47 protein-coding genes and 2 pseudogenes (1 of these 49 only partly in view) are annotated in these 56857 nt (G+C 73.4%); 21 read left to right on the top strand and 28 right to left on the bottom strand.

Translation table 11 applies throughout. From position 1 onward, the window contains the following. Window positions 1-950, top strand: the 3' portion of a protein-coding gene (locus ACFZAX_RS06860) for a helix-turn-helix domain-containing protein (RefSeq protein ID WP_390959803.1). The gene continues 43 nt to the left of window position 1, outside the view; only the last 950 of its 993 coding nucleotides appear in the window; its start codon lies beyond the left edge, outside the window; it ends in the stop codon at window positions 948-950. A 61-nt stretch (window positions 951-1011) separates the two neighbouring features. Here the strand turns inward: ACFZAX_RS06860 and ACFZAX_RS06855 are convergent, their stop codons facing one another. The 3 genes from ACFZAX_RS06855 to ACFZAX_RS06845 form a co-directional block, all read right to left on the bottom strand. After that, window positions 1012-1515: an ATP-binding protein gene (locus ACFZAX_RS06855; protein ID WP_390959801.1), complete on the bottom strand. Its 504-nt coding sequence runs from the start codon at window positions 1513-1515 to the stop codon at window positions 1012-1014. 658 nt (window positions 1516-2173) lie between these two features. Beyond that, the gene (locus ACFZAX_RS06850) at window positions 2174-2731 is read right to left on the bottom strand and encodes an EF-hand domain-containing protein (protein WP_390959799.1); all 558 of its coding nucleotides are present in this window, start codon (window positions 2729-2731) and stop codon (window positions 2174-2176) included. Between the two features lie 104 nt (window positions 2732-2835). Beyond that, window positions 2836-3210, bottom strand: a complete 375-nt coding sequence (locus ACFZAX_RS06845; protein WP_390959797.1) for an anti-sigma factor antagonist — start codon at window positions 3208-3210, stop codon at window positions 2836-2838. A gap of 371 nt (window positions 3211-3581) precedes the next feature. Between ACFZAX_RS06845 and ACFZAX_RS06840 the strand changes: the two genes are divergently transcribed. Both ACFZAX_RS06840 and ACFZAX_RS06835 read left to right on the top strand, forming a co-directional pair. Then, window positions 3582-4202, top strand: a complete 621-nt coding sequence (locus tag ACFZAX_RS06840; RefSeq protein WP_390959795.1) for a sigma-70 family RNA polymerase sigma factor — start codon at window positions 3582-3584, stop codon at window positions 4200-4202. Then, window positions 4199-5677, top strand: a complete 1479-nt coding sequence (locus ACFZAX_RS06835) for a maleylpyruvate isomerase N-terminal domain-containing protein (protein WP_390959793.1) — start codon at window positions 4199-4201, stop codon at window positions 5675-5677. The genes ACFZAX_RS06840 and ACFZAX_RS06835 overlap by 4 nt, the downstream gene beginning before the upstream one ends. 37 nt (window positions 5678-5714) lie before the next feature. Here the strand turns inward: ACFZAX_RS06835 and purU are convergent, their stop codons facing one another. After that, entirely contained in the window at window positions 5715-6605 is an 891-nt protein-coding gene (purU, locus tag ACFZAX_RS06830) for a formyltetrahydrofolate deformylase (RefSeq protein WP_390959791.1), read from the bottom strand. A gap of 28 nt (window positions 6606-6633) precedes the next feature. Then, window positions 6634-7080, bottom strand: coding sequence for a hypothetical protein (locus tag ACFZAX_RS06825; RefSeq protein ID WP_390960077.1), 447 nt, complete (start codon window positions 7078-7080; stop codon window positions 6634-6636). Between the two features lie 174 nt (window positions 7081-7254). On the opposite strand from ACFZAX_RS06825, the gene ACFZAX_RS06820 reads away from it, so the two are divergent. Further along, window positions 7255-8583, top strand: coding sequence for an ABC transporter substrate-binding protein (locus tag ACFZAX_RS06820; protein ID WP_390959789.1), 1329 nt, complete (start codon window positions 7255-7257; stop codon window positions 8581-8583). Window positions 8584-8662: 79 nt separating this feature from the next. Here the strand turns inward: ACFZAX_RS06820 and ACFZAX_RS06815 are convergent, their stop codons facing one another. Both ACFZAX_RS06815 and ACFZAX_RS06810 read right to left on the bottom strand, forming a co-directional pair. Beyond that, the gene (locus ACFZAX_RS06815) at window positions 8663-10150 is read right to left on the bottom strand and encodes a hypothetical protein (protein WP_390959787.1); all 1488 of its coding nucleotides are present in this window, start codon (window positions 10148-10150) and stop codon (window positions 8663-8665) included. Window positions 10151-10568: 418 nt separating this feature from the next. After that, window positions 10569-11951, bottom strand: a complete 1383-nt coding sequence (locus ACFZAX_RS06810) for a transcriptional regulator (RefSeq protein WP_390959785.1) — start codon at window positions 11949-11951, stop codon at window positions 10569-10571. 372 nt (window positions 11952-12323) lie between these two features. On the opposite strand from ACFZAX_RS06810, the gene ACFZAX_RS06805 reads away from it, so the two are divergent. The 3 genes from ACFZAX_RS06805 to ACFZAX_RS06795 all read left to right on the top strand — a co-directional run bounded on the left by ACFZAX_RS06805 (window position 12324) and on the right by ACFZAX_RS06795 (window position 15566). Continuing rightward, window positions 12324-13010 (top strand): bifunctional DNA primase/polymerase, encoded by a 687-nt coding sequence (locus ACFZAX_RS06805; RefSeq protein WP_390959783.1) that lies wholly within the window; start codon window positions 12324-12326, stop codon window positions 13008-13010. A 94-nt stretch (window positions 13011-13104) separates the two neighbouring features. Continuing rightward, a complete protein-coding gene (locus ACFZAX_RS06800; protein WP_390959781.1) occupies window positions 13105-13917 on the top strand; it encodes an ATP-binding cassette domain-containing protein in 813 nt (270 codons plus the stop codon). Beyond that, complete coding sequence (locus ACFZAX_RS06795) at window positions 13914-15566, top strand: transporter (RefSeq protein WP_390959780.1); 1653 nt, start codon at window positions 13914-13916, stop codon at window positions 15564-15566. The genes ACFZAX_RS06800 and ACFZAX_RS06795 overlap by 4 nt, the downstream gene beginning before the upstream one ends. A gap of 36 nt (window positions 15567-15602) precedes the next feature. Here ACFZAX_RS06795 and ACFZAX_RS06790 read toward each other — a convergent pair whose 3' ends face one another. Together ACFZAX_RS06790 and ACFZAX_RS06785 are read right to left on the bottom strand one after the other, a co-directional pair. Then, window positions 15603-16487: an alpha/beta fold hydrolase gene (locus ACFZAX_RS06790; RefSeq protein WP_390959778.1), complete on the bottom strand. Its 885-nt coding sequence runs from the start codon at window positions 16485-16487 to the stop codon at window positions 15603-15605. An 884-nt stretch (window positions 16488-17371) separates the two neighbouring features. Then, window positions 17372-18064, bottom strand: a complete 693-nt coding sequence (locus ACFZAX_RS06785; protein WP_390959776.1) for an iron dependent repressor, metal binding and dimerization domain protein — start codon at window positions 18062-18064, stop codon at window positions 17372-17374. A 238-nt stretch (window positions 18065-18302) separates the two neighbouring features. Between ACFZAX_RS06785 and ACFZAX_RS06780 the strand changes: the two genes are divergently transcribed. After that, complete coding sequence (locus ACFZAX_RS06780) at window positions 18303-19058, top strand: sugar isomerase domain-containing protein (protein ID WP_390959775.1); 756 nt, start codon at window positions 18303-18305, stop codon at window positions 19056-19058. Window positions 19059-19105: 47 nt separating this feature from the next. Here the strand turns inward: ACFZAX_RS06780 and ACFZAX_RS06775 are convergent, their stop codons facing one another. Beyond that, on the bottom strand, window positions 19106-20494 hold the full coding sequence (locus tag ACFZAX_RS06775) for a PAS domain-containing protein (RefSeq protein WP_390959773.1): 1389 nt from the start codon (window positions 20492-20494) through the stop codon (window positions 19106-19108). Between the two features lie 415 nt (window positions 20495-20909). Further along, a complete protein-coding gene (gene pdxH, locus ACFZAX_RS06770) occupies window positions 20910-21548 on the bottom strand; it encodes a pyridoxamine 5'-phosphate oxidase (protein ID WP_390960076.1) in 639 nt (212 codons plus the stop codon). 312 nt (window positions 21549-21860) lie between these two features. Here pdxH and ACFZAX_RS06765 point away from each other — a divergent pair, with 312 nt between their 5' ends. Further along, on the top strand, window positions 21861-22970 hold the full coding sequence (locus ACFZAX_RS06765; protein WP_390959772.1) for a citrate synthase: 1110 nt from the start codon (window positions 21861-21863) through the stop codon (window positions 22968-22970). Between the two features lie 206 nt (window positions 22971-23176). Here ACFZAX_RS06765 and ACFZAX_RS06760 read toward each other — a convergent pair whose 3' ends face one another. The 8 genes from ACFZAX_RS06760 to ACFZAX_RS06725 all read right to left on the bottom strand — a co-directional run bounded on the left by ACFZAX_RS06760 (window position 23177) and on the right by ACFZAX_RS06725 (window position 34105). Next, a complete protein-coding gene (locus ACFZAX_RS06760; protein WP_390959770.1) occupies window positions 23177-23818 on the bottom strand; it encodes a TetR family transcriptional regulator in 642 nt (213 codons plus the stop codon). Next, the gene (locus tag ACFZAX_RS06755) at window positions 23806-24582 is read right to left on the bottom strand and encodes an enoyl-CoA hydratase family protein (protein ID WP_390959768.1); all 777 of its coding nucleotides are present in this window, start codon (window positions 24580-24582) and stop codon (window positions 23806-23808) included. The genes ACFZAX_RS06760 and ACFZAX_RS06755 overlap by 13 nt, the downstream gene beginning before the upstream one ends. After that, window positions 24579-26228 (bottom strand): AMP-binding protein, encoded by a 1650-nt coding sequence (locus ACFZAX_RS06750; protein ID WP_390959766.1) that lies wholly within the window; start codon window positions 26226-26228, stop codon window positions 24579-24581. The genes ACFZAX_RS06755 and ACFZAX_RS06750 overlap by 4 nt, the downstream gene beginning before the upstream one ends. An 81-nt stretch (window positions 26229-26309) precedes the next feature. Further along, window positions 26310-27470, bottom strand: a complete 1161-nt coding sequence (locus ACFZAX_RS06745) for an acyl-CoA dehydrogenase family protein (RefSeq protein ID WP_390959764.1) — start codon at window positions 27468-27470, stop codon at window positions 26310-26312. Continuing rightward, a complete protein-coding gene (locus ACFZAX_RS06740; protein ID WP_390959762.1) occupies window positions 27467-29641 on the bottom strand; it encodes a biotin carboxylase N-terminal domain-containing protein in 2175 nt (724 codons plus the stop codon). Before ACFZAX_RS06740 ends, ACFZAX_RS06745 begins: the two co-directional genes overlap by 4 nt. A 72-nt stretch (window positions 29642-29713) precedes the next feature. Further along, window positions 29714-31312 (bottom strand): carboxyl transferase domain-containing protein, encoded by a 1599-nt coding sequence (locus ACFZAX_RS06735; RefSeq protein ID WP_390959760.1) that lies wholly within the window; start codon window positions 31310-31312, stop codon window positions 29714-29716. A 61-nt stretch (window positions 31313-31373) separates the two neighbouring features. Beyond that, the gene (locus ACFZAX_RS06730) at window positions 31374-33227 is read right to left on the bottom strand and encodes an acyclic terpene utilization AtuA family protein (protein WP_390959758.1); all 1854 of its coding nucleotides are present in this window, start codon (window positions 33225-33227) and stop codon (window positions 31374-31376) included. Beyond that, window positions 33224-34105: a TIGR03084 family metal-binding protein gene (locus ACFZAX_RS06725; RefSeq protein ID WP_390959756.1), complete on the bottom strand. Its 882-nt coding sequence runs from the start codon at window positions 34103-34105 to the stop codon at window positions 33224-33226. Before ACFZAX_RS06725 ends, ACFZAX_RS06730 begins: the two co-directional genes overlap by 4 nt. Before the next feature lie 140 nt (window positions 34106-34245). Between ACFZAX_RS06725 and ACFZAX_RS06720 the strand changes: the two genes are divergently transcribed. Continuing rightward, on the top strand, window positions 34246-34719 hold the full coding sequence (locus ACFZAX_RS06720) for a GNAT family N-acetyltransferase (RefSeq protein ID WP_390960075.1): 474 nt from the start codon (window positions 34246-34248) through the stop codon (window positions 34717-34719). 17 nt (window positions 34720-34736) lie between these two features. On the opposite strand, the gene ACFZAX_RS06715 is transcribed toward ACFZAX_RS06720, so the two are convergent. Continuing rightward, window positions 34737-35735, bottom strand: coding sequence for an EamA family transporter (locus ACFZAX_RS06715; RefSeq protein WP_390959753.1), 999 nt, complete (start codon window positions 35733-35735; stop codon window positions 34737-34739). A 286-nt stretch (window positions 35736-36021) separates the two neighbouring features. Between ACFZAX_RS06715 and ACFZAX_RS06710 the strand changes: the two genes are divergently transcribed. Continuing rightward, window positions 36022-36897, top strand: a complete 876-nt coding sequence (locus tag ACFZAX_RS06710) for a LysR substrate-binding domain-containing protein (protein ID WP_390960074.1) — start codon at window positions 36022-36024, stop codon at window positions 36895-36897. Between the two features lie 45 nt (window positions 36898-36942). Here the strand turns inward: ACFZAX_RS06710 and ACFZAX_RS06705 are convergent. Then, a pseudogene (locus ACFZAX_RS06705) lies at window positions 36943-37254 on the bottom strand (phosphatidate cytidylyltransferase); the annotation flags it as partial. Window positions 37255-37267: 13 nt separating this feature from the next. After that, window positions 37268-40150 (bottom strand): FAD-linked oxidase C-terminal domain-containing protein, encoded by a 2883-nt coding sequence (locus ACFZAX_RS06700; protein WP_390959751.1) that lies wholly within the window; start codon window positions 40148-40150, stop codon window positions 37268-37270. A 330-nt stretch (window positions 40151-40480) separates the two neighbouring features. On the opposite strand from ACFZAX_RS06700, the gene ACFZAX_RS06695 reads away from it, so the two are divergent. From ACFZAX_RS06695 to ACFZAX_RS06660, 8 genes are all read left to right on the top strand, one after another. Beyond that, entirely contained in the window at window positions 40481-42148 is a 1668-nt protein-coding gene (locus ACFZAX_RS06695; RefSeq protein ID WP_390959749.1) for an ATP-binding protein, read from the top strand. Next, window positions 42145-42588, top strand: coding sequence for a roadblock/LC7 domain-containing protein (locus ACFZAX_RS06690; protein WP_390959746.1), 444 nt, complete (start codon window positions 42145-42147; stop codon window positions 42586-42588). The genes ACFZAX_RS06695 and ACFZAX_RS06690 overlap by 4 nt, the downstream gene beginning before the upstream one ends. Continuing rightward, the gene (locus tag ACFZAX_RS06685; RefSeq protein WP_390959744.1) at window positions 42588-42959 is read left to right on the top strand and encodes a DUF742 domain-containing protein; all 372 of its coding nucleotides are present in this window, start codon (window positions 42588-42590) and stop codon (window positions 42957-42959) included. Before ACFZAX_RS06690 ends, ACFZAX_RS06685 begins: the two co-directional genes overlap by 1 nt. Next, on the top strand, window positions 42940-43596 hold the full coding sequence (locus tag ACFZAX_RS06680; RefSeq protein ID WP_390959742.1) for an ATP/GTP-binding protein: 657 nt from the start codon (window positions 42940-42942) through the stop codon (window positions 43594-43596). The genes ACFZAX_RS06685 and ACFZAX_RS06680 overlap by 20 nt, the downstream gene beginning before the upstream one ends. Continuing rightward, on the top strand, window positions 43593-44852 hold the full coding sequence (locus tag ACFZAX_RS06675; RefSeq protein ID WP_390959740.1) for a cytochrome P450: 1260 nt from the start codon (window positions 43593-43595) through the stop codon (window positions 44850-44852). Before ACFZAX_RS06680 ends, ACFZAX_RS06675 begins: the two co-directional genes overlap by 4 nt. Beyond that, window positions 44849-46096 carry a cytochrome P450 gene (locus ACFZAX_RS06670; RefSeq protein WP_390959738.1) on the top strand — a complete coding sequence of 416 codons (1248 nt, stop codon included), beginning with the start codon at window positions 44849-44851 and terminating at the stop codon, window positions 46094-46096. Before ACFZAX_RS06675 ends, ACFZAX_RS06670 begins: the two co-directional genes overlap by 4 nt. 109 nt (window positions 46097-46205) lie before the next feature. After that, on the top strand, window positions 46206-47324 hold the full coding sequence (gene serC, locus ACFZAX_RS06665; protein ID WP_390959736.1) for a phosphoserine transaminase: 1119 nt from the start codon (window positions 46206-46208) through the stop codon (window positions 47322-47324). 177 nt (window positions 47325-47501) lie between these two features. Beyond that, window positions 47502-48134: a Uma2 family endonuclease gene (locus tag ACFZAX_RS06660; RefSeq protein WP_390959734.1), complete on the top strand. Its 633-nt coding sequence runs from the start codon at window positions 47502-47504 to the stop codon at window positions 48132-48134. Window positions 48135-48155: 21 nt separating this feature from the next. Here the strand turns inward: ACFZAX_RS06660 and ACFZAX_RS06655 are convergent, their stop codons facing one another. The 3 genes and pseudogenes from ACFZAX_RS06655 to ACFZAX_RS06645 all read right to left on the bottom strand — a co-directional run. Then, on the bottom strand, window positions 48156-48578 hold the full coding sequence (locus ACFZAX_RS06655) for a DUF4259 domain-containing protein (RefSeq protein ID WP_390959732.1): 423 nt from the start codon (window positions 48576-48578) through the stop codon (window positions 48156-48158). 75 nt (window positions 48579-48653) lie between these two features. Next, window positions 48654-49286: a methyltransferase domain-containing protein gene (locus ACFZAX_RS06650; RefSeq protein WP_390960073.1), complete on the bottom strand. Its 633-nt coding sequence runs from the start codon at window positions 49284-49286 to the stop codon at window positions 48654-48656. Between the two features lie 264 nt (window positions 49287-49550). After that, a pseudogene (locus tag ACFZAX_RS06645) lies at window positions 49551-49865 on the bottom strand (cysteine hydrolase family protein); the annotation flags it as partial. 704 nt (window positions 49866-50569) lie between these two features. Between ACFZAX_RS06645 and ACFZAX_RS06640 the strand changes: the two are divergent. After that, window positions 50570-52615 (top strand): AAA family ATPase, encoded by a 2046-nt coding sequence (locus ACFZAX_RS06640; RefSeq protein ID WP_390959730.1) that lies wholly within the window; start codon window positions 50570-50572, stop codon window positions 52613-52615. A 279-nt stretch (window positions 52616-52894) separates the two neighbouring features. On the opposite strand, the gene ACFZAX_RS06635 is transcribed toward ACFZAX_RS06640, so the two are convergent. The 3 genes from ACFZAX_RS06635 to ACFZAX_RS06625 all read right to left on the bottom strand — a co-directional run bounded on the left by ACFZAX_RS06635 (window position 52895) and on the right by ACFZAX_RS06625 (window position 55690). Beyond that, a complete protein-coding gene (locus ACFZAX_RS06635) occupies window positions 52895-53257 on the bottom strand; it encodes a hypothetical protein (RefSeq protein WP_390959728.1) in 363 nt (120 codons plus the stop codon). Between the two features lie 299 nt (window positions 53258-53556). Further along, window positions 53557-54444, bottom strand: a complete 888-nt coding sequence (locus ACFZAX_RS06630; protein ID WP_390959726.1) for a septum formation family protein — start codon at window positions 54442-54444, stop codon at window positions 53557-53559. Window positions 54445-54640: 196 nt separating this feature from the next. Then, window positions 54641-55690 (bottom strand): WD40 repeat domain-containing protein, encoded by a 1050-nt coding sequence (locus ACFZAX_RS06625; protein WP_390959724.1) that lies wholly within the window; start codon window positions 55688-55690, stop codon window positions 54641-54643. Between the two features lie 108 nt (window positions 55691-55798). Here ACFZAX_RS06625 and ACFZAX_RS06620 point away from each other — a divergent pair, with 108 nt between their 5' ends. Beyond that, the gene (locus tag ACFZAX_RS06620) at window positions 55799-56599 is read left to right on the top strand and encodes a GDSL-type esterase/lipase family protein (protein ID WP_390959723.1); all 801 of its coding nucleotides are present in this window, start codon (window positions 55799-55801) and stop codon (window positions 56597-56599) included. Window positions 56600-56857 lie beyond the last annotated feature (258 nt).

The raw sequence follows: 56857 nt of genomic DNA, 5'->3' as shown, positions 1-56857 counted from the left end.
CCTTCGAACTGGGCATCCCGCAGCGGATCTTCGGGAGCGCGCGGAGTCTCGGCCCCGACGACCCGGGCGAGCGGCTGTACGAGGTGGTGACCTGTTCCGTGCGCCCGCCCGGCCCGGTCCAGACGGACGCCGACTTCTCCGTGATGGTCGAGAACGGCCCGGAGGCCCTCGCCACCGCCGACACGGTGGTGGTCCCCGCCTCGTACGAACTGGGCCCGGTCCACACCGAGGGCCGGCTGACCGGCGAACTCGCCGCCGCGCTGGCCCGCATCGGACCCGGCACCCGGCTGGTCGCGATCTGCACCGGCGGGTACGTCCTCGCCGCCGCCGGATATCTGGACGGCCGTCCCGCCACCACCCATTGGGCGTCCGCCGACCACTTCCAGCGGCTCTTCCCGAAGATCCGGGTCGATGCGGACGTGCTCTTCGTGGACGACGGGGACGTGCTCACCTCGGCCGGGGTGGCCGCCGGGATCGACCTCTGCCTCCATCTGGTGCGCCGCGACCACGGGACCGCCGTCGCCAACGACGTGGCCCGGCGCACGGTCGTCCCCCCGCACCGGGACGGCGGGCAGCGCCAGTTCATCCAACGCCCGGTGCCCGAACCCCGGTTCGCCAGTACCACCGCGGCCCGGGCGTGGGCGCTCGGGCGGCTGGACCGGCCGATCCAGCTGCGGGACATGGCGGAGCGGGAGTCGATGAGCGTACGGACCTTCACCCGGCGCTTCCGCGAGGAGGTCGGCATCAGCCCCGGCCAGTGGATCACCCAGCAGCGGGTGGAGCACGCCCGCAGGCTCCTGGAGTCCTCGGGTCTCAGCGTCGACCAGGTCGCCCGGCAGTCCGGCTTCGGCACGGCGACCTCGCTGCGCCAGCACTTCCAGGCCGCGCTGGGCGTCCCCCCGACCGTCTACCGCAGGACCTTCCGCGCGACCGCCGACACCCGGGGGTGACCGGACCCGGGCCAGGACTCCCGTCCCGGTCCTGGCCGGCCGGGGAGCGCCCGCGCGGACCTCAGGTCAGGTCGGGGTAGAGGTCGGTGAAGGCGAGCAGCGGGTCGTAGGAGTCGAGCGGGGCGGGCGTCTCCGTGCACTCCTGGGCCGCCGCGCGGCCGTTCCGGTCGACCTCGCACCAGATCTGCTTCCCGGTGCCCTCGGGCATCCAGCCCCACCGGTCGGCGAGCCCGTCGACCAGCTCCAGGCCGCGCCCGTTGGTGTCGTCGCCCTCCGCGTGCCGCTGCTTCGGCGGCCGGGCGCTCGCGTCCGCCACCTCCACGCGCACGGTGCCCCCCGCGCCCGGCGCACCGGTCGGGCCGAAGAGCATCCGCAGTACGGCCGGACAGCCCGTGTGCACGACCGCGTTGGTGACCAGTTCCGAGATCAGGAGGATGAGCGTCTCGGCGAGCGGCTCGTCATCCCTTATCCCCGACCCTTCCAGGCGCGACCGCGCCCATCTGCGGGCACGTCCCACTTCTGCGGGATCCGCCCCGACCTCCAGCTGAACCTGAAGCACCTGCACCGCTCACACCATCCGAACCGGCGGACACATCGCCTCGCGCCTCCTCAGGATCACGGAACGTGATTCCTGTGCGCGACAGCATGGTTGACGTACAGTCACCGCAACAAGCGCTTCGGGCATATTCACGCGCGAAGGAGTACGCGTGGTGCATACTGTGCGACGCACTCGGCGGGAGGCCGCCGAGACAGCCCTCCGCACCCGTGGCATCGCCGTCCCGCCCGGCCCGGTGCAGCTCCCCGAGGTGCCGGCAACGCCCCGCACCCGGTCTTCGACCGCCGCGCGGGCTGCCTCCGGAGTGTTCGGTTCCACTGGCTCTCGCATCCCACGGAGCGTACCCGAGCACGCCGACGACTCCTGCCGGTGATGAATCGATCACGAGGTGTGCCCGATTCGGCGCGGACGGCGGGACAGGGACGTCACCGCACGTCACCACATGTGGCGACCGGGCTCACCCCAGGCGGAACGGTTCGCTCCGCTGCCGACGGGCGGCCGGGCCAAACATCTGCGCGAAGAGGGAGACAGGACGCCTGAGCGAATGCACGCCCACCCGCACGCCCGGCGCACTACGGAGCGTGCGGCCGGAGCGCAGGGGGGCGCACCCGGAGAGCCCGTACGGGGCCCGGGGAGCCCTCGGGACACCCGGCCCGCCCCCCGGGGATCAGGCGTCCGGCTCGACCACGGTGACGTACGCGGCGAGGGCCGCCACGGCGTCGTCCTCGGCGATGCGCCCGTCCTGGTCGGTGTCCAGGCTGCGGGCGGCGACGCGTGCGATGTCCACGTCCGCACCGAGCACCCGCAGCGCGCGCTCCACCGCGTCGACCGGGGCCGTACCGGAGGAGGTGCGGGAGGCGGAGGAGTCGGCGGGGCCCTCCGCACCGGCGGCGGCGACGTCGATGGCCGCACGGAGGAAGGGACGGGCGATCTCCGCGAACCGCTCGGGGCTGTCCCGCAGCCGCTTCACCGCCCCGCCGACGAACTCCTCGCGGCTGACCCGCTGGTCCCCGTCCACATCGGCGATCCCGGCCATGCCCTGCCAGAAGGCCTCCGCCCCGCTGTAGAGAGCCTGCCCCCGGTCGCAGCGGGCCGTCGTGCCGAACTCGGCGAGCAGTCGGGCCGCGGCGGCGTTGAAGTCGGTCCGGTCGATGTAGCCGCTGCCGTCCTGGTCGAAGGCGGCGAAGCGGTGCGCGATCTTGCGCTCGTATTCTGCGCTGTCCATGGCGGGAGCGTACGGCGCCCGGCGTCGTCACGTGTCACCGTGGCGCGACGTCCGTGTGACGGCGCGGTATGACAACCACACCGCACGGGGTGTCCCTATGCCTTTCAGGCGGGCAGTGGCTGAGCCGACTCGTCGACTGCGGCGTCCGCGTCGGGGTAGACCTCGAAGAGGCGGCGCACGCCGAGCGCGGCGAGGACCCGGTTGACGTGGGAGCCGTCCTCGGCGCCCCGGGCAGGGAGGATGAGCCGGAGCCGGCCGCCGCAGGACTTCATCAGGCGGCGGGAGGCGATCAGCACGCCGACGCCGCTGGAGTCGCAGAACAGGACCTCCGTCAGGTCGAGGACGACCTGGTGCCGGCCGGCCGCGACGGCGCCGTGCACGGACTGACGGACGACGGGTGATGTCACCAGGTCGAGTTCACCGTCTATCCGGAGCACGGTCCAATCGCCCTGCTCGGCCTCGTCCACCTTCAGCGTCACGCGACTGGACCTCTCGTTCCGGGGGCTCCCGACGAGACCGATGCCGTACCGGTGTCGATGCGGAGGATTCCGTTCCTCCTCGCGGCTGCCCATTCGCCCCTCCATGAAACACCGGGCCACTCTTCCGTGCGCACGCGGGTTTGCGGGAGACCCGACCGGCAAGAAGCCACCGCGTCACCACCCGCCGCCCGCTCCCCCGTCACCCGGGCCCCCTTACCATTCAGCGGCCCTCCGGCGAGGTAGTTGGCGCAAAGGTTCGTGTTCGGACGGGGGCGCGGACTACATTCAAGGTGCACGAGGGGCACGGGGGCACGTTTCAGCACCGACCGCAGGGCGCAGGACCGACCGCAGGGCGCAGGGCTGGGGGTTTCATGGCGTACGGCGCACCTCCCCGCTGGGACCGCAGGATGCAGCAACGGCTGGCCCGCGGTGAGGCGGCGGCCCTCGGCGAGCTCTACGACCGGTTCGCCGCCCTCGTCCACAGCCAGGCCCACCGGATGCTCGACGACGATGCCGCCGCCAACATCGTGACCCGTGAGGTCTTCACCCACGTCTGGGAGAACCCGGACGCCTACGACCCCCGGCTGGGCTCCATGCGGTCCTGGGTGGCCCGGCTGGCCCACCGGCGTTCCGTGGCGCGGCTGCGCTCTGAGGAGCGCGAGGCGTACGAGGACGCGGAACGGCCCGGACCGGGCGCCCGGAGCGACCCGGACCACGCCCCTTCGGACGCCTCCACCCTGGACGAACGTCTGCGCAGGGCGACGGCCGCGGCCCGCGCCGACTACATCGCCGCCACCATGCCCGAACCGCTGCGGGCCGCGCTGGAACTCGCGTACATCCAGCGCCGCGACTACCGGCAGGCCGCCGCCGACCTCGGGGTGACCGAGATCGAGGCCCGCCGACGGCTGCGGCTCGGACTCCAGTTGCTGTCGAGCGCCAACCTCGCACCGGTGGACGGTTTCCCGCCCCCCGGCTACGGACGCGCGCTGTGAGCGGCCACGACGACGGGACCGGCGGACGCGGCGGCACCGGGGACGAGGTGCGGCGCGCCCGGCGCATACCGGGGCCGCGCAGCGCCCCGGACGACCTGGCCCTCGGCTCCGTACCTCGCCCGGTGCTCTCCTCGGACCTGGCGGACCTCGCGGAGCTGACGGACGTGGCGGACCTTCCGGAGGCGGAACACACCGCGGACGCCGGGCACACGGCGGACGCCGCGCACGGGTCGGAACACGGGGCAGTGGCGCAGGAGGAGCCGGAGGCCGGCCCCGGAGCCGAACCGGAAGCGGTGCCGCGGCCCCGCCGTCGGCCGGAGGAGCCTCCTCCGTTCGTGCTGCCGACCGTGCCCGTCCCGGTGATCCCGATGCCGGAGGCCTCGCACTCCGTGCTGCGGTCCCTCCTCGGCGCGTGGGCGCTGGCCGCCTGCTCGGCCGAGGAGAGCGCGACCGTGGAGGAGCACCTCGCCTCGTGCCAGCCCTGCCGCGAGGAGGGGACACGCCTGCGGGACGCGGTGGGGCTGCTGCACACCGACCGTTCGCTGGACCTCGACCCGAAGCTCCGCTCCCGGGTCATCGAGGGCTGCCTCGAACGGCGTCCGGCCGGGATCCCGCTGCCGGAGTGGGCGGCACCGTACGACGCGGAGACCGCCCGGCTCGACGCACTGCTCCGGGACATCGGCGACGCCGAGTGGCACGCGCCGGTGCGGCTGCGGTGGTTCGAGGACGAGAAGCCCGCCACCCGGAAGACGACGGTGGCCGGGGTGATCTCCCATCTGCTGGCCGTCGACGGCATCGTGGCCGACGCGCTCGGCCTGCACGACCCGTCGGGCCCGCGGGACCTGCCCCGTACGCCGACCGCGCGCACGGAGGCCGTCTGGGCGGAGTCGTCCCGTCCGGCGACCCGGTCCATCCGCACTCCCTGGCGCGACCTGAACCACACACTGCTGCGGACGGTCTCGTTCGCCGAGCACGCGGTGGCGGACGACTCCGTCTCGTACGGGAGCTTCTCCCTGTCGGTCCGGGACTCGCTGCTGGAGCGGGCCTTCGAGTGCTGGGTGCACGGCTGGGACATCGCGCGGGCGGTCCACTATCCGTACGACCCGCCGGCCGCCGGGCATCTGAACCGGATGGTCGACCTCGCGGCCCGGCTGCTGCCCGGCGCGCTCGCGGTACGGCGCAGGGCGGGGCTGGCCTCCCCGGCGCAAGAGCTGGTCGCGGCGGGTTCGCCGGGGCGCTCGCTCCACCTCGAAGTGGAGGGCCGGGGCGGCGGGGACTGGTACATCCCGCTGGACTCGCCCGCCGCCGTCGGTTCGGCCGACCGCGCGGTGGCCCAGATCGCCCTCGACGGCGTGGAGTTCTGCGAGCTCGTCGCGGGCCATGTGCCGCCGGTGGAAGCGGCGGCGGGGCAGCTCGGCGACCGCCGGGCCATCACGGACGTGCTCTTCGCGGCGGCCTCGCTCAGCCGGCTGTGACGCGGGCGGCCCCGGCCGGCCGAGCGGCAGGAGGCCGTCAGGCGAAGATCACCGTGCGGCGGCCGTTGAGCAGGATGCGCCGCTCCGCGTGCCACTTCACCGCGCGCGCCAGCGCCTGGCACTCCACGTCCCGGCCGATCGCGACCAGTTGGTCCGGGGTGACGCCGTGGCCGACCCGCTCGACCTCCTGCTCGATGATCGGGCCCTCGTCGAGGTCGGCCGTCACGTAGTGCGCCGTCGCGCCGATCAGCTTCACACCGCGGGCGTGCGCCTGGTGGTAGGGGCGGGCACCCTTGAAGCTCGGCAGGAAGGAGTGGTGGATGTTGATGATCCGGCCGCTGAGTTCCTTGCAGAGGGCGTCGGAGAGGACCTGCATGTAGCGGGCGAGGACGACGAGTTCGACGTTCTCCGCGCGGACCAGTTCCAGCAGCTCGGCCTCGGCCTCGGCCTTGGTGTCCCGGGTGACGGGGATGTGCCGGAAGGGGACGCCGTACGACCCGACGAGCTCGGCGAAGTCCTCGTGGTTGGAGACGACGGCCGCGATCTCCACCGGCAGCGCGCCGATCCGGGACCGGAACAGCAGGTCGTTCAGGCAGTGCCCGAACTTGCTGACCATCAGCACCACCCGCATCCGCTCCGACGCGAGGTGGATCTGCCACTCCATGTGGAAGGAGTCGCCGATCGCCGCGAAGCTGGCCCGCAGCTTCTCCAGCGACACCGGGGAGGATGCCGAGAAGTGGACCCGCATGAAGAACAGGCCCGTGTCGTGGTCGCCGAACTGCTGGCTGTCCTCGATGTTGCACCCGGTCATGAAGAGATAGCTCGACACGGCGTGCACGATGCCCTGTTTGTCGGGGCAGGACAGGATGAGGACGTACTGCTCGGACTCGGCGTCCGGGGCGGGGGAAGCGGGCTGCGGCGCGGTCATCCCCGTAGCCTGCCACACCCTCCCGGTCTCAGGCCGATCTGGTCATGATGCGGAGAACGTCCAGCGAACGCGGCGGGACGTCCGGGTCGTCGCCGTCGTTGGTGGCGAGCAGCACATGGGCCTCGCGGGTGGTCTGGACGGCCTCCGGCCAGCCCGCGTGCTCCAGGTAGGCGGAGACGGGGGCGTCCGCGCCGACCTGGTGCATGATGCGCAGCACCCGCAGCACGGCGGCGTCCACGGCGGCGGCCTCGGCCGGGTCGCGGAAGATCGTCCCTATGTACTTCTCGGCGGACCAGTTGTCGAGCCAGGTGTCCTCGACCAGGCGGTACACGGCGTCGGTGACGTCGCCGTACCCTTCCCGGCCGGCCAGCCAGCACTCCTGGTGGAAGACGGGGTCCGAGAGCATGTGCAGCGCCGAGCGCACGTTGCTGCGCCAGCGCCACCACGGCATGTCATTGAGCGGCATGCCGTCCATGGTGGTGGAGCGGCGGCCTCGACGGGAAGAGTTCTCCGAACCTGGGTGCACGATTGTCGATCGTACGTTCCCTCTCGCCGGGTTTGTACGGGCCCCCGGAGTTCACCGCCCCGCCACGCGCCGTTGCCCTTCGCACACGGCTCCGTTACCCGGAGCCCGGCAGGCTCCGTACCCATGACCGGACGGCGACGCGCCCCTCATCTCGGTTCCCCGGCCTCTTCCGGCCCCTTCGGCTTCGGCGCCCCCGGGCCCCGGGGCACCCGCCGGCTCCTCGTCGGGGCGGCGGCGGCCGGGGCCCTGCTGCTGTCCGGCTGCGGGGCGCTCCCCGGAGCGGCGGCGGACTCCGGGAGCACCGTCACGGTGATGACCTGGGCGCCGGGCGCCTCCGACGACGCGGACTCGGTGACGATGGCCGGGGTGACGGCGATCGCCTCCACCTACGCGAAGTGGGTCAACGCGCGGGGCGGCCTCGGCGGGCACGAGCTGAAGGTGCTGACCTGCGACGAGGAGGACTCCCTCGCGGGCGCCGAGAAGTGCGCGCGGGAGGCGGTCGACCGGGACGTGACGGCGGTGGTGGGCTCGTACAGCCGGCACGGCCAGACCTTCATGGCACCGCTGGAGGCCGCCGGAATCCCGTACATCGGCGGGTACGGCGCTTCCGACGAGGAGTTCCAGAGCTTCGTGTCGTACCCCGTCAACGGCGGTCAGGCGGCGCTCCTGGCGGGCAACGGCAGGCAGCTCGCGGGGTCCTGCGCCACGGTGTCCCTGGTCCGCCCCGACTCCATCGCCGGGGACAGCATGGCGGCCCTGCTCGACGCCGGGCTGGCCCTGGGCCACCGGCACGCCGCCGTCGACGTGGCCGCCCCCGAGTCGGCGACCTCGTACGACTCCGAGGCGGCGAAGGCGCTCCACGCGGCGGACGACGGCTGTGTCACCGCCGTCCTCGGCGACCGCACCGGCACCTTCTTCGACTCCTTCCGCCGGCTCCCCGCCGACGACGGCGGCGTCAGGATCTCCTCGGTGCTCGGCAGCGTCAGCCAGCCGCTCATCGACAGCACCGGCGGGCGCGGCAGTCCCTTCGAGGGGGCATACGTCACCGGGTGGTACCCGGTCTCCTCGGACGCCCGCTGGAACGAGATGCGCGAGGCGATCCGGGCCTACGCCTTCGAGGACGACAGCATCGACCCGGCGGACTCGGCCGTACAGACCACCTGGGTGGCGTACACCGTGCTGACGGCCGCCGTCGAGGCCCTGGGAGACGGCGGTACGGGCGCGTCGGCGGTCACCTCGGTACTGAACCACGGGCTGAAGGTGGACACCGGCGGCCTCACCCCCGAACTGCGCTGGCGCTACCAGGACATGCTCGGCTCGGCCGCGTACCCCCGGATCGTCAACGGCACGGTCACCTTCCAGGTGGTCCGCGGGGGGCGGCTGGTGTCGCAGAAGAAGGGGTTCACGGACGTCACGGAGACCCTGTCCGACGCCAAGGCCGTCCGGGGCTGAGAAGCGCCGGAGCCCCGGGCTCCGCACGCGGGAGGCGCGGGGGCCGGGGCTCCGGGACGCTGCGGGCTCTTCGGGGCGCTCAGAGATCCGTGTAGGCGCGGCTGGTGAGGCCGTACTTCCCGGCGATGGTGTTCCACAGGCGGGACGCCTGCTTCTTGGCGGTGGTCGCCTCGCCGCTCTTCTCGCCGGCCCTGCTCGTCTCGTTGGTGGTGGCGGCCTTGCCGCCCTTGCAGGCCTTCTTGCCCTTCGCCTGGTGCGCCCAGGCCGCGTAGTGCTCGTCGGCCGAGGCCGAGGCCGCCCAGGCGCGGGTCAGCGCGGACGTGAGGTCGGCGTGGTCCGGCAGCTGGTCGACCGGCACGTCCTTCAGCCGGGTGACCAGTTCGCGGCGTTGCTGGGCGGCGTCCTTGAGGTCGGCGGCGGCCTGGTCGAGGTTCTTGCAGACCTTGATGTTCTCGACGGCGCCGATCACCGCCGTACGGCTGTTGTTGCTGTCCGCGAGCAGCTTGTCCAGCTGCTCCGCCTGCGGTTTCGCCGGGTCTTCCGCGGCGGGCGCCGAGGGGTCGGTGGCCGAGGAACTCGCCGAGGCCACCGGCTGCTTGTCGTCCTTCGACTCTCCGCCGCCGCTCAGCAGCGCACCGGCGCCCAGGCCGACGACCGCGCAGCCGATCACCACGGCCGCGATGAGCGGGATGTGCGCGGACCTGCGGCGCGGTGCGGGCTCGGGCTCGTACGCCTGCTGGGGGATGTCGTACCCCTGAGGGCCCTGGGGTCCCTGGTAGCCGGGCGCGTACCCCTGCTGCTGGGGCGGGAGTTGGCCGCCGGGGTAGCCCTGGGGCGGTCCGGCGGGCTGTCCCTGGGGGTGGCCGCCGTACTGCTGGTGCGCGGGCTGCTGGTGGGCGGGCTGCTGGTGCGCGGGGTCGACCCGCGGCATCTGCGTGGTGGCGCCGGCCGGTGCGTCGTCGCGGAAGAGGTTGTCGAACTCCGCGGGGGGCCGCCGGTCCTCCGGTGCCCCCGGGCGTATGTCGTACGGGGCGCCCGGGGTCGGCGGGATGTACTGGGTCGCGTCGTTGTCCTGCCCGGCCGGGACCGGTGCGATGAACTGCGTGGCGTCGGAGTCCCCGCCCGGCGCACCACCCGGTACGGCCTCCGGCGGCAGCGGCTGCGCGAACGGCTGCGGCTGCGCCGGGGGCATCGCCCCGCCCTGCTGCGGCGGCTGGTACGGGTTCGGCTGCCCGCCCTGGTATCCGCCGGACGCCGGGAGGTACTGCGTCTGCTGGTACGGGTCGGGGGCGCCGTACCCGCCCTGCTGCGGGTAACCGCCCCGCTGCGGATAGGGGGACGGCTGCTGCCCCTGCGCCGGGGTGCCCGGGTGCTGCTGCTGTGGCGCCTGGGACCCCCACGTCTGCCCGTCCCACGGGGAGCCGCCCGCCGGGGCGGACTCCTGCGGGCGGCCGTCCGCCGCTGCGGGGTTCCAGGGGGCACCACCGTCCGCGGGCAGCACGACACCTTCGTGGGCGGGCCGTACAGCAGGAAGCTGCTGATCGTCACCCTGTCCGCTCTGCGTCACCGGGACTCCTACGTGTCAACCTACGGAATCGTCGGCTCACGCTATCGGGTGGTTGCCCGGCTTCGCCAAGCGCGTCCGCGGCCCGCACCGTCCCTTCACGACCCGTACGGCTGCGCGACGCCCCCCGGGACACGGGGCGGCGGGCCGCGGACGGGCCTCCGCGCCCCGGAGGAACCCGCAGCTCAAGAGTGTGGCAACGGTGGGTCCGGGCCCGCCCGGCACGGGCGGGACGCCGGCCCCGCGCACCCGGGCCGGCGCCCGCACCGAGACATCCGCCACGTGGCCGGGCACCGGCGCACACGCACGTACCGGAGTGCGGTCGGCGCACACCTTCCCGTACGGCGCGTGCGGCGGCACCCCGTCCGAGCCGTCGGACGCCCGCGCACGCCCGCGCGTCCGGCCCGCCACCCGCCATCCGTCAGGCGGCCTGGAGGTCCAGGCGGGCGCTGAACTCGCGGACCGACGACTCCTCCCCGTACGGCAGCAGCCGCTGCTGGAGGTCGTCGAGGTACTCCGCGCCCCGGCTGGAACGCACCGTCTCCAGCAGCTCCACCGCCCGCAGCCCCGTGGAGCAGGCCTGTTCGACCTCGCGCTGCTGGACCTGCGCGGAGGCGAGCAGCACCAGGGCGATGCCGCGGCGGCGGGCCCTGGTCTCGGGGAGCGCGGCGAGCGCCTCCTTCGCCCGCCGGGCGGCGGCGGTGCCCTGACCCAGATCACGGTGGCAGTGGGCGAGTTCGTCGGCGAGGTACCCCTCGTCGAAGTGCGCGATCCAGGACGGGTCGTCGCCGGAGGACGCGTCCGCCCGCTCCAGCGCCTCCACCGCCCGGCCGGCCACCTCCTCGCAGGTGCCCGCGTCGCCGAGGGCCGCGTGCCCGCGCGCCTCGGCGGCCAGGAACATCGCCTCGGCGCGCGGTGTCACCTGGCCGCGCGCGCCCTCCTGCGCCGCACGGGCCAGCTGCGCGATCTCCCGCGGGTTGCCGAGCTGCGCGGCGAGGTGGCTCATCGACGCGGCCAGCACATAGCCGCCGTACGCCCGGTCTCCCGCCGCCTGGGCGAGGCGCAGCGCCTGGATGTAGTAGCGCTGGGCCAGTCCGGGTTGTCCGGTGTCGATCGCCATGTAGCCACCGAGTTCGGTGAGCCGGGCCACCGCACCGAACAGCTCCCGGCCCACCGACTCCCGGTACGCCCCCGAAAGCAGCCCGGAGACCACACTGTTGAGGTAGTGGACCAGCACCGGCCGGACGTGCCCGCTGCCGAACCGGTGGTCGAGGTCGACCAGGGCGGCGGTCATCGCACGGACCGCCTCCACGTCCGAACGCCCGACCCGCGCACCGGCGTTGCGCGCGACCTGGGAGTCGGGTCCGGTGATCAGCCAGTCCCGGCTGGGCTCCACCAGGGCGGAGGAGGCGACGGTGGAGCCGGAGAGCAGGTCGCGGCGGCCGACGTCGCTGCGCCACAGCTCGCAGACCTGCTCGATGGCCCCGAGCACCGTCGGGGCGAACTGGAGGCCGACGCCGGAGGCGAGGTTCTTGCCGTTGGCCATGCCGATCTCGTCGATGGTGACCGTGCGGCCGAGCTTGCGGCCGATCGCCTCGGCGATGATGCCCGGCGCCCGGCCCCGGGGCTGCTGTCCGCGCAGCCAACGGGCCACGGAGGTCTTGTCGTAGCGGAGATCGAGTCCCCGTTCCGCGCCGACCATGTTGACCCTGCGGGCCAGGCCGGCGTTGGAACACGCCGCCTCCTGGATGAGGGTCTGGAGCCGTTCGTTCGGCTGTCGGGCTACGAGTGGTCTGGCTGCCATGTACTCCCCCTGGAGGACGCGGTGACGGGTGAACAGGTGGTGGCATCGGAACGAGTGGTCGCATCGGAACAGGTGGGGGCATCACTGCCCGTCGCCGGCTCAAGCAATGCGCCCATTCCTCTGCATTCGGTACGACCGGCATGAGAGCTGCTGTTTTTCGGCCACTTCACGCAAAAGACCCGTGCGCCCTGTCCCACGGCCCCGGAACAGCCCGAGGACCGGGCCGACGCACGGCCCTGGCGTTCCCTACCCACCCGTCGGCGCCCGGCCCCGCACGCGCCCCCGCCCGTGCATCCGTGCGCCCCGCATGCGGTGCCGGCGCACCGGCACCCGCGGCCCGGCGCACCGTAACCCCCAGTGGCACGGAGAGTTGTGCTGGACGTGGAAAAGCCGATCACAGTGACGGGTAACGCCCCGCTCCCCCCGCAGCGCCGCGAGCAACTGCTCGACGCCGCCGTCCGGTACACGGAGGAACGCCACTGGGACGTGTTCCCGGGCAGCTGGCTGGAGGCGGTGGACGGACACGAGCGGTGCTGCTGCGGCGACGCCCACTGCGCCCTCCCCGGCGCGCACGCCCTGCGCCCCGACTGGGCGGGCCAGGCGACCGGCAGCGGGGCGGCGGCCCGCCGGATGTGGTCCAAGCACCCGGGCTCCTCCATCCTGTTGCCGACCGGCCGCAGCTTCGACGTGATCGACGTGCCGGAGTCGGCGGGCTTCCTGGCGCTCGCCCGGATGGAGCGGATGGAGCTGACGCTCGGCCCGGCCACCTGCACCCCCGACCGTCGCATGCTCTTCTTCGTCTCCCCCGGCGCCGCCGCCAAGGTCCCCGACCTCGTCATGCACCTCGGCTGGAACGCCGCGTCGATCGACCTCGTCGCCCGGGGCGAGGGCCATTACGTCGCCGCCCCGCCGACCCGGGTCGGCGGCCGGGGCGCGGTCCAGTGGGCCCGTCGCCCCACCCCCGCCAACCGCTGGCTGCCCGAAGCGGAGGAGCTGGTCAGCCCGTTGTCGTACGCCTGTGCCCGCGAAGCGGCGGACGCGCGGTCACGCCACTCATAGGGCGCCCCTTCGGTCTGCCGCCCCTCGGGCGACCGCCAGTTCGAAGACGCACCCTAGGCTGACCCCACGAGCGGGGAGAGCGAGAGGTCGTGTCATGTCTGACCGAAGCGGGACGGATACCACCACGGACGCGGCGCAGGCGCCTCCCGCCGTGCGGGTGCGGGGGCTGTGGAAGCGGTTCGGCGAGCAGGTGGCCGTCTCCGGGATCGATCTGGACCTGCCGGCGGGCCGGTTCATCGGGCTGGTCGGGCCGAACGGCGCGGGCAAGACGACCACGCTCTCCATGGTGACGGGACTGCTGCGGCCCGACATGGGGAAGGTCGAGATCGGCGGCCACGACGTGTGGACCGACCCGGTCGCGGTGAAGTCGCGGATCGGTGTGCTGCCCGAGGGGCTGCGGCTCTTCGAGCGGCTCTCCGGGCGTGAACTCCTCGCCTACAACGGCCGCTTGCGCGGCATTCCCGGAGCCGAGACCGACAAGCGGGCCGCACAGTTGCTCGACGTGCTGGATCTGGCCGGGGCGCAGCACAAGCTGGTCGTCGACTACTCGACCGGGATGCGGAAGAAGATCGGGCTGGCGGCGGCGCTGCTGCACAATCCCGAAGTGCTCTTCCTGGACGAGCCGTTCGAGGGCGTCGACCCGGTCTCCGCGCAGGCCATCCGGGGCGTACTGGAGCGCTACACCCGCTCCGGGGCCACCGTCGTCTTCTCCAGCCATGTGATGGAGCTGGTCGAGTCGCTCTGCGACTGGGTGGCGGTGATGGCGGCGGGCCGGATCAAGGCGCAGGGCCCTCTCGCCGAGGTGCGGGGCTCGGCACCCTCGCTCCAGCAGGCGTTCCTGGACCTGGTGGGCGCGCGTGCGGTGGACGGCGCGGACGGCCTCGACTGGCTGGGCGGCGGGCGATGAGCGTCCTCGACGGCCGGCCGGGCCCGGTCGCCGCCGCCCCCGGGGCCGGGGCGGAAGGGCTCGTCCCGCTCTTCGTACGGCTCAAGCTGGCGCTGCTCCGCAACGGGCTGCGGCAGTCGGCCGGGCGGCGGGCGGCCTTCGTGGCGACCCTGGTCGTGGTGGTGCTGATCGCGGCGGGGCAGCTGCTGGGGCTGGTGCTGCTGCGCGGCGAGGGGCAGGACGCGGCGACCGTGGTGGTGCTGTCCACCGGGGTGCTGGCGCTCGGGTGGGCGGTGCTGCCGCTGTTCTTCCCGAGCGGGGACGAGACGCTGGACCCGAGCCGGCTGGTGATGCTGCCGCTCCGGCCGCGTCCGCTGGTACGGGCCCTGCTGGCGGCCTCGCTCGTCGGGGCCGGTCCGCTGTTCGCGCTCTGCCTGCTGGTGGGTTCGGTGCTCGCGGTGGCGCACGGGGCGGGTGCGGTGGTCGTCGGGGTGGTCGCCGTACCGCTGGCGCTGCTGATCTGCGTGGCGCTGGCGCGGTCCGTCGCCACGGCCAACATCCGGTTGCTGACCTCGCGCAAGGGCCGTGATCTCGCGGTGCTGAGCGGGCTGGTCATCGCGGTGGGCATCCAGTTCGTCAACTTCGGCGCCCAGCGCATCGGACGGGCGGGCGGGCTCTCCTCCCTGGAGCCGGTGGCCGACGTGGTGCGGTGGCTGCCCGCCGCCTCGGCGATCGGCGCGGTGGACTCCGCCTCGGGCGGGTCCTACGGCGAGGCGGTGGCGCAACTCCTCGTCTCGGTGGTGGCGTTGGCCGGACTGCTGTGGTGGTGGCAGCGCGGGCTGGTGACGCTGATGACGGCCCCGGACGGCTCGACGGTCGCCGCCGCCGGACCGTCGCGCGGGAAGGCCCGGGGCGCCGGGGGCGGAAGGCTCGGCCGGCTGCTGCCCGAGGGCCGGACCCGTACGGTGATGGGCCGGAGTCTGCGTTACGTGCTGCGTGACCCGAAGACGAAGGGCGCCTGGATCACCTCGCTGGCGGTCGGGCTGATCGTGCCCGTCTTCAACGCCCTCCAGGGCACCGGCTCGGTCTACTTCGCCTGCTTCGCGCCGGGGCTGCTCGGGATGCAGATGTACAACCAGTTCGGCCAGGACACCTCCGCCTTCTGGATCGTGGCGCAGACCATCGCCTCCCCCCGGGACGCCTACGAGGAGCTGCGGGCGCGCGCCCTGGCGCTCGCCGTCGTCACCGTGCCGTACACCGTGGCCGTGGGTGCGGTGACCGCCGGGCTGCTCGGCTCCTGGGGGTCGTTGACCGGGGTCGTCGGGGTGTCGTTCGCCCTGCTCGGCGGGATGCTCGGGCTGGGCGCGCTGGGGTCGGCGCTCTTCCCGTACTCGGTCCCGCAGGACGGCGGGTTCAAGAACGTGGCGCCGGGCCAGGGCGGACTGGCCTGGATCTCGGTCAGCGGCGGCATGGTGGGCTCGGTGGTGGTGGCCGCGCCGGTGGTCGCCCTGACGATCGCGCTGACCGTGACGGACTACGGCTCCCTCTGGATCGTGGTGCCGGTGGGCGCGGGGTACGGCCTGCTCGCCGCCTGGGCGGGGCTGCGGCTCGCGGCGACGCGCACCGCGGCCCGGCTGCCGGAGATCCTCGCGGCGGTCAGCAAGGGGTGAGCCGCGTGCGGGGCCTCGCGGCCCCGCACGCGTCCGTCAGGACACCACGCGTTCAGGGGCCGCGTCGACCTGTGCCACCAGGAAGGGTTCGACCGCGGCGCGCCAGGCGTCCGGCCGGTCGTAGTGGGCGAGGTGGCCGGCGTCGGGCATCTCGGCGTACTGGCCGAGCGGCAGCACCCGGACCATCTCCTGGGCCTCGGCGCGGCCCAGTTGGCCGTCTATCCCGCGCAGCACCAGGGTGGGGCAGCGGACCTGTGCCAGCTCCTCCCAGTGCGCGTCCAGGACCCACGTCGCCCGGGACGCCAGCATCTGGCGGCGGGAGAAGACGGGCCGCCAGCCGTCGTCGTGCTCGGCCATCACCTCGGCGAAGAACTCGCCGCGTGCGGGGTTGGGGCGCTCCACCCACGGGTCGTCCTCGCCGAACCACTTGCGGACGGCGGCGAGGGTCGCGAAGGGGAGAGGCCAGGAGTCGAACCAGTCGCTCCACTCGCGCTGGGTGGCGGCGCCCGGTGCGGAGGCCCGCATGTCGCAGACGACCAGGGCGCGGACGAGGTCGGGGCGTTTGGCGGCGAACTGCCAGGCGGAGAGGGCACCCATGGCGTGCCCGACGAGGGTCACCGGCCCGAGGCCGAGCTGTTCGACCGCGCTCTCGACGTCGTCCACGTACGCGTCCCGGGTGTACGGGCCGTCGGCGGGCTTCTCGCTGCGGCCGTGGCCGCGCTGGTCGAGCCCGACCACGCGGTACCGCTCCGAGAGCCACTCGGCCTGAGCCGCCCAGTGGGTGGCCCGGCCCATCAGTCCGTGCAGCAGTAAGACCCCCGGCGCACTCGCTTCCTCCGCGCGCCCCTTGGGCGGATCGGTGAACTCCCAGGCCGCGAGCCGGACGCCGTCCGAGCCCGTCACATCGATGCGCCGCACCATATGTCCTGGCATCCCCTTCTGGTTCTCGATCACGGGTGGCCTCACCGTCACACTATCGAACCTTTATTCGAAAACGATGCGTCCGGCGGTCAACACCGCTCGTTCGGGTGACTACGTTCCAGGATTGGCCGCCGCCGGCCTGGGGAGATGTTCAGCGGGGAGCGGGCCGCTCGGGGATGACGGTCCGCGGCAACGACCCTGGGAGCTCGGGGCTCCGGGTCGACACCGGGGGGACGGACCCTGGCGCCTCCGGGCGCCGGGGTCTCCGGCCTCCCGGCCACCGCCTCCGCCGTGCTCGCGACCGCGGCGGGGGCGCGTGCGCCGTCGCACGCCCCCGGGGCTGCGCAGCGGCCTTCCACGACCGGGCGCCGACGGCCGGAGGCCCGCACGACGCGGTCCGCCGTGCGAACCGGGCCGCCCTGAGTGGTGCCCGGTGGAGGCGTACGTGGGCGCACGGGGGGCGCGTACCGCTGCACATGCTGGTACGACGGGCGCATTCCCTGCTCCTCCCCTGCCGCACGGCCCGCCCGGCCGGCGACCTCAGGTCATTTGCCTGGCTTCAGCCTGGCACGCGAGGCGCCCGGCCGCTGCACTTCCGTACGGAAAAGAGAAAGCGGGCGTCACGGTTCGATGACCGTGACGCCCGCTTCTCCGGTCCCCTGCGGTGGGACGCGAGGCGGGGTGGATGTTCCGTCCCTGCTCAGAGCGTGTGCGGTGCCGTACGCCGCCCCCGGGCGGCCTCCGGAGTCCTCCCCCGCACCCGGGGCGCGCGGCCCCCGCTCGTGCTCCCCCGTGCTCCGGGCCGTGCGTACTCCTGCTCCGGCGGGTGCTCCCGCGCCCGGCACCCGGGGCGGAGGCCGTCCTCGCTCTCCCGGAATGCCCGCTCAGCGCTTGGCGACGAAGACGTGCGAGGCGACCTCGCTGTCCAGCTCCGCCGCCTCACCGCCCGAGCCGACCAGGACGCCGCCCGCCGCCGCCGTCACGCTGACGACGGCGCCCGGCTGGACCCCGGCGCGCCGGAGCGTGTACATCAGCTGGGCGTCGGTCTGGATGGGCTCGCCGATCCGGCGCACCACCACCGTCTTGCCGTCACTGCCCGGGTCCAGCTCGGCGAGGCTGACCATGCCCTGCTCCAGGAACGGATCGGCCTCCGCGTGCTGGCCCAGCTCCTCCAGACCCGGGATCGGATTGCCGTACGGCGACTCCGTGGGGTGGCGCAGCAGCTCCAGCACCCGCCGCTCCACGGCCTCGCTCATCACGTGCTCCCAGCGGCAGGCCTCGGCGTGCACCTGCTCCCACTCCAGACCGATCACGTCGACGAGCAGGCACTCGGCGAGGCGGTGCTTGCGCATGACGCGGGTGGCCAGGCGCCGGCCCTCCTCGGTCAGCTCCAGGTGGCGGTCCCCGGCGACCTGGACCAGTCCGTCGCGCTCCATCCGGGCCACCGTCTGGCTGACCGTCGGGCCGGACTGGTCCAGCCGCTCAGCGATACGGGCGCGCATCGGGACCACGCCTTCCTCTTCCAGTTCGAGGATGGTGCGGAGATACATCTCCGTGGTGTCGATCAGTCCGGACATACGTGCCCCTCATAACTGTGACAGTGAAACGTCATACTGCCGTGTTGCTGCCGTCCTGTGGCCCTCGTCCAATTCTGACGCATCGCGCTGTCAACCGTGCCTCGCCCGTCGGCGGGGCAGGCGGCACAGGGCCGGGACACTCTTGACAGTGCGGTGGTCCGGACCGCAACGTGATCGGCACCTGAGGGCCGCCCCTTCGCGGGACATGCCCTGGACCCCATGCCGAAAGGGCTCCCCGATGAGCGAGAGCAAGCTGGCCGGCCAGTTCTTCGACGCGGCCATCGGGCTTCTCGCCCGGGTCCGCGACGAGGAGTCCGCCTCCGTCGCGGCGGCCGGGGCGGCGGTCGCCGACACCATCGCCGCGGGCGGCCGGCTCTTCGCCTTCGGCGCCGGTCACTCCTCGCTCGCCGCCCAGGACGTGGTGTACCGGGCGGGCGGCCCCGCCCTGATGAACCTCCTCGCGGTGCCGGGCACGGTCGGGGTCGACGTGATGCCCGCGACCCTCGGCTCGGCGCTGGAGCGGGTGGAGGGGCTCGCCACCACCGTGCTCGCGGCCAGCCCGGCCAGGGCGGGCGACCTGCTGGTGATCATCTCGCTCTCCGGCCGCAACACCCTGCCCGTCGAGATGGCCCGCGAGGCGCGGGCACGCGGCCTCACCGTGATCGGGGTGACCTCGGTGGCGTACGCCGCCGCCACCTCGTCCCGGGCCGCCACGGGCGGCTTCCTGCTCGACCACTGCGACATCGTGCTGGACAGCAAGATCGCGGTGGGTGACGCGGAGCTGACCACCGACGGGGTCGGCGCCCCGTTCGCCCCCGCGTCCACCGTCGTGACCAGCGCGCTGATGCAGGCGACGATGGCCGCCGCCGCCGGGGAACTGGCCGCACGCGGCATCGAGCCGCCGCTGCTGCGCTCGGGCAACGTGGACGGCGGCCACGACTGGAACCGGCGGGTGTTCGACGAGAACCGGGACCGGATCTTCTACCAGCACTGACACCGCGGTCACCCGCACCGGCTGCCCCCGGGCGCGCCCGCCCCGGGTCAGCCGCCCGTGCGGCCGTCGAGCAGCAGCGCCAGGTCCACCGCGCCGGCCACCCGGACCGCCGCGCTCTCCGCGTGGGCGGCGTCCTCCCGCTCGAAGGCCGGGCGGTCCGCCGTACGCAGGAAGGTCACGACCCCGAGGGTCCGGCCCCGGCTGCGCAGCACCGCGCACAGGGCGTGCGCCGCGCGCCGGGGCCACTGGCGCTCGGCCGCCCAGGACTCCCCGGCGGGGCCCGCGCTCACCCGGACCGGGGCGATCCGGTCCAGCGACTGGAGGGCCGGGTGACCGGCGTCGTAACGCGCGGGGAGTGAGCCTCCGGCGACCAGCAGGCAGGGGCCCGGGGCGTCGGTCGGGGTGGCCGCCGTACGGACCAGGCGCTCCCCCGCCACCAGGTCGAGCAGCGCGTGGTCGGCGAAGCCCGCCAGCGAGAAGTCGAGGGTGGTCGTCGCCGCCTCCCACGGGTCCTCGCACTCGGCGGCGGCCCTGGCCGCCCGGTGCAGCTGGGCGGACCGGAACCGCAGCCGGGCCGAGGCCTGCTCGGCGGTACGCGCCTCGGTCACGTCCTGGAACAGCCAGGCGACCCCGAGCGGCACGGCCTCCTCGGTGAGGGGCGAGCAGAGCCGGAGGAAACCACTGCGCCAGCAGCGCCGCCGCTCGCCCTCACGGCTGCGCAGGGTCAGCCAGAGTTCGGCGGGGGCGGGCGGCGCCCCGGCGGCGAGCACGTGGTGGAAGGCGCCTTCGAGGTCCTCCACCCCTTGGAGCACGACCTCCCCGAGGGGGCGGCCGAGCAGGGAGGTCCGGCCGCCGCCGAGCGCCCGCGCGGCGTGCGCGTTGACGACGGTGGGCCGCAGATCGGCGTCGACCAGGACCACGCCCCAGGGCCCGTCCTGGAAGAGCGCCTCGCTCATCGCGATGGAGCGCTCCAGGTCGATCTGGGCGTGCGCCTCGCTGAACGCGCAGTAGACCCCGGCCGGTCCGCCGTCCTCGCCGCGCATGCCGGCGGCCTGCATCCGGACGAGGACCCGGCCGCCGTCCTTGCGGACCAGGGCGAACTCGTGGACCTGGCGGCCCGCGGCGTCCTGGATCGCCATGAGCCGCCGGCGCACCTCGTCGGCGTCGGGCCCGCGTACCGCCCAGCCCGCGAAGCCGTCCCGGCCGACGACCTCGGCGGCGGACCAGCCGAGGACGCGTTCGGCCTGGCGGTTCCAGTGGGTGACGGTGCCGGTGGCGTCGAGCGCGAAGAGCGCGGTGTCCATGCCGTCGAGGAGGGCGGCGAGGAGTCCGGCCCCGGGGGCGGGCACGGCCGCACCCGTGGTCCGCGGGGCGCCGGTGGCTCCGGTGGCGCCCGAGGCGTCCGACGCGGACTGGCCGGCCGTACCGCTGCCCATGGAAGGACTCATTCCGTACCCCCGCAGAACGTGCCGTCCCCGCTGCTCGTACCGCTGCTCCGGCGGTACGGGTACCGGCGTGCGTTTGTGCACGTCAGATACCCATTGAACTCGACCGTGACGCGGCGCACACCTGCTTCCGACAAATAGGTTGTGCGGCCCGGACGAGGTTTCTAGACTTGCCGCACACGCTGAAAGGAGGTGATCCGAAAAGTGCAGTCTTATCGGATTCGTGAGGTGGCTGCGGGCTGACAGCCCGTCGTCGCACATCGTGCACCCCGGCAGGCTGTCTGCCGAAACCCAAGCAGTCACCGACCCGCAGGCTCGCCGGTAGATCCGGCCGGCTCCTCCTCACGGAGGGACCCGAGCCTGCGGGTTCTGCTTTTCCCGTGTGCGGTACGGCACCTGGGGGACCTCAGGGGCAGAGGCGCTCCACACGCCAGCCGGTGGCTCCGGGCGCCGTGGGGCGTACGTACCGCAGCCGGTCGTGGAGCCGGTTCTCGTGGCCCTGCCAGAACTCCACCGTGTCCGGCACGACCCGGAAACCGCCCCAGTGCGGCGGTACGGGTACCTTCTCGCCCTCCGGGTAGCGGGCCGTCAGCTCCTCGTACCGCTCGGTGAGCTCGCGGCGGGAGCCGATGACGGTGGACTGGGCGCTCGCCCAGGCGCCGAGCTGGGAGCCGTGCGGGCGGGTACGGAAGTACGCCACGGTCTCCTCGCGGCTCACGCGCTCCGCGACGCCGGTGACGACGACCTGGCGGGCGAGCGGGTGCCAGGGGAAGAGCAGCGAGACGTGACGGTTCGCGGCCAGCTCCCGGCCCTTGCGGGACTCGTAGTTGGTGTAGAAGACGAAGCCGCTCGCGTCGAAGCCCTTGAGCAGGACCGTGCGGGAGGACGGGCGGCCGTCCGGTGCGGCGGTGGAGACCACCATGGCGTTCGGCTCGTGCAGGACGCCTCCGGCGGCGACCTGCCGGAACCAGCGGGCGAACTGGTCCATGGGCTCGGGAGCGAGATCCTGCTCGGCGAACGCCTCGGAACGGTACTGCTCGCGCATCGCCGCCGGATCGATGGTGCAATCGGAGGACGGGGACACGGCCGGACGGGAAGCGGACGGAGGTGTCGGGTCAGCTGTGGGCACGGGCCCATCCTGCCGCAGCCGGCCGGGGCCCTACGAGCCGCGTGCGACGCCGTCGCGCGTCAAGCGGCGGTCCGGTGCGACACGCGGGGGTGCTGTGCCGGACATCACCCTTCCTTGCCCAGGGGGGAGCCGCCACTATCGGGGGTCAGGTCCCATCGAGGCCGGGGGATGCCTCCGCACCCGGGCCTCCACCGACACAGCTCGCAGCCGCACAGAGGGAGCCGCCTGATGTCCGCATTCGTACCCGGACTCGAGGGAGTCGTCGCGTTCGAGACGGAGATCGCCGAACCGGACAGGGAAGGCGGGGCGCTCCGTTATCGCGGGATCGACATCGAGAACCTCGTCGGCCAGGTGTCCTTCGGCAATGTCTGGGGGCTGCTGGTGGACGGCGCGTTCAACCCCGGCCTGCCGGCCGCCGAACCGTTCCCCATCCCGGTCCACTCCGGTGACATCCGGGTCGACGTGCAGTCGGCGCTGGCGATGCTCGCCCCGGTGTGGGGCCTGAAGCCGCTGCTCGACATCGACGCGGCGACGGCCCGCGACGACCTCGCGCGGGCGGCCGTGATGGCCCTGTCGTACGTGGCGCAGTCGGCGCGCGGTCAGGGGCTGCCGATGGTGCCGCAGAGCGAGATCGACAAGGCCGAGTCCGTGGTGGAACGGTTCATGATCCGCTGGCGCGGCGAGCCGGATCCCAAGCACGTCAGGGCCGTCGACGCGTACTGGACGTCGGCCGCCGAACACGGCATGAACGCCTCCACGTTCACCGCCCGGGTCATCGCCTCGACCGGCGCGGACGTGGCGGCGGCGCTGTCCGGCGCGGTCGGCGCGATGTCGGGGCCGTTGCACGGCGGCGCACCGTCCCGGGTCCTCGGCATGATCGAGGAGATCGAGCGGACCGGGGACGCCACCGCGTACGTGAAGCGGGCGCTGGACAAGGGCGAGCGGCTGATGGGCTTCGGCCACCGCGTCTACCGTGCCGAGGACCCGCGCGCCCGGGTGCTGCGGCGCACCGCCCGCGAACTGGCCGCCCCGCGCTTCGAGGTGGCGGAGGCGCTGGAGAAGGCGGCGCTGGAGGAGCTGCACGCCCGGCGCCCGGACCGGGTGCTGGCGACGAACGTGGAGTTCTGGGCGGCGATCGTGCTGGACTTCGCGGAGGTCCCGGCGCACATGTTCACCTCGATGTTCACCTGCGCCCGCACGGCCGGCTGGTCGGCGCACATCCTGGAGCAGAAGCGCACGGGCCGGCTGGTGCGGCCCTCGGCGCACTACGTGGGACCGGCGGCACGGGACCCGCGCGAGATCGACGGGTACGACTCGATCACACCGATCACGGGCTGAGGCCGGCTGCCGGTGCCGTACGGGGCGCACCGCTTCGTACGGCACCGTGGCGCGGGATCAGAGCTTGCCGCTCAGCCGGAGCGTGCGGTGGCCGCCCGGCCGGCGCGCGAACCCGGCGCGGAAGGCGGGGGTCAACCACGATCGTCCGGAAGTAGTCGCCCATGTGCTCCCCCTGAGCCGCGTCTCGTCTCCCGGGCCGGGCGCCGTCAGTCCAGCGCGCCGTCCAGCAGCGCCGCCCACTGTGCCACGACCCTCCGACGGCGGACGGTGTCGTCGGTCAGGAGGTTGGCGAGGCCGAGACCCCGGGCCATGTCCAGAAGGCCCTGGACCGTCTCGCGCACCCCCGGCCGGGTCTCGTCCGCCCCGAGCAGGGCGACGGCGATGCGGTGGGTCTCCCGGCCGACGCGGGCTTCGAGTTCGGTGACCCGGGGGCGCAGTTGGGGTTCGTTGGAGGCGGCCACCCAGAGCTGGAGCGCGGCGCGGAAGAGCGGTCCCGTGTAGAGGTCCACCAGCGCGGCGACGACCTCGGCGCGGCCCTGGACCGGGAGCGCCCGCAGTGCGGCGGAGCGTTCCTCCGCCACGTACTCGACGGCGCCGGTGAACAGGTCCTCACGGGTGGGGAAGTGGTGCTGCGCCGCGCCCCGGGAGACCCCGGCCCGTTCGGCGACGACGGAGACCGTGGAGCCCACCCAGCCGTGGACGGCGAGGCAGGCCACGGCGGCTTCCAGGAGCCGCTGCCGGGTCGCCCGGCTCCGGTCCTGTTTGGGCGACTTGGCGGATACCGGATGGGCGGTCGCCGGGTCGGAAAGGCCCGGCAGCGGGTCGTTCGGGGGCGTCACCACACCCATGCGGGGTCCCGTCGTTCGAGGAAGGCCGTCATCCCCTCCCGTGCGTCGTCGGAGGCGAAGAGCGCGGTGGACAGAGTGATGAGGTCTTCGGCGTGTTGGTCGAAGCTTTCCAGCACGGTAGCCGTGACCAGCTGCTTCGATGCCATCAGCCCCTGCGGGGACGCCTTGCGCAGTCCGTCCAGTACGGGTTCGAGCGCCTTGTCGACCTCGTCCGCGCCCTCGCCGGCGGCGGCGGCTCCGGCCGGGTCTCCCGCCGCGAGGGTGACCAGGGAGATGCGGGCGGCCTCGACCGCGTCGAACCGTTCCCCGGTGAGGAAGTAGCGTGCGGCGGCGGAGCGTTCGAGGCGGGGCAGCAGGGTCAACGAGATCACCGCCGGGGCGAGCCCGAGGCGCGACTCGGTGAGTGCGAAGCTCGCCCCCGGCCCGGCCACCGCGATGTCGCACGCGCCGAGCAGTCCGAGTCCGCCGGCCCGGACATGTCCGGTGATCCGGCCCACCACGGGCTTGGGCAGGGCGACGATCTTCCGCAGCAGGGCGACGAACTCCCTGGGGTCGGCGGGCGACTTCAGGTCGGCTCCGGCGCAGAAGGTGTTTCCGGTGTGGGTCAGCACGACGGCGCGTACGGCGGCGTCGGCCGCGCAGGCGTCGAGTGCCCGGGCCAACTCGCCGACCAGCTCGGCGGAGAGGGCGTTGCGGCGGGCGGGGGCGTCCAGGGTGAGGGTGGTGATGCCCCGGTCGTGGACGGGTGCGGCGAGGCTGCTCATGCGGGGCTCCCTCCGGTGCCGGCCGCCCGCTGCCCCGACTCCTGTTCCGAGCCCCGGAGTTCGCGGTCACGGGATTCGCGGTCGCGGAGTTCGCGGCGGAGGATCTTGCCCGAGGTGGCCCGGGGTACCGCGTCGATGAACTCGGCCCGCCGGACCTTCTTGTACGGGGCGACGCGCTCGGCGACGTAGGCGAGCACGTCCTCGGGGGTGAGCTTCTGCGCCTCCGGGGCGGGCGAGCGGACCAGGAACGCCTTGGGGACCTCGTTGCCCGTGTCGTCGTACACGCCGATGACGGCGGCGTCGGCGAGGTGTTCGTGGCCGAGCAGCAGGGCCTCCAGTTCGGCGGGGGCGACCTGGTAGCCCTTGTACTTGATCAGCTCCTTCACCCGGTCGACGACGTGGAGCCAGCCGTCCGCGTCGACCCGGCCGACGTCCCCGGTGTGCACCCAGCCGTCCGCGTCGATCATGGCCGCGGTGGCGTCGGGGCGGCCGAGGTAGCCCTTCATCACCTGGGGGCCCCGGATGAGGATCTCGCCCTCGGCGCCGGGCTCCGCGTCCTGTCCGGGGTCGGTGAGCCGGACGATCCGCATCTCGGTGCCGGGGATCAGCTTGCCGACCGTTCCGTCCGGCGGGTTCTCCTCGGAGAGCGGCACGACGTGGGTGCCCGGGGAGAGCTCGGTCATGCCGTACGCCTGCCGTACGGGAGGCAGCCCGAGCCGCTCCGAGCAGGCGCGGGCGAGGGCGGCGTCGAGCGGGGCTGCGGCGGAGACGATGTAGCGGAGCGAGGAGAGGTCGTAGCGGGCGACGGCCGGGTGCTTGGCGAGGGCCAGCACGATGGGCGGGGCCACGTACAGCCCGGCGATCCGGTGCTTCTCGATGGCGGCCAGGAACTGGTCGAGGTCGAAGCGGGGCAGCACCACCACGGTCGCCCCGTGCCGCAGCGGCCCGTTCATCAGCGCGGTCAGCCCGTAGATGTGGAAGAAGGGCAGGACGGCCAGGATGGGCTCGTCCTGCACCAGGGGGACGAACGGCTGGAGCTGCTCCAGGTTGGTGGCGATGGAGGTGTGGGTGAGCATCACCCCCTTGGGGGCGCCGGTGGTGCCGGAGGAGTAGGGCAGCACGGCGACGTCCTCGTCCGGATCGATCTCCACCTGCGGCTCGGGGGCGGTGGAACCGAGCATGTCGAGCACCGAGGTGTACCCCTCGGCGGTGTCGCAGACGAAGATCTGCCGTATCCCGCCCGCCAGTTCGGCGGCCCGGCGGGCGGTGTCCAGGAGCGGGGAGACGGTGACGATCCAGCGCGCGGAGGCGTCGGTGAGCTGCTTGGCGAACTCCTCGGCGGTGGCCAGCGGGTGGACCGTGGTGACCGAGGCGCCCGCGCGCGTCGCCCCGTAGAACACGGGCGGGTAGGCGATGGTGTTGGGGCTGTGCAGGGCGAGGACGTCGCCCTTGCGGAGCCCGGCCTCGGCGAGCGCGGCGGCGATCCGCCGGTGGAAGTGGTCGAGTTGGGCGTAGGTGAGGGACATCCCGTTCGTGCCGTCGACCAGGGCGACGGTCTCCCCGAACCCGGCGGCCCGGCCCAGGACGGCTTCGTGGATGGGTGTGCGGAGGATGGCGACGTCTGCGTACTCGCTGCGGAACACCATGGCGGTCCCCTGTCGGCGCGGTGGGCGGCTGGAAGCGGCACTTCTGGGCGCGGGCGCCCCGGAGGGGGTGCCCGGACGGGGTCAGTACGACTTCGGCAGGCCCAGTGACTGGTGGGAGACGTAGTTGAGGATCATCTCGCGGCTGACCGGGGCGATCCGGGCGACGCGGGCCGCCGTGATGAGCGAGGCGAGTCCGTACTCGCGGGTGAGGCCGTTGCCGCCGAGGGTGTGCACCGCCTGGTCGACGGCCTTCACGCAGGCTTCCCCGGCCGCGTACTTCGCCATGTTGGCGGCCTCGCCCGCACCGATGTCGTCGCCCGCGTCGTAGAGGGCGGCGGCTTTCTGCATCATCAGCCGGGCGAGTTCGAGCTCGACGTGGGCGACGGCGAGCGGGTGGGCGATGGCCTGGTGGGCGCCGATCGGGGTCTTCCACACCTGGCGGGTCCTGGCGTACTCGACGGCCTGGCCGAGCGCGTACCGGCCCATGCCGATACCGAAGGCGGCCGTCATGATGCGTTCGGGGTTGAGCCCGGCGAAGAGCTGGAGCAGCCCGGCGTCCTCGTCGCCGACGAGCGCCTCGGCGGGCAGCCGTACGTCGTCGAGGACCAGCTCGAACTGCTTCTCCGGGGCGTGGAGTTCCATGTCGATCTGCGAGCGCCCGAAGCCGGGGGCGTCGCGCGGGACGATGAAGAGGCAGGGCTTGAGCTTCCCGGTACGGGCGTCCTCGGTGCGGCCCACGATGAGCGTGGCGTCGGCGATGTCGACGCCCGAGACGAAGACCTTCCGGCCGGTGAGCAGCCAGTCGTCGCCGTCGCGGCGGGCGGTGGTGGTGATCCGGTGCGAGTTGGAGCCGGCGTCCGGCTCGGTGATCCCGAAGGCCATGGTGAGGCTGCCGTCGGCGAGTCCGGGGAGCCACTGACGCTTCTGCGCCTCGGTGCCGAAACGGGATATCACCGTGCCGCAGATCGCCGGGGAGACCACCATCATCAGCAGCGGGGCACCGGCGGCTCCCAGCTCCTCCAGCACGATGGAGAGTTCCGCCATTCCGGCGCCTCCCCCGCCGTACTCCTCGGGGAGGTTCACGCCCAGGTAACCGAACTTGGCCGCCTCGGCCCAGAGTTCGTCGGTGTGCCGGCCCTCCGCGACGACGGAGGCCAGGTAGGCGCGCCCGTAGCGCTTGCCGAGGGCGGCGACGGCGGCGCGGAGCGCCTGGTGCTCGGCGGATTCGAGGACGGTGCTCATGACTGTGGCTCCTCCTGTGGCGTGGCCTGTGGCGTGGCCTGTGGCGTGGCCTGTGGCGTGTCCTGTGGCGTGTCCTGGGCATGAGGTGGTTCGCCCGCGAGGGGTGGGTCCTGCGGTGTCTCCCGCACTGCCTCCTGCTCCGCCTCCTGCGCCTTCTCCTGTACGACGGCGAGCAGCGCGCCGACCTCCACCTGGAGGCCCGGCGCGGCGTGGAGCGCGGTGAGGGTGCCGGTGGCGGGGGCGAGGATGCGGTGCTCCATCTTCATCGCCTCCAGCCAGATCAGCGGCTGCCCGGCCTCGACGGCGGCCCCGGGGGCCAGCCCTTCGGCGAGGCGGACGACCGTGCCGGGCATGGGGGCGAGCAGCGAGCCGGGCTCGCTGCGGGCGGTGGGGTCGGTGAAGCGGGGCAGGGCGGTGAAGGTGTGGGAGCCGTCCGCCGTGTCCACGTACACCTGGTCGCCGTGGACGGTGACGGCGAACCGCCGTGCGACACCGTCGAGTTCGAGGGCGACCCGGTCGGGGCGGATCTCGGTCACCCGGATGCCCTCCGCCTCGTGCGGGACGGGGCCGGTGCGGGCGGCCCGGTAGGCGATCTCGTACTCCCCGGCGTCGGGCTCGGCGCGGTAGCGCTTGGTCTGCGGCTGGGAGGGGAGGTTGCGCCAGGCGCCGAAGCGGGCGGGTACGGCGGCGTGCGCCGGGGTCCGTACCGCTCCCCCTGCCGGACCGGCCGCTCCCCCTGCCGCACCGGCCGCTCTCCCTGCCGGACCGGCCGCTTCACCGCTCGTACGGGCCGCCGCGTCGGCGAGGGCGGCGGCCAGGGCGGCGCGGCGGACGGCCGTCTCCTCGGGGGCGGGCGTGAGGGTGGCGAGGTGGCGGTCGTAGAACCCGGTGTCGAGGCGGGCGGCGAGGAAGTCGGGGTGGCGCAGGGAGCGGACGAGCAGGTCGCGGTTGGTGACCGGGCCGTGGATCCGGGCGCGTTCGAGGGTGCGGGCGAGGAGCCGGACGGCCTCGGTGCGGGTGGCGGCGTGGGCGACGACCTTGGCCAGCATCGGGTCGTAGTGCACCCCGATGGTGTCGCCGCCGGTGTAGCCGGTGTCCAGGCGGACCCCCGGTTCCTCGGGCAGGTCGAGCGCGTGCAGGAGTCCGGTCTGCGGGCGCCAGTCGTGGGCGGGGTCCTCGGCGTAGAGCCGGGCCTCCACGGCGTGCCCCCCGGGCGCGGGCGGCCCGGCGGCGGGCAGCGGCTCGCCCTCGGCGGTCCGCAGCTGGAGGGCGACCAGGTCGAGCCCGAACACCGCCTCGGTGACGGGGTGTTCGACCTGGAGGCGGGTGTTCATCTCCAGGAAGTACGGGCGCCCTTCGGCGGAGACCAGGAACTCCACGGTTCCCGCGCCCCGGTAGCCGACGGCCCGGGCGGCGGCCACCGCCGCCTCGTGCAGCCGGGTCCGCAGTTCCTCGCCGAGACCGGGCGCGGGGGCCTCCTCGACGACCTTCTGGTGGCGGCGCTGGAGGGAGCAGTCGCGGGTGCCGAGCGCCCAGACGGTGCCGTGGTCGTCGGCCATCACCTGCACCTCGACGTGCCGGCCGCGCTCCACGTACGGCTCGGCGAAGACCTCGCCGTCCCCGAACGCGGACTCCGCCTCCGCCCTGGCTGCCGTCAGCTCGGCCGGAAGCGCGTCGAGGTCCCGTACGATCCGCATCCCCCGTCCGCCCCCGCCCGCCGCCGCCTTGAGCAGCAGTGGCAGGTCGGCCCCGGTCGCGGTGGCCGGGTCGACGGGGGCGAGCAGCGGCACCTCGGCGGCGGCCATCAGCTCCTTGGCGCGGGTCTTCGAGGCCATCTGCTCGATCGCCTTGACCGGCGGGCCGACCCAGAGGAGCCCGGCGTCCTGCACGGCGGCGGCGAAGGGGGCGTTCTCGGAGAGGAAGCCGTACCCCGGGTGCACCGCGTCGGCACCCGCCGCGCGTGCGGCGGCGACGATCAGGTCCCCGCGGAGGTAGGTGTCGGCGGGCGCCGCCCCCGGCAACCGTACGGCGAGGTCGGCCTCGCGGACGTGCAGGGCCCCGGCGTCCGCGTCGGAGTACACGGCGACGGTGGTGATGCCGAGCGCCCGGCAGGTGCGGAAGATCCGGCAGGCGATCTCGCCGCGGTTGGCGACGAGCAGGGAAGTGATCACGTCAGTCCTCACGGTGGTGCGCGGTCGTCACGGGCCTCACGGTCGTCATAGCCCTCACGGTCGTCACGGCCCTCACATCCGGAAGACGCCGAAGCCGCCGCGGGCGCCTTCGACGGGGGCCGTGTGGATCGCGGACAGGCACATGCCGAGAACGGTCCTGGTGTCGCGGGGGTCGATGACCCCGTCGTCGTAGAGCCGCCCGGAGAGGAAGGCCGGCAGCGACTCGGCCTCGATCTGCTGCTCCACCAGGGCGCGCAGTCCGGCGTCGGCCTCGTCGTCGTACGGGCGGCCCTTGGCGGCGGCGGAGGCGCGGGCCACGAGGGAGAGCACCCCGGCGAGCTGCTGCGGACCCATCACGGCGGACTTGCTGCTGGGCCAGGCGAAGAGGAAGCGGGGGTCGTAGGCGCGCCCGCACATGCCGTAGTGACCGGCGCCGTAGGAGGCGCCCATCAGCACGGAGAGGTGCGGGACCTTGGAGTTGGAGACCGCGTTGATCATCATCGCGCCGTGTTTGATGATGCCGCCCTGCTCGTACTCCTTGCCGACCATGTAGCCGGTGGTGTTGTGCAGGAAGACCAGCGGGATGTCGCGCTGGTTGGCGAGCTGGATGAACTGGGCGGCCTTCTGCGACTCCGCGCTGAAGAGAACGCCCTGCGCGTTGGCGAGGATGCCGACCGGGTAGCCGTGCAGCCGCGCCCAGCCGGTGACGAGGCTGGTGCCGTAGAGCGGCTTGAAGGCGTCGAAGTCGGAGCCGTCGACCAGCCGGGCGATGACCTCGCGCGGGTCGAACGGCACCTTGAGGTCGCCCGGCACGATGCCGAGCAGCTCCTCCTCGTCGTACTTCGGCGGTTCGGCGGGACCCGGATCGGGGTGCGCCTTGCGCCAGTTGAGGCGGGCGACGATCCGGCGGGCCTGCCGCAGCGCGTCGTGCTCGTCCACGGCGAAGTGGTCGGCCAGCCCGGAGGTGCGGGCGTGCATCCCGGCGCCGCCGAGGGACTCGTCGTCGCTCTCCTCGCCGGTCGCCATCTTCACCAGCGGCGGGCCGCCGAGGAAGACCTTGGACCGGTCCTTGATCATGACGGTGTGGTCGGACATTCCGGGGACGTACGCGCCTCCGGCGGTGGAGTTGCCGAACACCACGGCCACGGTGGGGATTCCGGCGGCGGAGAGCCGGGTCAGGTCGCGGAAGAGCGCCCCGCCGGGAATGAAGATCTCCTTCTGCGAGGGCAGGTCGGCGCCCCCGGACTCGACCAGGCTGATGCAGGGCAGCCGGTTCGCGAAGGCAATCTCGTTGGCCCGCAGCGCCTTCTTCAGCGTCCACGGGTTGGAGGCGCCGCCGCGTACGGTCGGGTCGTTGGCGGTGATCAGGCACTCGACGCCCTCCACCACCCCGATCCCGGTGACGAGCGAGGCGCCCACCGTGTAGTCGCTGCCCCAGCCGGCCAGTGGCGAGAGCTCCAGGAACGGGGTGTCCGGGTCGATCAGGAGCTCGATCCGCTCGCGGGCGGGCAGCTTCCCGCGCGAACGGTGCCGGGCCACGTACTTCTCGCCGCCCCCGGCGAGCGCCTTCGCGTGCTCGGCCGCGAGGTCGTCGAGCTTGGCGAGCAGGGCGGCCCGGTTGGCGGCGTACTCGGGTCCGGCGGTGTCGAGCCCGGTGGGCAGGACGGTCATGCGGCGGCCTCCGGTGCGATGTCTCGGTACGGGGTTACGGGCATGGGTAACGGCTCATGGCTCAGGTCGCCGGGTCGAGCAGGGAGACGGGTACGGCCAGGTGACGCGAGCGGAGCCACTCCCCCAGCGCCTTGGCCTGAGGGTCGAACCGCGCCTGCGCGGCGACCCCCTCGCCCAGCAGTCCACGGACGACGAAGTTCACCGCCCGCAACTGCGGGAGCACATGCCGCTCGACCTCCAACCCGCCGGTCTCCGGCAGGAGTTCGCGGAACCGCTCGACGGTCAGCTCATGCGCGAGCCACTGCCAGGCGCGGTCGTCGCGCACCCACACCCCGACGTTCGCGTCGCCGCCCTTGTCGCCGCTGCGCGCCCCGGCGAGCAGCCCGAGCGGCACGCTCCGGGTCACCTCCGGCGTCGGCGCGGGCGGCAGCGGGGCCTCGGGCTCCACGAGGTCGAGCACCCGGGTCACCGTCGGCGCGGGCACGTCCTGCCGGGTGCCGTCCGGCAGCACGGCGGTGTGCACGACCTCGGACGCCGGTACGTAAGCCGCCTCGAAGACCCCGTACGGCGCGCCCTTTCCGGGCGGGGCGGTGACGTGGAACCCGGGGTAGCTGCCGAGGGCCAGCTCCACGGCGGCCCCGGAGACCGCCCGGCCGACCGCCTCCGCGTCCTGGTCGCGCACCACGAGCCGGAGCAGCGCGCTCGCGGTCTCCTCGGTGGGCGCGTCGGGGTGGTCGGTGCGGGCCAGCTCCCAGCGGACTTCGGCGGGCGCCTTCCCGGACCGGTCGAGCGCATCGGCGAACTGCTCCTGCACCAGGAGGGACTTGGCCTCGATGTCGAGTCCGGTGAGGACGAAGACCACCTCGTTGCGCCAGCCGCCGAGCCGGTTGAGCCCGACCTTCAGCGTGGGCGGCGGCGCCTCGCCCCGTACCCCGCTGATCCCGACCCGGTCCTGGCCCTCCTGCGCGAGCCGGACGGTGTCGAGGCGGGCGGTGACGTCGGGTCCGGCGTACCGGGCGCCCCCGGTCTCGTACAGCAACTGGGCGGTGACGGTGGAGAGATCGACCACCCCGCCGGTCCCGGGGTGCTTGGTGATGACGGAGGAGCCGTCCGCGTGGATCTCGGCGATCGGGAAGCCGGGGCGGCGGACGTCGTGGTCGCCGAAGAAGGCGTAGTTCCCGCCGGTGGCCTGCGTACCGCACTCCAGGACGTGTCCGGCGACCACGGCCCCGGCGAGGGCGTCCAGGTCGCCGGGGCCCCAGCCGAAGTGGGCGGCGGCGGGCCCGGTGACCAGAGCGGCGTCGGTGACCCGGCCCGTGACGACGATGTCCGCGCCCGCCCGCAGGCAGGCGGTGATCCCGGCGCCGCCGAGGTACGCGTTGGCGGTGAGGAACCCCTCGGGCACCGGCCGGCTGTCGCCCTCCACATGGGCGACCCGCACGGGTATCCCGAGCTTGTCGGCCAACTCGCGGACGGCGTCGGCGAGTCCTGCCGGGTTGAGGCCGCCTGCGTTGGCCACGATCTTCACCCCGCGCTCGGCGGCCAGCCCGAGCCCCTCTTCGAGCTGCCGCAGGAAGGTGGAGGCGTACCCGCGCGAGGGGTCCTTCAGGCGGCTGCGGCCGAGGATGAGCATGGTGAGCTCGGCGAGGTAGTCGCCGGTGAGGACGTCGAGCGGGCCGCCGGTCAGCATCTCGCGCATCGCGTCGAACCGGTCGCCGTAGAACCCGGAGGCGTTGCCGATGCGGAGCGGGGTGGGCGCGGGCTGGTCGAGCGGGGGCGTGGGGGCGGGGTCCTCGGCGGGCCCGGTCGGCTCGGTGACGGAGACGGGAATCGAGACGGGGGCGGGCAGCCGCGCGCCCAGCCCCAGGGGGTCGGGCGACGCGGTGGGGTTCTCCGTGGGCGGGACGGTGGTCATGTTCCCTCACTTCGCAGGGGGTTCGCGGCTACTTCGGACTCGCCCTCTCTCCTGCCCCCGCCCGCGCCCCTGTCCCCGCGCGCTCCGCCGTCCCCGCGCGGCGCGCGCCCGGCACCCGGCAGCCCGGCGAACGCCTGAGCGATGTCCAGCCAGCCGTCCGCCTCGGCACCGACCGCCCGCAGCGCGAGGTCGTCCCGGTGGGCGCGCCGCGTCACCAGCAGACAGAAGTCCAGCAGCGGCCCGGTCACCCGCTGCGCCGCCCCCTCGGGCCCGAACGCGATCAACCCGCCTCCAGGTGAGGTCAGTTCCACCCGGAACGCCTCGCCCGGCGGTGTCGCACCCCGCACGACGTAGGCGTAGTCCCGGGCCCGTACGCCGATCCTGGCGACATGCCGCAGCCGCTCGGCCGGCGCCCGGACGACCCCGAGCGCGTCGGCCACGTCCTGCCCGTGCGCCCAGGTCTCCATGAGCCGGGCGGTCGCCATCGAGGCGAGGCTCATCGGCGGCCCGTACCAGGGGATGCGGGTGCCGGGAACGGCCTCCCGCAACACCTCCTGGAGCCGCTCCCGCCCGGCCCGCCACCGCCGCAGCAGCTCCGCCGGCGAGGAGGAGGCGACGGCCGCCCCGGCGGCCTCGTCCACGAAGCTCTCCGGCGCGGCGAGCGCCGCCTCCACCTCGGCCCCGAAGGCCCCGGGGTCGGTCGCGGCGGTCACCGCGACCCCGTCGGTCCAGGTCAGGTGCGCGATCTGGTGGGCGATCGTCCAACCGGGCGCGGGGGTCGCCACCGCCCACTCCTCGTCGCTCAACTCGGCCACGAGCGAGTCGAGTTCTTCGCTCTCGTCCCTCAGATCGTCGATCACGGCGATGGCATCGGACACGTGCGCTCCCCTCGGGGCATGGCGTGGTGCCCCGGAGCATTCCAGCGCCCACGGAAACAAGCAAGCGTGCTTGCATGATTTTCTGTTCCGCGCGCTCCGGCTCCTTCCGCAAGGTGGTTAGGGTCGAGCCCATGACCTCCATGGATGTCTCCCTGCGGCCGGTGCACCCCAGTGATCTGCCCGTGTTCTTCCGGCACATGAGCGACCCCGAATCGCATCGGATGGCCGCCTTCACCGCCGAGGACCCGACGGACCGGGTTCACTTCGACGCCCACTGGAAGCGCGTCTCCGCCACCCCCGGCGTCGTCACCCGCACCGTGCTCACGGACGGCGACGTGGTCGGGCACGTAGCCGTGTACGGCGAGCCGGCCGAGCGGGAGGTCACCTACGTCATCGACCGCTTCTTCTGGGGACGGGGCATCGCGACCGCCGCGTTGCGGATCCTGCTCGAAGAAGTGGCCGAACGCCCGCTGTTCGCCAGGGCGGCGGCGGACAACACCGGATCGGTGCGGGTCCTGGAGAAGTGCGGCTTCGAGGTCGTCCGCGGGGAACGGGGCTACGCGAACGCGCGGGGAGAGGAGATCGACGAGCTGGTCCTGCGGTTGGCCGGATGACGTCACGGCCCGCTCTTCTACGCCTCCTGCCGCCGCTTCCTCTTCCGCGCCCCGCCGACCTGCCCCCGTACCGCCCCCACGCTCGCGCCGATCACAAGGGCGATGGCGAGGGCGTCCGTGGTGGAGAGGGCCTGGTCCAGGATGAGGAACCCGGCGAGCGCGGCGATGGCCGGTTCGAGGCTCATCATCACGGCGAAGGTGGAGGCGGGCAGGCGGCGGAGCGCGATCAGTTCCAGGGTGTACGGGAGTACGGAGCTGAGCAGGGCCACCGCGGCGCCGAGCAGGACGGTGGTCGGGACGGTGAGCTTCGTGCCGGACTCCGCGATGCCGAGGGGCAGCGAGAGGAGGGCGGCGACGGCCATCGCGAGGGCCAGGCCGTCCGCCTTCGGGAAGCGGCGGCCGGTGCGGGCGCTGAAGACGATGTACAGGGCCCACATCGCACCGGCCGCGACGGCGAGTCCGGCGCCGAGGAGGTCGAGCCGGCCGAAGCCGCCGGCGCCGCCGAGCAGGGCCACTCCGACGAGCGCGAGGCCCGCCCAGAGGAGGTTGACCAGGCGGCGGGAGGCGATGACGGAGAGGGCGAGCGGGCCGAGCACCTCCAGGGTGACCGCGATGCCGAGGGGGATGCGGTCGAGTGCCTGGTAGAAGAGGTTGTTCATCGCGCCCATCGTGACGCCGAAGGCCACGACGGTCCCCCAGTCCGCGCGGGAGTGGCCGCGCAGCTTGGGGCGGCAGACGACCAGCAGCACCACGGCGGCCACCAGCAGGCGCAGCGTGACCACGCCGAACGCGCCGGCCCTGGGCATCAGCAGGGCGGCGACCGCCGCGCCGAACTGGACCGAGACCACACCGCCGACGACGAGGGCGACCGATACGAGCGTGCCACCGCGCCCCGCCGGCTGCCCGGAGCGGTGCGGTCCGCCGGTGGGAGCGTCGGGCGCTCCGTCCAGGGCGGTCACCGCCTCGGGGACGGTGACGGCTGCGGCCGGCTCTACGGCGCTGCGCGGGTCGTTCACTGGGTGGCCTTCCGGATGGGGTGGGCGGGGCGGCTGAACACACCCCCCTCAGTACAATATAGTGCACCCTCAAGTGCATCACGCTGGACTATGCGCGAGCAGCCCGTCCGTCCACCGTAGGCAGTCGCGCGCCGGGCGTGAAATGCCTTCTGCGCTCCGGTTATGCTCCGCACGCATGAGCAGGGAACAGCGGGACGACGACCGGGACGACGACCGTACGCAGGCCCGGGACGACGACCGTACGCAGCACCGGAGCGTCGCCGGCCGCACCGGCACCGGGCGCCCGATCGAGCTGCGCCATCTCCGGGCCTTCCTGGCCGTCGCCGACGAGCGCAACATCACCCGGGCGGCCGAGCGCCTCGGCCTCACCCAGCCCGCCGTCTCCCGGACCCTCGCCTCACTGGAGGCCCACCTCGGCACCCGCCTCGTCGACCGGTCCACCCACCACCTGGACCTCACCGCGGAGGGCGTCGCCTTCCGGGACAAGGCGGCCCTCGCGGTCAGCGCCTTCGACGACGCGACGGGCACCGGGCGCCCGCAGCGCCGGCCGCTGCGGCTCGGGCACGCCTGGTCGGCGTTCGGCCGGTACACCACACCGCTGCTGCGGACCTGGCAGGCGCGGTACCCGCAGACCCCGCTGGAGCTGCTGCGCATCGACGACCGTACGGCCGGGCTCACCCGGGGCGAGGTGGACGCGGCGCTGCTGCGTGGGCCGGTGGAGGCGCCGGGGCTGGTCACCGAGGCGCTGTTCAGCGAGGAGCGGGTCGCGGCGGTCACGGCGGACGGCCCGTACGCCGGTCGCGCCGCACTCTCCCTCGCCGACCTGGCGGCGGGGCCGGTGGTCCTGAACACCGTGTCCGGCACCACCACGCCCGGCCTCTGGCCCCCGGACGCGCGGCCCGCCGCCACCCTCACCGTCGCCAACACCGACGACTGGCTCACCGCCATCGCCGCCGGACGCGGATCGGGCGTCTCCGCCGCGTCCACCGCCGACATGCACCCGCACGCCGGGGTCGTCTTCGTCCCGCTGACCGACGCCCCGCCGCTGCCCGTGCTGCTCGCCCGCCGCGACGGCCCGGGGCACCCGGCGCTCCCCCGGCTCGCGGCGCTCGCACGGGAGATCGTTTCGGGGGAGGGCGGCCCGTGGGAAGGCCACGGCTGAGGGAGAACGTCTCTCAGCTCAGGACGAGCTGTGGGAGAACGTCTCTCAGCTCAGGACGAGCAGGACGGCCAACGCGAAGAGCAGCGAGTCGATCCGGTCCGGCAAGCCCCCGGAACCGGCGAGCCACCGCCCGGAGTCCTTGGCCCGTGCGCCCCTCGTGACCATGGATTCGAGCAGGTCGCCCGCCGGGCCGCCGACCGCTGCCGCGATCGCCGTCGGCCGGCTCGGTGCGGCGAGCACGACGAGCACTCCCAGGCCGGCGACGGCCCCTGCCAGGGTGCCGCTCCACCGTTTGGCGGGCGACAGCGGCGACAGCGGCGACAGCCCGGGACCACCGGGCCTCCGGCCCGCGACGTACGGCGAAGGCCGCCTACCCCGGCCCCTCCCGCCCCTCCCCCTCCAGCCCCTCCGCCAGGAGCTCCGCGAGGTGCTTGGCCCGCACCCCCTCCAGCTGCTCCAGTTGGGTGCGGCAGGAGTAGCCGTCCGCCAGGATCTCCGTACCCGGGGCCGCCGACCGTACGGCGGGCAGCAGTTGCTCCTCCGCGCAGGCCACCGAGACGTCCCAGTGGCCCTTCTCGAAGCCGAAGTTGCCCGCCAGTCCGCAGCAGCCTCCGGTCAGCTCGCCGTCGAGACCGGCCCGTCGACGCAGGCGCCGGTCGGCGGTGTCGCCGAGGACGGCGTGCTGGTGGCAGTGGGTCTGGCCGGTCACCGCGCGGTCCAGCCGGGGCGGGTCCCAGTCGGGGGCGTACTCCTCCAGGTACTCGGCCAAGGTCTTCACGGAGGCGGCGAGTCCGGCGGCGCGTGGGTCGTCGGGGAGGAGTTCGGGGAGGTCGGTGCGGAGGGCGGCGGCGCAGCTCGGTTCGAGGACGACGAGGGGCCGGCCGAGGGAGGCGCCGAGGCGGTCCAGGGTGCGTCGCATGACGGTACGGGCGCGGTCGAGGCGCCCGGTGGAGACGTAGGTCAGCCCGCAGCAGAGCCCCGGGCCCGGGTGGCGCACGACCCGGCCGGCGGATTCCAGGACACGGACGGCGGCGCGCCCGACCTGCGGGGAGAGGTACGTGGTGAAGGTGTCGGGCCACAGCAGGACCTCGCCACCCACATCCGTGCCGGCCCCGCCCGCACCGGCCACACCGGCCGCACCGACGCCGGCCCCGCCCGCACCGGCCCCGCGCGTGGAGGATCCCGCCCACCGCGTGAACGGCTCGCGTGCCAGCGCCGGGATCGGGCGCTCGGGGGCGATGCCCGCCAGGCGCTTGGCGAGGGCGGCGAGGGGGCGGACGCGGGCGAGGGCGTTCAGCAGTGGGGCGACGGGGGCGGCGAGGCGGAGCCAGCGGGGCAGCGAGCCCAGGGCGTAATGGGCGGCGGGGCGGAGCCGGCCCCGGTAGTGGTGGTGGAGGAACTCCGCCTTGTACGTGGCCATGTCGACGCCGACCGGGCAGTCGCTGCGGCAGCCCTTGCACGAGAGGCAGAGGTCGAGCGCGTCGCGGACCTCCGTCGAGCGCCAGCCGTCGGTGACGATCTCGCCCGCGAGCATCTCGTGGAGCAGCCGGGCCCGGCCGCGCGTCGAGTGCCGCTCCTCGCCGGTGGCGCGGAAGGAGGGGCACATGACGCCCGCCCCCGGTGCCGCCGTCGTACGGCACTTGGCGACGCCCACGCACCGGCGCACGGCAGCCGTGAAGTCGCCGCCGTCCTGCGGGTATCCGAAGGTGACGTCGACCGGGCGGCGGGGCAGGACGTCGAAGCGGAGGTTGGTGTCGAGCGGGTCCGGGCGGACCAGCATCCCGGGGTTCATCCCGCCGTACGGGTCCCACAGGTCCTTGAACGCGGCGAAGAGTGAGACGAGTTCGGTGCCGTACATGAGGGGGAGGAGTTCGGCGCGGGCCTGTCCGTCGCCGTGTTCGCCGCTGAGCGAGCCACCGTGGGCGGCGACGAGCCGGGCCTGCTCCTCGGAGAAGCGGCGGAAGCGGGCGATGCCTTCGGGGGTGAGGAGGTCGAAGTCGATGCGGACGTGGATGCAGCCGTCGCCGAAGTGGCCGTACGGGGTTCCGCGCAGGCCGTGTTCGGTGAGCAGGGCGCGGAACTCGCGCAGGTACGGGCCGAGTCGGGCGGGCGGCACCGCGCAGTCCTCCCAGCCGGGCCAGGCTTCGGTGCCGTCGGGCATCCGGGTGGCGGTTCCGGCGGCGTCCTCGCGGATGCGCCACAGGGCGCGCTGTCCGGCGGGGTCGGTGACGACGGCGGCGTCGAGGGCGTCGGCGGCGCGCACGATGCGGGTGGCCCGGTCGTGGGCCTCGGCGGGGCCGGCGCCGCCGGTCTCCACGAAGAGCCAGGCGCCACCCCGGGGCAGTCCGGCGGGTTCGCGGACGAGGTCGGCGGCCATGCCCTCGACGGTGAGCGGGCCGTGGGCGAGGAGTCCGGCGGCGGCCTCGGCGGCGGCTGCCTCGTCCGGGTAGCCGAGGACGGCGAGGGCGCGGGCGGGCGGGGACTCGACCAGCCGGACGGTGGCCTCGGTGACGACGGCGAGGGTGCCCTCGCTGCCGCAGAAGGCGCGGGCGAGGTCGGGGCCGCCGGGGTGTTCGGGGAGCAGGGCGTCGAGGGCGTAACCGGAGATGCGGCGCGGGAGGCCGGGGAAGCCGGTGCGGAGTGGTGCGAGGTGGCGGTCGACGAACTCCCGCAGCCCGGCGGGGGCCCTCTCGGCTCCCCAGCCCCGGCCGAGGCGCAGGGCGTCGCCGCCGTAGCGGGCGACGGTGAGGGCGTGGACGTTGTCGGCGGTGGTGCCCCAGGCGACGGAGTGGGCGCCGCAGGAGTTGTTGCCGATCATGCCGCCGAGGGTGCAGCGGCCGTGGGTGGAGGGATCGGGGCCGAAGGTAAGTCCGTGCGGGGCGGCGGCGGCCCGCAGGGTGTCGAGGACGACGCCGGGCTGGACGACGGCCGTACGGGAGCCGGGGTCCAGCTCCACGATGGCGTCGAGGTGCCGGGTGAGGTCGAGGACGACGCCGGTGCCGGTGGCCTGGCCCGCGATGGAGGTGCCGCCGCCGCGCGGCACGACGGGTACCCCGTGGGCGCGGCAGACGGCGAGGGCGGTGGCGACGTCGTCGGCGTCGCGCGGGGCGACGACTCCGAGGGGAACCCGCCGGTAGTTGGAGGCGTCCATCGTGGTGAGCGCCCGGGAGGCCGCGTCGAAGGAGGTCTCCCCCCGGACCTCGGAGCGGAGGTCCCGGGCCAGGGCGTCGCTGAGGGCGTGCTGTTCGGCCATGGCACCAGCATGCCGGGCGGGAACCTGCACTCTTCGGACAACACCGCCCGCACGGTCACATACGCAACACGGAACGACAGAGAACGACACCTGGACTTCCCAAAAGGGCCCTCAATTCTCCTATAGTGAGCACGACTTGTGCTGGAACAATCAGCTCCAGTTGTCACGGCTCCCTCACCCTCCGCGACGAGGGCGACGAAGGCCGTTCCTCCGACCGCCTCCACCTGCCGTCCCGACCGCAGCCCCGACCTGACGCCCCGCCTGCCGCCGCGTCCGCCGCGCCGCCCGACCGGTCGGCGCCGCCCGTGCCGTCCGCCCCGAGGACTCCGATTGCGCCCCTCAACCCGGTCGACCGCGCTCACCGCGCTGGTGTCGGCAGTCGTCTCAGGCTCGCTGTGCGCGTGGGCCACCGCCATGGCCCCCACTTCGGTGCGGACCCCGCTGGCCTGGGGGGCGGGTGCGGCGGCCGTCGCACTGACCGTGGCCGCGGCCGTCGCCGCACATGCGCTGGGCACCGCGCGGACGCTGCGGGAGGCCCGGGCGGCGGACAGCCGGAGGTTCACCGACGAGACCACCCGCCTGGTGTCGTCCGCCTCCGCCGACGCCCAGCGCTACACGGCCGAGACCGCCCGGATCAAGGCCACCGCCCGCGCGGAGGCCACCCGCGCCGCGTCCGAGGCGGCCACCGCACTCGCCAAGGCCACCACCGAGGCGGCCACGGCCAAGGAGCGCCTGGCGGCCGAGACCGAGCGGCGCTCCGCCGAGAACGAGGCCGACCGGGAGCGCTTCGCCGCCGAGAAGTCCGCGCTCTCCGCCCGCCTCGCGCAGGCCGAGCGGGAGCGGTCCGCCGCCCTGTCGACGGGCGCCAACGCGGCGAGCCGGATGCAGGCGCTGGCCACCAGCATGCTGGCCGACCTGCGGGAGATGGAGAACCGGCACTCCGACGAGAACGTCCTCGGCGACCTCCTCCACCTGGACCACCGCACCGCCCAGGCCGGCCGCCTCGCCGACTCCGTCGCCGTACTGACCGGTGCCCGTTCGGGGCGCCGGTGGGCCAGGCCGATCGTGATGGAGTCCATCCTGCGCGGCGCGATGGGCCGGATCAGCGGCTACCGGCGCATCCGGCTCCACTCGACCAGTGACGTGGCCATCGCCGGGCACGCGGCCGAGGGCGTCATGCACGCGCTCGCCGAACTCCTCGACAACGCCGCCAACTTCTCGCCGCCCACCGCCGAAGTGCACGTGTACGTCGAAGAGGTGCCGGCCGGTGTGGTGATCACCGTGGAGGACAGCGGGCTCGTCATGAGCGAGGTGCAGCTGCGCCGCGCCGAAGCGGCCGTCTCCCCGGGCGAGAGCGTCGCCGCGCCCTCCGGTACCCGCCTCGGCCTCGCGGTCGTCGGCCGGCTGGCCCGCAAGCACGGGCTGCGGGTCTCCTTCCGGCCGTCCGCGCGCGGGGGTACCGGCGCCCTGCTGATGCTGCCGCAGGAGCTCATCGCCCGTACGCCCGCGGGCACCGCGTCCCCCACGCTCCCGGCCGTCGCACCGAAGCCCCGGACCGCCGAGCCGCCGGCGCGTGACCCCGAGCCGGAGAAGCGCAGCACCCCCGGGCCGACGCCTCCTCGTACCCCCGAGCCGGAGCCCACCCACGCGGCGGCGAAGACCGACTCGGCGGCGACCGACTCGGCGGAAGGCCACGAGGACACGGCCCGTCCGGCCGAGGACGCGGGGCAGGCAGCCGATTCCAAGGCCGGTCCCGCCCCGGAGTCCGAGGCCGAATCGACCGGCTCCTTCCCGAAGTTCGGCGAGAGCGGGCTGCCCCGGAGGCGGCGCGGCCGTACCTTCGCCGCCGCGGAGGCGCGCGCGGCGGCCACCGCCGCCGTCGCCCCGGTGACCCCTCGGGACCGGGCCAACGACGCGAAGCGGCAGGCCGAGCGCTTCTCCACCTTCAGCCAGGCAGTACGGGCCAACGCAACCCTCCCGGAAGGCAACACCCGATGACCGCGACCACCGACGAGAAGCTGAACTGGCTGCTGGAGGGCCTGCTCGAACGCACCCCAGGCGCCCGGCACGCCCTCGTGCTCTCCCGGGACGGCCTGAAGCTGTGCCGTACCCCCGAGCTCTCCGTCGACCAGGCCGACCAGCTCGCCGCGATCTCCGCGGGCATCCAGAGCCTCTCGCACGGCGCGTCCGTCGAGTTCGGTGACGGCAGCGGCGGCGTACGGTCCGCGATGGCCGAGTTCTACGGCGGGGTGCTGTTCATCGTGGAGGCAGGTACGGGCGCCCATCTGGCGGTCGTCGCCGCCGAGGACTCCGACGTGGGTCTCGTCGGGCACAACATGAGCGAGCTGGTCGAGCAGCTCGGCGAACACCTGGTCGCCCCGCCCCGCGAGACCGACCCGTCCGACGGGCCGGGCGCCGACGCGGGAATCACCGCCTGATGCCCCCGGTGCCGCGCCCCCGCCCCGGTCGTGACGACTCCCCCGACCGGCTCTACACCCTCACCGGTGGCCGCAGCCGGACGGACTCCGACGCCTTCGACCTGGTGACGCTCGTGGTCTCCGAGTGCGAGCCGGCTCCCGGCATGCAGTCGGAGCACGTCACGATCCTGCGGATGTGCGAGCGCCCCACCGCGGTGGTCGAGATCTCCGCGACCCTGAAGCTGCCGGTCGGCATCGTCCGCATCATGCTCGGCGACATGCTCGACACCGGCCGCATCAGCGCACGCCATCCCCGTACCGCCCGTGTCGCGGACCGGCTCCCCGACTCCGACATCCTGGAACAGGTGCTCGTTGGACTCCGCAACCTCTGACCGCGCCGCCCTTCGGGCGACGGCCGACAACGGACTGAAGATCGTCGTCGTCGGCGGATTCGGCGTGGGCAAGACGACCATGGTCCGTTCCGTGAGCGAGATCCGCCCGCTCAACACGGAGGAGACGATGACGCGCGCGGGCGAGGCCGTCGACCACCTCGACGGCGTCCAGTCGAAGGCGGCCACCACGGTCGCCTTCGACTTCGGCCGCATCACGCTGGACGAGCGCTCGGTGCTGTACCTCTTCGGGGCGCCCGGCCAGGAGCGTTTCTGGTTCCTGTGGGACCGCCTCTTCTCCGGCACGCTGGGGGCCGTCGTGCTGGTCGACACCCGTCGGCTCGCGGACTCCTGGTACGCCATCGACCGCCTGGAGCACCACGGCACGCCGTTCATCGTGGCGTGCAACGACTTCGGCGGCCCGCTCCACACCGAGCAGCAGATCCGGGAGGCCCTCGACCTCTCGGCGGACGTACCGCTGGTGGAGTGCGACGCGCGCGACCGGTCGTCCAGCAAGTACGTCCTGATCACGCTGGTCGAGCACCTCCACGCGTTGTCCGCCGCCCGTGCCCGGACTCCGGAAGGGGCGCTCGCGGGCGCTCCCGAGGCGGCCGGCAGAACCCCGGAGACCACCTCGTGAACGCGTGCCCCGTCGACCACGGTCAGGGTGCGGCCAAGGACCTCGGACCCGTACCGCTGTCCGGGCCCCGGTTCGCCACCGAACCGCACCAGTTGTACCGGGAGGTGCGCCGGGACCACGGGCCGGTGGCGCCGATCGTGCTGCCCGGCGGCGTGCCCGCGTGGCTCGTGCTGGGCTACCGCGAGCTGCACCAGGTCACCACCGATCCGGCCCTGTTCACCCGGGACTCGCAGATCTGGAACCAGTGGCCGGACATCCCCGACGACTGGCCGCTGCATCCGATGATCAGCAAGGACCAGCCGTCGATCCTCTACACCGTCGGCGAGCGCCACAGCCGCCGTTCCCAGGTGATCAGTACGGCTCTTGAGGGCGCCGACCCCTTCGAACTCCGGAGGTACACCGAGGAGTTCGCGGACGAGCTGATCGACGCCTTCTGTTCGGCCGGCAGCTGCGACCTGATCGCGGACTACGCGATGCTGCTGCCCGTCCGGGTCCTGGCCAAGCTGTACGGCTTCGCGGACGACAAGGGCCCCGCGCTCGTCCGGGCGATGAACGACATGATCAACGGAGGGCCCGACGCGCTCGCCGGTCAGCGTCACATCGCCGGTTCCGTCATCCAGCTGGTGACCGAGCGGTCCGCCGGACCCGAGGACGACGTACCGTCCCGGATGCTCGCCGACACCGGGGAGTTCACCGCCGACGAGGTCGCCCGCGACCTCATGGTCATGATGGCCGCCGGGCACCAGCCGACCGCCGACTGGATCGGCAACTCGCTGCGGCTGATGCTTACCGACGACCGGTTCGCCGCCTCGCTCTCCGGCGGACGGCACAGCGTCGCCGAGGCGATGAACGAGGTGCTGTGGGAGGACACCCCCACCCAGAACGTCGCCGGCCGCTGGGCGAGCCGCGACACCCATCTCGGCGGGAAGCACATCCAGGCCGGTGACCTGCTGATCCTCGGCGTCGCCGCCGCCAACGCCGACCCCCAGGTGCGGACCGACGGTTCCGCGCTGACCGGCGGCAACAACGCCTTCCTTTCCTTCGGCCACGGCGAGCACCGCTGCCCGTTCCCCGCCCAGGAGACCGCCGAGGTCATCGCCCGTACGGGGATCGAGGCGATCCTCGACCGCCTCCCCGATGTCGATCTCGCGGTCCCCGCCGAGGACCTCACCCGGCGCCCGTCGCCGTGGCTGCGCGGCCTGACGGAGCTGCCTGTCCGCTTCACACCCACTCCCGCCCTTGGAGGCACGCGGTGACCGCGACGACCACGGAACCGACCGGCGCGCAGGACGACGAGCGCATCGTCCTCGACCTGTTCGTCGGCGACCTCAGGGGCGAGAGTGCCCGGCTGCACGCGGCCGGTCCGCTCGTCCCCGTGGAGCTGCCCGGCGGGGTCCACATCTACGCCGTCACCCACCACGCCGAGGCGAAGGCGGCCCTCACGGACCCGCGCCTGGTGAAGGACATCGACGTCTGGAACGCCTGGCAGCGCGGCGAGATCGCCCCCGACTGGCCGCTGATCGGCCTGGTCAACCCCGGCAGAACCATGCTCACCTCGGACGGCGCCGAGCACCGCCGGCTGCGCGGCCTGGTCGCCCAGGCGCTGACCGTGCGCCGGGTGGAGCGGCTCCGCGAGGGCATCCAGGCCCGCACCGACGAGTTGCTGGACCGGCTCGCCGCGCGCCCGGCGGGCGAGACGGTCGATCTGAAGGCCGAATTCGCCTACCCGCTGCCGATGAACGTCATCAGCGAGCTGATGGGCATCGGCACCGAGGACCTGCCCCGGATGAAGGAGCTGTTCGACAAGTTCTTCTCCAACCTGACCCCGCCCGCCGAGGTCCCGCAGGTGATGGGGAACATCCACACCCTGTTCACGCGCATCCTGGAGGAGAAGAAGGAGTCCCCGGCCGACGATCTGACCGGGGCGCTGCTGAACGCCTCCGAGGACGGCGACCGCCTCACCGACGACGAGATCCTCAACACCCTCAAGCTGATCATCGCCGCCGGTCACGAGACCACCATCAGCCTGATCGTGAACACCGTCGTCGCCCTGCAGACCCACCCCGAGCAGCGCGCGCTGGTGCTCTCGGGCGGGGCGACCTGGGAGGGCGCGATCGAGGAGACGCTGCGCTGGTCCTCACCGACCTCGCACGTCCTCATCCGCTTCGCCACCGAGGACATCACCATCGGCGACCGAGTGCTGCCGAAGGGCGAGGGCCTGATGGTCTCGTTCGCCGCGCTGAGCCTGGACGAGAAGCAATGGGGCCCGGACGCGGCCGAGTTCGACCTCACCCGCTCCCCCAACCGCCACCTCTCCTTCGGCCACGGCCCGCACATCTGCCCGGGTGCGGCGCTCTCCCGCCTGGAGGCGGCCGTCGCGCTCCCCGCGCTGTACGCCCGCTTCCCGGAGCTGGCGCTCGCGGTCCCCGCGGCCGAGCTGCGGAACAAGCCGATCGTGACCCAGAACGACCTCTTCGAACTCCCGGTCACCCTCGGCTGAGCCGGTCCCCCTACCGCACCGGCCTCCGCGTTGTCCACAGGTCGGAGCGTCCGTCTCACCGGACGGACAGGGGCTCTCGCCCCGTCCCCGAGGGACTACGCTCCGACTCGTGGCCGATATCCAGATTCCCGCTGACATCAAGCCCGCCGACGGACGCTTCGGCGCCGGGCCCTCCAAGGTGCGGACGGAGGCGCTCGACGCGCTGGCCGCCACCGGAACCTCTCTCCTCGGTACGTCCCATCGCCAGGCCCCGGTCAAGAACCTGGTCGGCGAGGTGCGTGACGGTGTACGCAGCCTCTTCTCCCTCCCCGAGGGGTACGAGGTCGTCCTCGGCAACGGCGGGTCCACCGCGTTCTGGGACGTCGCGACGCACGGTCTCATCGAGACGAAGTCCCAGCACCTGAACTTCGGTGAGTTCTCCTCGAAGTTCGCCAAGGCCGCGAAGCTCGCGCCCTGGCTGGCCGACCCGAGCGTGATCTCCTCCGAGCCCGGCACCCACCCGGAGCCGAAGGCCGAGGAGGGCGTCGACGTCTACGCCCTCACCCACAACGAGACCTCCACGGGTGTCGCGGCGCCGATCAAGCGCGTCGCCGGCGCAGACGAGGGCGCGCTCGTCGTGGTCGACGCCACCTCGGGCGCCGGCGGTCTGCCGGTCGACATCACCGAGACGGACGTCTACTACTTCGCCCCGCAGAAGTCCTTCGCCTCCGACGGCGGCCTCTGGATCGCGGCGTTCTCCCCGGCCGCCCTGGAGCGCGCGGCGCGCGTCCACGCGTCGGGCCGCCACGTCCCCGAGTTCTTCTCGCTGCCCACGGCGATCGACAACTCGACCAAGAACCAGACGTACAACACCCCGGCCCTCTCCACCCTCTTCCTGCTCAACGAGCAGCTGAAGTGGCTGAACGGCCAGGGCGGCCTGGACTTCGCGACCGGCCGCACCCTCGCCTCCTCCCAGAACCTCTACGGCTGGGCCGAGGACTCGAAGCACGCGACCCCGTTCGTCACCGACCCGGCGAAGCGCTCGCAGGTCATCGGCACGATCGACTTCTCGGACGACATCGACGCCGCCGCGATCGCCAAGGTGCTCCGCGCCAACGGCATCGTGGACACCGAGCCGTACCGCAAGCTGGGCCGCAACCAGCTGCGCGTGGCGATGTTCCCGGCGATCGACCCGGCGGACGTCCAGGCCCTCACCGCCTGCATCGACTACGTGATCGAGAAGCTGTAACCATTCCGGCACCCCGGCTCACGCCTGACGCCTGGACGACGGCCCCGTACACCCCTGGTGTGCGGGGCCGTCGCCGTACCGCCCCACCCTCGCGGGTGGTCCTGCGGCTTCGCGACGGAGGGGAGCAGCCCGACCTACCATGATGTTCTCGACACCATCGGACCCAGGAGGGACGCCATGTCTGCGGCAGCAGTCGAGTACCCCTGTGACGGTGAGCCGGAGTCCCTGCTCGACAGTGCCAACAGGCTCATGGAGCAGCTTCCCGGCCACCGCGTCGAGATCATCGGAGGCGTCATCACCGTGGCTCCGCCCCCTGACGGCCCGCACGGACGTGCGCTCACCAAGCTGATGCGCCCCTTCATCGAAGCCGGGCTCGACGACGGCGGCTCTGCTCTCATCCAGGGCATCGGCCTCTGGCTCCCCGGTGGCCCCCAGGACTACGTGATCCCCGACCTGGCCCTCGTCGACGCCGACTTCGACGCCCATCGGGCCGAGAACCACTGCTACGACCCGGCCGTCTTCCGTCTCGTGCTGGAGGTCACCTCCAGCAACTACCGCAGCGACCTCCACCTGAAGCCGGCCGTATACGCGGAGGCCAAGGTCCCGGTGTACGTGGTCCTGGACCGCCGTCACGGCAGGGTCCACGTCCTCACCGAGCCGGGCGGCTCGTCCTACGACCGGCACGAGGTGTACGCCCCCGGCCAGACGGTCACGCTCCCCGCCTCGATCGGCGCCGAGGTGACGCTCGACGTGGCGGAGCTCGTCGCGGCGGGCAGCCGCGCGGCAACGGCCGCTCGGCCGACCGACTGACCCCGTCTCCTTCTACACGGGCTACCCCGCCGCCAGCACGGCTCTGAGGCGGCCGATCCCCGCCAGCCACTCCGCCGACCCGGCACTCTCCGCCCACAGCTCGCGCAGCTCGGACGTCTCCGCGGTGACCTGGTCGAGGGCCCGCACCGCGAGCCCGAGCAGCACAGGCGACGGGGCACCGCCGGGCAGCGGCACCGGTTCATCGGGGCCGTACGGGGTGTCCACCGGTTCGCCGCCCGGGCACCGGGCCGCGAGCAGCGCGGCGGCGGCCACCGCCTCCATCGCCTCGTCGCTGTCGAGGAAGCCTTCGGCGCCCACGTGGACCGCCGCTTCCAGCGCCTGTCGGATCAGCGCCGCGCGCTTCTCGGGATCGCTGTCGTCCAGCTTCCCGCCGAAGTCGGCGGCCGTGTCGTTGTCGAAGTGCCCGATGTCCCACGTACCCATGTGACTCTCCCCGTTCCCGAATCGTGACTACAGCGTGTCACCCCCCACTGACAACGGCCTTCCGGCGCCGGAGCTTCAGCCCTCCGGGCTTCCGGCCACCGGCTTCCGCGCCAGCACGAACCCCTGCGGGGTCGGCTCCGGGAACTCCCCGTCGGTGTCGGCTTCGCGCACGGTACGTACCCGGGGCTCGAAGCCGGCCGCAGTGAGCAGGGCCGCGACCGCCTCCGGGCGGCGGCGGTGGAAGTCGAGGTCGATCGGGCGCCCCCAGGCGTCGGTCCTGCGACGGGTCCCGTCGCCGGCCTGGAAGCCGAGTTGCAGGTGCGCTCCCGGGGCCAGCACCCGGTGGAACTCGGCGAAGACGGCCGGGAGCAGCGCGTCGGTGATGTGGATGACGGAGTACCAGGCGAGCAGCCCGCCCAGGGAGGCGTCGGGCAGGTCGAGCGCGAGCATCGAGCCCTCCTCGAACCGGAGGTCGGGGTGTTCGGCCCGCGCCACCGCGAGCATCCCGGGTGACAGGTCGATCCCGAACACGTCGGCGCCGAGCCCGCGCAGGTGGCCGGTGATCCGTCCCGTACCGCATCCCACGTCGGCGAGCGGCCGACCGCCGCCGGTCTCCCGTACGAGGTCCACGAACCCGGCGAGCAGCGCGCGTTCCAGCGGCTTGGCATCCAGTTCGGCGCCGAACCGGGCGGAGTACTCGGTGGCCATGACGTCGTACGAGGCCCGGGTGGCGCGTACGAAGGCGGGCTCGGCTTCCAGGGCCTGGGCGCTTTCCCCGGGGGCGAAGTCCACCTCGGAGGCGTGCAGCACCCGGATGCGGCGACCGGGGTGGCGGAGGTTCCGGAAGATGGCGTTGTGGTGCGCGACCGACCGATCCGGGGCCGCGTACGCCTCGTCGCCGGGGCCCCGTACGGACGTGGTGTGCCCGTCCGCCACGAGCACCAGGTCGTACCCGTGGCTCAGGGCGGAGCGTGCGGTGGTGTCCACGCAGATCTCGGTGGCGAACCCGGTGACGACCACCTCGGTGACCCCGTGCGCCCGCAGCAGGCCGTCGAGACCGGTACCGAGGAAGCTGTCCGGGGCGGTCTTGCGGACGACCGTCTCCCCGGCTCGGGGCGCGAGTTCGGGCACGACCTGCCGGCCCTCGGAGCCGACTTCGGGCCCACCGGCGCCGTCCTGCACCGTGACGATCAACGCGTCTGCCGCGACGGCGCGTTGGCGCATCTCCGCGATGACGGCGACGGTCTCGGCGGCCCGGTGGGCGATGGCCACCGTGTCGTTCTGCATGTCGATGACGAGAAGCGCGGAGGTGTTCGGCATGGGTGGAGAGCGTAGGGGGTGGGGGCGGGCCGGAGCATCGCCGGGTCGGCCGGTCCGGCACGGTTCGGGGCCGGGCGATCCGGCCGCGACCCGGTCGTGCACGGATCCATGGGTACGCGGCTCTCCGGTCGTCGGACCGTCGTGGTCGCGCACCTTCGCGGGCGGGTGACGTCGTAGCGAACTGCCCTCTCCAGCCCCCCTTTCGGTGAGTTCCGGGAGGGGGCAAAGTCGTTTCCGGGGTCCCCTTCACGTGAGAACCCGTCCACCCGGGCTTCATCGTTCCGTACACCCCTCACTCCGCCGACCGATCGGCGCTGCGGGCAGGTCGGAAAGAGGCCGGAAAAGGCACATCGCGCTCTTCGGCCGACACAGGTCACCGGGTTTCGCGAGGAGCACGGGAGCGAATGACAGAACGGCCGGACACGCGGGACGGACCGTACGGTCGGCCGCCCGGGATTCAGGCGCAGGACGACGAGGCCCTCACGCTCGCCCGCATGTCCCGGACGCCTCCGCTTCCGGCGCACACCGGCGCGAGGCCGCATTTCACCAGGTAAGTCAAGACTTATCTTCCGGAGGGAATGACCCTATGGTGTGGCTCGAATCGAAGGAGCCTGCCGTTGTCGAAGTTGAATGATTCCGCTGCGCGCGCCATTGACTCGGAGCGGGATTATGTGTCCTCCCTGTACGAGTTGCTCAATAAACGGATTTCCGAGGCACGGGCGGACCGGGCGAATGTACTGAAGTCCCCGGCGGAAAGCGCCGGTGAGGCGTACGAGAGAGAGATCTCCGCCGAGCGTCTGACCAAGGAAATCGGCCGGCTGGAGGGTTCCGGACAGGGGCTGGTCTTCGGGCGTATCGACTGGACGGACGGCACGGCCCTGCGCATCGGGCGGATCGGACTGCACACGGAGGGGGACGACCTGCCGCTGCTCGTGGACTGGCGCGCGAACGCGGCGCGGCCCTTCTACGAGGCGACTCCGGTCCACCCGATGGGCCTGCGGCGGCGTCGGCACCTGCGCGTCGAGGAGCGCACGGTCGTCTCGGTGAGTGACGAACTGCTGGACGGGTCCGACCCGACCGACGAGGACGTCGTGGGGGACGGCCCGTTGACCGAGGCGCTGTCGGCACGGCGTACGGGCAGGATGCACGCCGCCGTCGCGACGCTGCAGGCCGAGCAGGACGAGATCGTCCGTTCCGCCCACCGCGGGGTGACCGTGGTGCAGGGCGGGCCCGGCACCGGCAAGACGGTGGTCGCCCTGCACCGGGCGGCCTACGTCCTGTACGCGTTCCCGCGCGCCACGGAGGAGGGTGTCCTGGTGGTGGGCCCCAACGCCCGGTTCCTCGACTACATCTCCCAGGTACTCCCCTCGCTCGGCGAGAACGACGTCGTGTCGGCGACCTGCCGGGAACTCGCCGGGCTGCACCCGGACACGGTGGACGCTCCGGACGCCGTCGACCCGTTCGACACGGCCCGCCTCAAGGGCGGTTCAGGCCTCGCCGACGCCCTGGCCGGTCTGCTGCGCGACCATCAGGCCCCCGCCGGTGACTTCGCCGTTCAGGTCGGTCAGGAGCTGGTCCGCCTGACCGGCGAGGAGGTCGCCGCGGCCCGCGACGCCGCCCGGGCAACCGCCCCGGGGCACAACCCCGCGCGCCAGGTGTTCAAGGAGCTCCTGGCCGACGCCGTCACGGACGCGATGCGACGGGACATGGGCGACCTCTTGGAGCAGATCGACGCCGATGCCGTCGCGATGACGGGCCTGGACCTCGACCGGTTCACGGGAGCCGCCCAGCACCGTACCGAGGGCTCGGCGGAGCCGGGTCCCGTCCACGAGCTGGACGTGGACGCCCTCCGGGCCGATCTCCTCGACGACGCCGGTTTCGACCGGGCCGTCGAGGCGTCCTGGCCGCGGCTGGTGCCGGGCGATCTCGTGCAGGGGCTCCTGACGGACGCCGACGAGCTCGCCGCGCGCCTGCCCCGACTGACCGAGCTGGAGCGGTCCTTGCTGCTGCGTGGCCCGGACGCACCGTGGACGGAGGCCGACGGGCCGTTGCTGGACGAGGCGGCGAGCCTGGTCGACGGACCGCCGGAGCGGACGTACGGGCACGTCGTCGTCGACGAGGCACAGGAACTGACCGCCATGCAGTGGCGGATGATCGTCCGCCGCTGCCCGGCACGGGCGATGACGCTGGTGGGCGACTTCGCCCAGGCGGGTCCGGTCGCGACGGCACGCGACTGGAAGGAGGCGTTGAGCCCCCATGTCGGAACGCGGTTCAAACTGCACAACCTGACCGTCAGTTACCGCACCACGCAGGAGATCCTGGAGAGCGTCCGGGGCCTGCTGACGCGGATCGCTCCCGACCAGAAGCCCACCCGGTCGCTGCGCAGCGGTGAGAGCCCGCGCACCGTGACCTCGTCCCCGGACGGGTTGGCCGCCGCCGTCGTCCAGGAGCTCCGCGCCCAGAGCACCGCGCACCCGGGCGAGCTGCTGGGCGTCGTCTGCGCGGACGCCGGAGTGGCCGAGCTGACGGCCCGGGGCGTCGCCCGCCACGCCCGCATCGTGCCGGCGTCCGAGGCGCGTGGCCTGGAGTTCGACGGGGTCGTCGTCGTGGACCCCGAGCGGATCATCACGGCCCGCCCCGGCGGGGAGCGGGACCTGTACGTGGCCCTGACCCGGGCCACCAAGCGGCTCTGCACCCTCACGGTCCGGCCCGCCTGACGGTTCGGGGCACCTGACGGTTCAGCCCGCCTGACGGTTCAGCCCGCCTGACGGTTCGGGGCACCCGACGGGTCGGGGCACGGGTGCACCCGGCTGCTCGTCCCTCGTCGATCCCGGAACTCAGCCGCGTGCCCAGCTCCTCGAAGCCCGGCGCGGCCGCGACCCGGCGGGAGGCGGGCCGCCGGGCGCCCCTGCGGGAGCAGCCCGGCGGCGACGGCACGCGCGACCGCCGCCGAGCCGGTCGCCCGCGCCGGTCCCCGGCCCCGCGCGGTGGGACGGTCAGTCCTCGCTGGGGATCGGCCCGAAGGAGACCGACCGCAGCTTCAGACGCTCCGAGCCACCGCCGGTGTGCGGGCGGAGGTTGAAGGAGGCGCCTTCGCAGTCGGCGTCCGCGTAGACCGTCGCCTCGGTGTCCGTGCGGTTCTTCGGCGAGTGGGCGGGCGCGGAGTTCTCCGAGTCGAGGCCCGGGAGGTTGACGCACACGCCGTTGGGCGGGTTGTTGAGGAAGCCGGTGACGTCGTATCCCTCGGCGGTCACGTAGTCGTACCGGAACTGCCCCTCGGCGGCCGAGGCCGAAGTGGGGACGGCTGCGAGAAGGAGGGCTGCGCCGAGAACGGCGGGAAACGCGGAGCGAAGACGCATCGGTCGGGTCTCTCTGCTGGAGGAGTTCGTTGCGGCCCTCTTCTGCCCGGCGGGCGGAGTCCCGCATCCGCGCCTCACTCGTACGGATGGCGGCGAAACGACCCTGCACTCCGCCAACCGGTCCATCCGGATTCTCCGTCGCGCATGCGGGGAGGGCCGGCGCCCCCGGCACCGGCCCTCCCCTCGAAGCTGCTTCCGGGCCGTCGGCCCGCTCGGCCCGACGCGCGTTCGGCCGACAGCCCGTTCAGCCGTCAGCTCGTCCGGGCGTCAGCTCGACCGGGCGTCAGCTCGTCCGGGCGTCAGCTCGACCAGACGTCCGCGTCGTCGGCCGGGACGGTGGTGGAGAGGCCGAGCTCCTTGCGGGCGGCGACGGACTTGCTCGGGTCGATGCCCGTGAAACCGGTGTTGTAGGCGAGGTAGTAGCTGTCGGCGTCGGAGGCCTTCGCGGCCTTCTTCCAGGCCTCGTTCGCCTTGTCGAGCTCCGCGCGCAGCTTGACCGTCTCCGGCTGCGTGATGCCCTTGATCGATTCGAGGTGGGCGTCGAGCGCCGCGGTGACCGCGGCGGCCTGCGCCTTGAAACCGGCGAGGTCGTCCGCGACGTCGTCCGCCTCCGGCTGGTTGGCCCAGAACGCCGTGTAGATGCCGCTGGAGCCCTTGAGGTAGGCGAGCTGGTCGGCGTTCATCGCCTTGCTCTTCAGCGAACCGGTGGTGATCTTGCCCGAGTCCTTGGTGTACGTGCAGGTCACGAGGCGGTCGCCGGTCTTCCAGGACTCCTTCGTGGGCTGGTAGTACGAGCCCGCCACGCCTGCCGGGATCGCCCAGGTGTCGGGGGCGAACTTCTGCTCCTCGACCGGGCAGCGCGTGTCGGCGGCCTCGACGATCGCGTCGTCACCGGGGTAGGCGCCGTCCTCGACCTTGAACTCCCCGTAGACCTGGCCGTCGTGCGGCTCGGCACAGGGCACGACCTCGATGGCGAACTCCTCGGCCGCCTCGCCGTCGGCGGCGGGCGCCGTGTTCGGGTTGTAGCAGTCGCCGACCTTGAGGTCGAAGACCGACTTCTGCCGGGCGGCCTTCTTGATGCCCTCCTTGGCGCTCTCGGCGACCGAGCATCCGGACGCGCCGATGGCGAGAAGTGCGACGACGGCGGCTATACCGCGGACATGACGGGACTTGGCACCGAAAGACATGGCGTGAGAATCCTCAAGCGGAAGTAAAGGGGACGAACTGATGTGCGCATCGTATGGCATGGCTGTGACAACACTGTGCGAACAGGGATTCGACCCGTCAATCCCGGGTAGACGGCGCCCCCGCATCGCCCGGCCTCCCGGCGGGCGCCCCGCACAGGCTCCGCCTTCACCCCGTCAGGCGCCGTGCGCCCGCCTCTCAGCCGCCCGTGCGCCGCCGCTTCGACCGGAGCACGAACCACACCGCGCCGATCACCACGAGTCCCCCGAGCACCGGCCCGCCCTTCCCGTCCGGCAACCCGCCGCTGCCGTCACCGTCGCCCCCGGCACCCTTCCCCCCGCCCGACGCGGACGAGGTCCCACCGGAAGCCGCCGACCCGCCCGACCCGCCCGACGCACTCGGTTCGGGCGTCGCCTGGGCCGCGTTGGTGCCCTTCACCTCCAGGCGCCGGACCTCGCTCCGCTTCCCCTCGGAGCCGAGCATCAGGGCCGTGCCGTCGGCCGTGTACGTGACCGACTCGGCCTGCCCCTGGAACCCGGCCCCCACGCCACGCTCGTCGCCGAGCTTCCCGTCGTCGAAGGTGTACGCGTCGGCGCCCAGGTAGCCGCGCAGCACCAGCCGCGTACCGTCCGGGGAGAACGCGCCGTCGGTCACCCACGGCACCTCGGCGACGCGGCGGAAGACGTTGTTCCCGCTGGTGGAGAGGTGCTCCGGGCCCTCGTAGAGGCCGCCGCCGGCCTGGTTCTTGGAGGCGATCCAGACCCGGCCGGTCTTCGGGTGGACCATCAGCGCCTCGGCGTCCCGGGCCCCGTCCGCGTACACCACGTCGAACTGGGTGGCGCGCACCGTGACGTCCTTCAGCACCTTCGGCTCGGGGAGGCGGTAGATCCAGACGTGGTCCCAGGTGCCGTTGAGGTTGTCGCCGATGTCACCGACGTAGAGGTTCCCGTCGGGGCCGAGGGAGATCGCCTCGACGTCGCGCGGCTGCCCCACGCCGGTCATGGTGACGGTGGCGACGGTCTCCCCGGTGCGGGAGTCGACGGCGTAGAGGTAGGGGCCGTCGTCGCTGTCGTTGTGGGTCCAGTAGACACCGGGGTGGATGCGGCTCGCGGCGAGGCCGCTGGACTCGGTGATCCGTGGGTCCTCGATGGTGAAGGTCCGGTCGGCGCCGCCGTCCGCCCGGGCCGGGACGGTCCCCGCGAGGAGCAGCAGGGCGGCGGTACCGAGGGCGGTGAGAGAGGCACGCATGGCGCAAGTGTCCATCATCACGGTGCGGCCCGAATGCGGGATCGGGGATGATGACGCCATGCGTTCCCTGCCTGCAGCCGCCGACTCCACGCCCTGCGGCGGTGGGGCATGACCCGTCATCAAACCGCTGTGCCGGGCGCCCCGCGCTTCCTCTTCGTCGGCGACTCGATGACCGTGGGGCGGGCGGGCGACTTCACCTGGCGCCACCGGATGTGGCAGCACCTGGAAGCGACGCTCGGCGAGGGCGGGTACGCCATCGTCGGCCCGCGCACCGGGCTGTACGACGCCGAGGCGGACGCCGCCGTTTCCACCGCGTACGCCGACCCGTCCTTCCCCGCCCCGGCCCGCCGTCACCTCTCCGGCTGGGGTGAGGGCTGGCTGCACATGGCGCCGGTGATCGAGGAGGCGGTACGCACCTCCCGCGCGGACGTGCTGCTGGTGTCGCTCGGTCTGATCGACCTCGGTTTCTACACCGACAGCGAGCAGACGGCGGCCAACGCGCGCGCCTTCATCGCCGCCGCCCGCGCCGCGAACCCGCACGTCCGGATGGTGCTGCTGCCGGTCATCCCGAACATCCGGGCCGAGTCCGACGCCCCCTTCGCCGCCGCCTGCGCACGGTTCAACGCCCTGCTCGCCGAGGCCGTCGCGGACCTCTCCACGCCCGGCTCGCCGGTGCTGCTGACCCCGCATCCGTCCGACTACGGCATCCACGCCGACACGTACGACGGCACGCACCCGGGCCCGAGCGGCGAGCACAAGCTGGCAGCGACCTTCGCGGACGCGCTGCACGACGCGTGGTCGATCGGCGGCCGTTACGCGCCCGAGCCGGACCAGGTACGCGTACCCGAACCCGAGCAGGCGCTTCCCCTCCCACCCGAGCGGACGCCGGTCCCCGAGCCCGCGCTCTGAGGCCGCCTGCGGCTCCGCACACTTCCTTCACCCCGCCCACCGAACATGCGCACGCCACTGATACTCTGCGGCCCCCCGCCTGCCGGTGACGTGCCCTGGCAGGCGGGGCCCGTCCTTCCGTGTGTTCCGTGCGCATCCGTACGCTCGACGGCTCTGCGCCGCACCCGGCCGGCCTGGTGACGTGGGGGGGGGGGGGGGGGGGGCCGCCCGCCCCCCCCCCCCCCCCCCCCCCCCCCCCACCGACCCCGCGGCCACACC

This window comes from Streptomyces sp. NPDC008125, assembly GCF_042957125.1.
In the GTDB taxonomy this organism is placed as follows: domain Bacteria; phylum Actinomycetota; class Actinomycetes; order Streptomycetales; family Streptomycetaceae; genus Streptomyces.
The sequence above is the reverse complement of the archived record's forward strand: the minus strand, read 5'-3'. Positions and strand labels throughout refer to the sequence as shown.

Bases quoted from the DNA above. Each gene is read 5' to 3' on its own strand.
- ACFZAX_RS06820 (WP_390959789.1), top strand. From the start codon at position 7,255: ATGACCGGACGGCGACGCGCCCCTCATCTCGGTTCCCCGGCCTCTTCC.
- purU (WP_390959791.1), bottom strand. From the start codon at position 6,605: ATGACCGCGCCGCAGCCCGCTTCCCCCGCCCCGGACGCCGAGTCCGAG.
- ACFZAX_RS06780 (WP_390959775.1), top strand. From the start codon at position 18,303: ATGAGCGAGAGCAAGCTGGCCGGCCAGTTCTTCGACGCGGCCATCGGG.
- ACFZAX_RS06690 (WP_390959746.1), top strand. From the start codon at position 42,145: ATGACCGCGACCACCGACGAGAAGCTGAACTGGCTGCTGGAGGGCCTG.
- ACFZAX_RS06630 (WP_390959726.1), bottom strand. From the start codon at position 54,444: ATGTCTTTCGGTGCCAAGTCCCGTCATGTCCGCGGTATAGCCGCCGTC.
- ACFZAX_RS06745 (WP_390959764.1), bottom strand. From the start codon at position 27,470: ATGAGCACCGTCCTCGAATCCGCCGAGCACCAGGCGCTCCGCGCCGCC.
- ACFZAX_RS06750 (WP_390959766.1), bottom strand. From the start codon at position 26,228: ATGGTGTTCCGCAGCGAGTACGCAGACGTCGCCATCCTCCGCACACCC.
- ACFZAX_RS06785 (WP_390959776.1), bottom strand. From the start codon at position 18,064: ATGTCCGGACTGATCGACACCACGGAGATGTATCTCCGCACCATCCTC.
- ACFZAX_RS06755 (WP_390959768.1), bottom strand. From the start codon at position 24,582: ATGAGCAGCCTCGCCGCACCCGTCCACGACCGGGGCATCACCACCCTC.
- ACFZAX_RS06685 (WP_390959744.1), top strand. From the start codon at position 42,588: ATGCCCCCGGTGCCGCGCCCCCGCCCCGGTCGTGACGACTCCCCCGAC.
- ACFZAX_RS06700 (WP_390959751.1), bottom strand. From the start codon at position 40,150: ATGGCCGAACAGCACGCCCTCAGCGACGCCCTGGCCCGGGACCTCCGC.
- ACFZAX_RS06730 (WP_390959758.1), bottom strand. From the start codon at position 33,227: ATGACCACCGTCCCGCCCACGGAGAACCCCACCGCGTCGCCCGACCCC.
- ACFZAX_RS06720 (WP_390960075.1), top strand. From the start codon at position 34,246: ATGGATGTCTCCCTGCGGCCGGTGCACCCCAGTGATCTGCCCGTGTTC.
- ACFZAX_RS06760 (WP_390959770.1), bottom strand. From the start codon at position 23,818: ATGGGTGTGGTGACGCCCCCGAACGACCCGCTGCCGGGCCTTTCCGAC.
- ACFZAX_RS06800 (WP_390959781.1), top strand. From the start codon at position 13,105: ATGTCTGACCGAAGCGGGACGGATACCACCACGGACGCGGCGCAGGCG.
- ACFZAX_RS06795 (WP_390959780.1), top strand. From the start codon at position 13,914: ATGAGCGTCCTCGACGGCCGGCCGGGCCCGGTCGCCGCCGCCCCCGGG.
- ACFZAX_RS06840 (WP_390959795.1), top strand. From the start codon at position 3,582: ATGGCGTACGGCGCACCTCCCCGCTGGGACCGCAGGATGCAGCAACGG.
- ACFZAX_RS06620 (WP_390959723.1), top strand. From the start codon at position 55,799: ATGACCCGTCATCAAACCGCTGTGCCGGGCGCCCCGCGCTTCCTCTTC.
- ACFZAX_RS06850 (WP_390959799.1), bottom strand. From the start codon at position 2,731: ATGGACAGCGCAGAATACGAGCGCAAGATCGCGCACCGCTTCGCCGCC.
- ACFZAX_RS06825 (WP_390960077.1), bottom strand. From the start codon at position 7,080: ATGGACGGCATGCCGCTCAATGACATGCCGTGGTGGCGCTGGCGCAGC.
- ACFZAX_RS06660 (WP_390959734.1), top strand. From the start codon at position 47,502: ATGTCTGCGGCAGCAGTCGAGTACCCCTGTGACGGTGAGCCGGAGTCC.
- ACFZAX_RS06635 (WP_390959728.1), bottom strand. From the start codon at position 53,257: ATGCGTCTTCGCTCCGCGTTTCCCGCCGTTCTCGGCGCAGCCCTCCTT.
- ACFZAX_RS06735 (WP_390959760.1), bottom strand. From the start codon at position 31,312: ATGACCGTCCTGCCCACCGGGCTCGACACCGCCGGACCCGAGTACGCC.
- ACFZAX_RS06655 (WP_390959732.1), bottom strand. From the start codon at position 48,578: ATGGGTACGTGGGACATCGGGCACTTCGACAACGACACGGCCGCCGAC.
- ACFZAX_RS06775 (WP_390959773.1), bottom strand. From the start codon at position 20,494: ATGGGCAGCGGTACGGCCGGCCAGTCCGCGTCGGACGCCTCGGGCGCC.
- ACFZAX_RS06765 (WP_390959772.1), top strand. From the start codon at position 21,861: ATGTCCGCATTCGTACCCGGACTCGAGGGAGTCGTCGCGTTCGAGACG.
- ACFZAX_RS06790 (WP_390959778.1), bottom strand. From the start codon at position 16,487: ATGGTGCGGCGCATCGATGTGACGGGCTCGGACGGCGTCCGGCTCGCG.
- pdxH (WP_390960076.1), bottom strand. From the start codon at position 21,548: ATGCGCGAGCAGTACCGTTCCGAGGCGTTCGCCGAGCAGGATCTCGCT.
- ACFZAX_RS06625 (WP_390959724.1), bottom strand. From the start codon at position 55,690: ATGCGTGCCTCTCTCACCGCCCTCGGTACCGCCGCCCTGCTGCTCCTC.
- ACFZAX_RS06810 (WP_390959785.1), bottom strand. From the start codon at position 11,951: ATGGCAGCCAGACCACTCGTAGCCCGACAGCCGAACGAACGGCTCCAG.
- ACFZAX_RS06650 (WP_390960073.1), bottom strand. From the start codon at position 49,286: ATGGCCACCGAGTACTCCGCCCGGTTCGGCGCCGAACTGGATGCCAAG.